Below are 56957 nucleotides of genomic sequence, written 5' to 3'. Positions count from 1 at the left end.
CGGGCAACAGATAGGGGGTGTTGGTCATGCTTTCCATGCCGCCCGCGCAGAGGATGCGGGCCGCCCCCAGCGCCAGCCGGTCATGGGCGATCATCGCCGTCATCATGCCCGAGCCGCACATCTTGTTGAGTGTGGTCGCGGGCACCTCCTCGCCCAGCCCGGCCCGGAACCCCGCCTGCCGCGCCGGAGCCTGGCCCTGGCCCGCCGGGAGCACGCAGCCCATCAGCAGCTCGTCCACCGTGTCGACCCCGGCGCCGTCAAGTGCCCCGCGGATCGCGGCACCGCCCAGACCAGGCGCATCGAGCGCCGCGAAGGCGCCCTGGAAGCCGCCCATCGGGGTGCGCGCGGCCCCGCAGATTACCACCTCGTCCATGCCATCCTCCCGTCCATTTCCCAACGTACACTTACCGAATGGTAAGGAATGGCGTCTAGCCTCGACGAGGTGTAAGCAGGAGTCAGGACGGCATGAAACTGCAATCCCAGCTGCGCGGCGACGCTGTTCATGTTGTCGTCGACGAGGAAAGGATCGATTCCGCGGTCGCCATCCGCTTCAAGGAGGCGGTCCGCGAACAGGCGGCGGACGGACCCGCACGGGTCGTGCTGGACCTGCGCAATGTCGAATTCCTGGACAGTAGCGGCCTTGGCGCCGTCGTCGCGGTGATGAAGCTGATCGGCGCGGGCCGCCAGCTGGAGCTGTGCAATCTCACGCCCAATGTCGACAAGGTGTTCCGGCTGACGCGGATGGACCGCGTCTTCACCATTCACGACACCCACGAAAGCGCCTTCCCCGAAAGGCAAACGATCGCATGACCCTGTCGCGCGCGCCCGATGGGGAAGCGGATGCATCCAACTCTGCAGAGGATGCGTCGGTCGGCGCCCCCGTCGAGACCCGCCCCCCGCTGATCATCGAGGCGACTCCGCTGGGCGTGCGGGCGGCCCTGAAAGAGATGCGCGCGCGGTTCGGATCGTCAATCACCGCAGACGGGACGCTCGGCATGGCCGAAACCGTGCTGGCGGAGGTCCTGAACAATATCGTCGAACATGCCTATGCCCGCGACCGGGACGGCCCGATTGAATTGCGGCTTGCCCGCGAAGGGGTCTGGTTGCAGGTCGACGTTCGCGACTACGGCCGCCCGATGCCCGGCGAAAGCCTGCCCGATGGCAGGATGCCGGGACCGGATATTCTGGCCGACGACGCCCCTGAAGGCGGATTCGGCTGGTTCCTGATCCGGGCCTTTGCCCGGAACCTCGACTATACACGGCAGGCGAACCAGAACCGGCTGACCTTTTCGGTGCCGCTCTGCGAAGAGCCCTAGACCCGACGCGAGCCGCAAAAAAACCCTGAAAGCTCCCCGAGCGCGCCCAGATCCGAGGCGATAACGTAAGGGTAGCTGCAAATGGCTTCCCTCGGCGTCACGCTCCATATCAGCCCCCACCCAGGGCGTGGCGCCGAGGCTTCCCTCCCCCAGGACATGTTTCGCGATTTCTAGGCCTGAGCTGTCAGGAGGGCACCGCCACGGGCGGCGTGTGGCGGCAGCCGCGCGGGGGCGGGGTCGGCTGCCATCTTTCCCGCATGATACCAAAGGTCGCCCAAACCGAACGGGCTTTCCCGGCGGCCCCGAACCATTCGCGGCGGGTAGCACCGCCCGATCAGGGTTCTGATACACGCGCTCGGATGCCTCGGGTCTCGGATGCCTCGGGTCTGGCCAGAACGCCCCAGATGCCATACCCCTCCCCCGGAGAACGCTCGCGTGCCATCCGCACGCCAAATCCCACGAACCGCCCCCTACCCTCAGGCGTTCGGGCCGGAAGCAGCCGCGGACCGCCAGCCAGGGAACGATCCGGCGGTCCACGATGACCCGGAAAGGCCGCCAGAACGCCAGAGCCCGCCCCCCGGAAGCCGTCTCAAGTCGCCTTTGCCGAGACGTCGGCCTGCAGTCGGCAGGACGCGCCTTTCCCCGCCACGGCCAGAGCCTCTGGCCAGGGCGGTAACCCGGCGGGGCGCCCTGCGGCGGGCCGATGGCCCGGAGGACGGAACCGGTGGCACCCCAATGAACCGGCAACCCGGCCGGCCCCCTCTGGAAAAACGAAAAGCGCCACCGGAGCCTCAGAAACCCGCGCATGGCCCGCCGCATCGGCCCCGCTTCCTGCCCGGGCGATGGGTCCGCGCTTTCGCCATTGGAATTGTGGACGGCAGGTTCTACCCTGCCCCGGGTTCGGGATTGGTGCGGGAGGGTTTCATGCGCGATTTCCAGTTGCCGGGTCGCTCGGCGGTGTTTGCGACCAACGGGATGTGCGCGACCTCCCATCCGCTGGCCGCCAAGGTCGCGGTGCAGATGCTCGAGGCAGGCGGCAATGCGGTCGATGCCGCCATCGCGGGGGCGGTGCTGCTGGGGATCTGCGAGCCGCAGATGACCGGGATCGGCGGCGACTGCTTCGTGCTGGTCAAGCCTGCGGGCGAAAACGGAATCGTCGCGCTGAACGGCTCGGGCCGGGCGCCCAAGGGGCTTGAGGCCGCCAGCCTCCGCGACCGGGGGCTGACCGTCATGCCCACGGATGCTGCCGACGCGGTCACGGTGCCCGGCGCCATCGACGCCTTCTGCCGGTTGTCGAAGGACTGGGGCCGGATCGGGCTGAAGGCGAGCCTCGCCCCCGCCATCCACTATGCCGAAGCGGGCGTGCCGGTCGCGCCCCGCACCGCCTTCGACTGGGGCCGCGCCGCAGATCACCTGAAGGGCGCCGCGCGCGACTTCTACCTGCTGGACGGCGCCGCGCCGAAACCGGGACAGGTCTTCCGCGCCCCGAAACAGGCCGAGGTGTTGCGCCGCATCGCGATGGACGGACGCGCGGGGTTCTATGAGGGTGAGGTGGCCGAGGACATGGTGGCCTCGCTGACCGCGCTGGGCGGCCCCCATACGCTGGAGGATTTCGCCGCCACCGCCTGCGATTACGGCACACCGGTCAGCGGCAGCTACAAGGGCGTCGAGCTGGTCGAGCATCCGCCGAACGGTCAGGGCGCGACCGCGATCCTGATGGCGAACATTCTGGCGAATTTCGACCTGCCGTCGATGGACCCGCTCGGGGCCGAGCGCGCCCATCTCGAGGCCGAGGCCGCCAAGCTGGCCTATGACGCGCGGAACCGCTTTGTCGCGGACCCCGCCCACATGACCCGGCTCGACCACATGCTGGCCCCCGAAACGGCGGCAAAGCTGGCCGCGCTGATCGACCCCGACCGGGCGATGGCAAGCCCCGCGCAGCTGTCGGAATCGGTTCACAAGGAAACCATCTACATCACCGTGGTCGACCGCGACCGGATGGCGGTGTCGCTGATCTATTCGATCTTCCACAGCTTCGGCTCGGGGTTGGCCTCGACCAAGTTCGGCATCAACTTCCAGAACCGGGGCGCGGGCTTCAGCCTGACCGAGGGCCATCCGAACGAGGCCGCGGGCGGCAAGCGGCCGATGCACACGATCATTCCGGCGATGCTGAAGAAGGACGACAAGGTCATCATGCCCTTCGGGGTGATGGGCGGGGCCTATCAGCCGAACGGCCATGCCCGGGTCCTGACCAATATCGTCGATTACGGGATGCATCCGCAGCAGGCGCTGGACGCGCCCCGCAGCTTTGCCGATCAGGGCGAGCTGCTGGTCGAACGCGGCTATGCCGAGGACGTGCGCGCGGCGCTGGCCGCCAAGGGGCATGCGGTGGTCACCCCGCCCTCGGCCATCGGCGGGGCGCAGGCGATCCTGATCGACGACGAGACCGGCGTTCTGCAAGGCGCATCCGACCCGCGCAAGGACGGCTGCGCGCTGGGCTACTGAAGCGGAATGGAGGCGGTCAGTTCAACTGGAACTGCAGCGGATACTGGCCGTCCTCGAACTCGCCGAACAGATCCGACAGGTCCGGGTGATCGACCGGCTCGCCGGTCTCGTCGGCCACGAGGTTCTGCTCGGACACGTAGGCCACGTAATAGCTGTGATCGTTCTCGGCCAGCAGGTGATAGAACGGCTGGTCCTTCGAGGGGCGGCTTTCCTCGGGAATCGCGGCATACCAGTCTTCAGTATTCGAGAACATCGCATCCACGTCAAAGACCACGCCACGAAACGGATGCTTCCGGTGACGGACCACTTGACCCAGATGATATTTCGCGTGCGCTTTAAGCATGCCGTTGGAACCCCCGACTTCGAACACTAATCCCGGAGGCATACCCTTGTCCATGCGGCACCACGCTCCCTGGGGAAACACTCTGTGAACCTTATACTTACGGTCCTCGAGATTGTCGCCCCGGTATTCCTTCTGGCCGGGGTAGGATATCTTTGGGTCCGGCTCGGAAACGAATACCGGGTCCAGTTCGTCACCCAACTCGCGATGACGCTGTCGGTTCCCTGCCTGATCTTCACCGCGCTGATGAAGACCCAGATCGAGCCGCAGGCGCTGACCGCGCTGTCGCTGGCCGCGGCGGCGGCCTATGGCGGGGTGACGCTTCTGTGTTTCGGCACAGTGCGGCTGGCGCGGCTGGACCGGCGCACCTATCTGGCGCCGATCATCTTCGGCAATACCGGCAATATGGGCCTGCCGCTGGCGCTGTTCGCCTTCGGCGAGCGCGGCTTCGATTATGCGGTCGTCGTCTTCGCGGTCATGGCGATCTATTCCTTCACCTTCGGGGTCTGGCTGGTTTCGGGCGGCGGCTCGCCCCTGAAGGTGCTGAAAGAGCCGCTGGTCTGGGCCACGGTTCTGGGCGGGCTGTTCCTGTGGCAGGGCTGGCAGACGCCGACCTTCCTGACCAACGCGCTGAGCCTGATCGGGCAGATGGCCATTCCGCTGATGCTGATCACCATGGGGGTGGCCATCGGCCGGCTGCATCCGGGCCACCTGCCCCGCGCGGTCTGGCTGAGCCTCGTCAAGCTGGCGATCTGCCTGGGCGTCGCGGCGCTGGTGGGGCTGTGGTTCGGGCTCGACCGGGTGGCGCTGGCGGTGCTGGTGCTGCAGATCTCGACCCCGGTCGCGGTGACCTCTTACCTTCTGGCCGAGAAATACGGCGCCGATGCCGAGGCCGTGGCGGGGCTGGTTGTCGTCTCGACCCTGATGTCGGTGGTGGCGTTCCCGCTGACGCTGGCTTTCCTGATCTAGGCGGCCCGCCGCGCGGGCGCAGCTTGGGCGTTTCCCCCGGCGCCGATTTCGCCTATGATGGTTCCAAACAAGACAAAAAACGGCAGTCGATACAGGTCAACGAGAGGCAGATGGGCAGGTTCCTTCTCATCGCCGCATGCCTTTTTCTGGCGGCATGCGGTGACAAATCTCCGCCGCGCAATGTGGAAGACGCCTGCGCCATCGCGCGCGAGCGGCCCCAATACATGCGCGCAATGGAACGCAGCGAACGCCGCTGGGGCGTTCCGGTGCCGGTCCAGATGGCGGTGATCCATCAGGAAAGCAAGTTCGTGGGCGATGCCCGGACCCCCCATCGCTTCGTGCTGGGCATCATTCCGATGGGGCGGCAAAGCTCGGCCTATGGCTACGCCCAGGCCATCGACGGCACCTGGGACATGTACCGCACCAGCACCTCCAATCGCGGGGCGCGGCGGGACGACATCAACGACGCCACCGATTTCATGGGCTGGTACATGGCCGAGTCCCGCACGAAGCTCGGCATCCCGCTCAGCGACGCGCGCAACCAGTATCTGGCCTATCACGAAGGCCATGCCGGGTATGCCCGCAGCAGCTATCGCAGCAAGGCCTGGCTGATGGCGGTGGCGAACCGGGTCGAGGACCGGGCGCAGCTTTATTACGCGCAACTCATCACCTGCAGCCGCTGAGCCCCGCGCCGTGCCCGGGGCCCGGACCGAGCCGGGTCCCGGGCACGGCGCGGGGGTCAGTGCCGCATGCGGTCGTTGGTTTCCTGGATGATGTTGAAAAGCCGGGCCCCCAGCGGCATCCCGGTCTTCAGCTCTCCCAGAACCACGGTGGTCTGGCTGCCGGTCTCGTCGGTGACGATCCATTGCCGCAGCTCGATCGGCTCGTTGGTGAAGACCAGTGTGATGGTGCCGTATTCGGGATGCTCGGGGTCCTGCGCGACGACGCGGGTCGAACTGCCGTCCTCTTCATGCCCCACAACCATCCGGGCGCGGCCCAGATCGACCTGACGCTCGAGGATCAGGTTCAGGGGCGTCCGCTTCAGCGGATACTGTTCGGGCGGCTGGTTGGATTTCTCGTCGAAGACCGCGACCTGCCCGCCGCCCGCCATCACCAGTGCCTTGTCGGGCGGAGCGTATTCGAACCGGGCCCGGCCGGGGCGCCGGATCGACAGCACACCGGTCGAGATCGAGCCGTCGGCGTTGATCTGGGTGAAATCGGCCTGCGCGGTCTGGAAGCTGTTCAGGTAGGCCGACAGAGAGGACAGCGGGATCGGGTCCGCCAGAGCAGGCGTGCCCGCCAGCAGGGCCGCGAGGGCCAGGGAAAGACGAAACGGTTTCATGGCTGCCAATCTAGCGCCGCGGACCGGGCATTTCACCTGCCCGGCCGTCACGAATGGGCGACCCGCCGCTCACGCCTGTTCCGGCACGAGGATCTCGCGCTTGCCCACGTGGTTGGCGGCACTGACCACGCCCTGATCCTCCATCTGCTCGACCAACCGTGCGGCCTTGTTGTAGCCGATGGCCAGCTTGCGCTGGATATAGGAGGTCGAGCATTTGCGGTCCTTGATGACGATCGCCACGGCCTGATCGTACAGCGCGTCCTCGCTGTCGGTATTGCCGCCCAGCCCCAGCACCAGGTCGATGTCGCTTTCCTTGTCCTCGTCCGGTCCCTCGACCACGCCGCCCACGTAATCGGGCGGGCCGAAGGTCTTGAGGTAGTTGACGATCTCCTCGACTTCCTCGTCGCTGACAAAGGGGCCGTGCACGCGCGAGATGCGCCCGCCGCCGGCCATGTACAGCATGTCGCCCATGCCCAGCAGCTGTTCGGCCCCCTGTTCGCCCAGAATGGTGCGGCTGTCGATCTTGCCGGTCACCTGAAAGCTGATCCGGGTCGGGAAGTTGGCCTTGATCGTGCCGGTGATGACGTCGACCGAGGGCCGCTGGGTCGCCATGATCAGGTGGATGCCCGAGGCCCGCGCCATCTGCGCCAGCCGCTGGATGCAGGCCTCGATCTCCTTGCCCGCGACCATCATCAGGTCGGCCATCTCGTCGACGATGACGACGATATAGGGCAGCGTCTTGGGCAGGAATTCCTCGGTCTCGAAGACGGGCTCGCCGGTCTCGTCGTCAAAGCCGGTCTGCACCGTGCGCTTGAACATCTCGCCCTTGGCCATCGCGTCGCGCACCCGGCCGTTATAGCCCTCGATGTTGCGCACGCCCATCTTGGACATCTTGCGATAGCGTTCCTCCATCTCGCCCACGACCCATTTCAGCGCGACGACGGCCTTCTTGGGGTCGGTGACGACCGGGGACAACAGATGCGGGATGCCGTCATAGACCGACAGTTCCAGCATCTTGGGGTCGATCATGATCAGCCGGCATTCGTCGGGCGTCAGCTTGTAGAGAAGCGACAGGATCATGGTGTTGATGGCAACGGACTTGCCCGACCCGGTGGTCCCCGCGATCAGCAGGTGGGGCATCTTGGCCAGGTTCGCGACGACCGGATCGCCGCCGATATCCTTGCCCAGCGCCAGCGGCAGGCGCTGCGCGCTGTCGCCGAAATCGCGCGCCGACAGGATCTCGCGCAGCACCACCTTCTCGCGGCGGGCATTGGGCAGCTCGATCCCGATCACGCTGCGCCCCGGCACGGTCGAGACCCGCGCCGACAGCGCCGACATGCTGCGCGCGATGTCGTCGGCCAGGCCGATGACCCGGCTGGCCTTGAGACCCGGCGCCGGTTCCAGCTCGTACATAGTGACGACGGGGCCGGGCCGGACCGAGACGATCTCGCCCTTCACGCCGTAATCGTCCAGCACGTTTTCCAGCATGCGGGCATTCTCTTCCAGCGCCTCTTCGCTGAGGTAATGCCGCTCGATGGTGTCGGGATTGGTCAGGAGCGACAGCGGCGGGTGCTGATAGCCGTCTTCCGAATCGTCGAATTGCAGGCCCGGCTGGGCCTCGTCGCGGGCACGCCGCGAGGGCAGGACCGACTTGCGCGGCGGCTGCTCGACCAGCTTGCGCGGCTCGACCACCGGGATCGAGGGGCGCGGCGGCTGGGCGGGCTGAGGCACAGCCTCGTAAGGCGCCTCGTAGGGCGCGTCGAACCCATCCTCGTCCTCGAAGGCATCGATCTCGGGCACGTCGATCCTGGCCCCCGGCGCGGGCGCCTGCGGCACGGTCAGCGCGGCGCTGCGCACCACCGGCGGCTCGGGGCGGAAGCCCGTCGGCACCGGCGCGCTGCGGGTCGCGCGCGACCGGATCACGTCGGCAATCCGCGCCCGGATGCGTTCTTCGGCGGCAGGCGTCATCGCCGGACCGTCCTCGTCCTCGTCATCGATCAGATCGGGATCGGCCCGGCGGCGAAAGACCGGCAGCCGCGAGAACAGGCCGCCCCGGGCGGGCGCCTCCTCGGCGTCGTCATAATCGTCCCCGTCGTCGTAGTCCGGGGCGACGGGGTCGGCCCGGGACGAACGGCGCGCCTGCACCCCCTCGCCATAGCGCACCGCGCCATGCAGGGCACCGCGCAGACCGCGCCCGGTGGCGCCGCGCAGCGCATCATAGCTGAGGATCAGGCCCAGCAGAACGCCGCGCCCGAACCGACGCAGCTCGTCCCGGTCGACGCCCATAACGAACAGCCCCAGCGCCAGCGCGCCCAGCCAGACCAGCGCCGACACAAGCTTGAGTCCGACGATGGTGTCGATCGGCACAAGCCCCAGCACCGCGCCCAGCACGGTATCGCCGAACAGCCCGCCCATGCCGAAGCTGTGGGTCCATTCGGGCGTCGGCACATGGGTCGCCGTATAGACCGAGGCCAGACAGACCAGGAAGGGCGCGAAAATCACCCGCGACAGCGCCCGGTCCTCGCCCCAATGGGCAGCGAGCCGGACACCCCAGGCCGCGGGCACCGCGACCAGCGCCCAGCCGCCATAGCCCACGACGATGTAGATCGGCGAGGCGATCGAGGCGCCGAACCGGCCCAGAAGGTTCTGCGCCGGGGCATCGGTCGCCGACAGCCAGCTCGGGTCGTCGGTCACGTAGCTGCCCAGCGTCATCGCCAAAAGCGCCGCCAGCAGCATCAGACCGATGCCCAGAAGCTCCTTGCCCCGCCGCTCGATGGCGGCCTGGGTGGTCTGGTCAAGCAGGGGTTCGCGCCGTTTCATCTGATAAGAAGCCATGCCCTTGCCCCCTCAACCGTACAGACAGTCGCGCAACCGGACCAGCGCCGCCGCCATTTCATCCTCGGGCGCCACCATGGCCACGCGGACAAAGCCCGCACCCGGATTGGCGCCATCGACCTCGCGCGAGAGATAGGCGCCGGGCAGAACCCGCACCCCCGTCTCGCGCCAGAGCCTCAGCGCCGCCGTTTCGCCATCGGCGACCGGCAGCCACAGAAAGAACCCGGCCTCGGGCGGCCGGTAGCCCGGCACATCGCCGAGGATCTCGTCGGCGCGGGCGTATTTGCGCACATATTGCGCCCGGCTCGCCTCGACATGGACCTCCTCGGCCCAGAGCCGTTCGGCCGCCCGTTGCAGCGGCAGCGGCAGCGGCGCCCCGGCATAGGACCGCAACTGCTTGATCCGGCGCAGGCTTTCCGGCCCGCCGGCGGCGAACCCGGACCGCAGCCCCGGCAGGTTCGACCGTTTCGAAAGCGAATGGAACGTCACCACCCGTTCCGGATCGGCCCCAAGCTCCTGCGCGACGGTCAGCGCCCCCGTGGGCGGGGTGTCACGATAGATCTCGGAATAGCACTCGTCGGCGAAGATCCGGAAATCGTGCTTTTCGGCCAGCCGGATCAGGTCGGCCCAGTAGTCACGGTCGGCCACCGCGCCCTGCGGATTCGAGGGCGAGCAGAGATAGGCGATGGCAACGCGGTCCAGCACCTCGGGCGGCAGCGCGGCGAAATCGGGCAGAAAGCCGGTTTCGGCGGTCGCGGGCACATAGACCGGATCGGCCGCCACTGCCAGCGCGGCCACGGCATAGACCTGATAGAACGGGTTCGGCGTCAGGATGACCGGCCGGGCGCCCGCTTTCGTCTCGGGGCACAGCGCGAGGGCTGCATTGAACAGCCCCTCGCGGGTGCCGTTCAGCGTGGTGATCTGGGTTTCGGGATCGAGCGCCACGCCGTAACGGCGGCCGACCCAGCCCGCGATGGCCGCGCGCAGTTCAGGTGTGCCCTCGTTCGGAGGATACTTGCCAAAGTCATGGGCATGCTCGGCGACGATGTCGGCGACCCAGTCGGGAAAGGCGTGCCTCGGCTCGCCGATGGTCATGTGCACCGGCACGCCGCCGGGCTCATGCACATCCAGAAGACGCCTGAGTCGCGGGAACGCGTAGTCCGGAAGGTTCGAGAACCGCTCGGGAAAGGTCATGGACCCCAATCTTGTCTGTCGTACTGCCTCGGTTCGGAGTCGTCAGGGCGCTCCGATTGTGCCTCACGATAGACCTTCGCCGCGCCGGGGTCCAGAAAGCCCGGCGCGGTCAACCCGGTGCCGGGCGAAGTTGTGGCATTTAGGTCAGGGCGCGTTCCGCCGCCGCGCCGATCCGCAGCAGCCGCTCTTCCGACATCGGCAGCCCCAGGAACGAGATCCCCGTGGACGGCACGCCGGTCGGCAGGGTCAGCACCGCGCTGCCCATCAGGTTGCCGATCCGGGTGTTGCGCAGCGCCAGCAGGTTCTCGGCCATGAAGAACTCGGAATCGGCCAGCAGCCGGTCGACATTGGGCGGCAGGATCGGACAGGTCGGCAGCAGCACCGCGTCATATCCCGCGATCCGCGCGGTCCAGGTCGCCCGCAACCGGTCGAGCAATTGCCAGGCGGCGACATAGTCGGCCCCCGAAAAGGCCTTGCCGCCCCGGAACCGGTCCAGCACCGGCGGGTACATCTTTTCGGGCTCGGCCTCGATCATCGTGCGCCAGGTTCCGTAGGCCTCGGTCGCGAACAGCACGCCCGCCAGCGCCAGCGCTTCGGCCACCTCGGGCGCCTGCCCCCGGACAATGGTCGCGCCCTCTTCGGCAAGCCGCCCGATGGCATGGTTGAACCCCGCCCGGGGCGCATCGCGCAGCCCGTCAAGCGCGACCGTCTCCAGCACCAGGAACTGTGTGCCCTTCAGGCTCGGCTCGGACAGATCGGCCGGTCGGCCCCCTTCCAGCGCGGCCAGCAGCAGGGCCGCATCCTCGACGGTCCGCGTCAGCGGCCCGACCGTGTCGAATTTCGGGCAGAGCGGCACCACGCCCTTCAGCGAGACCCGCCCCGAGGTGGTCTTGAGCCCCACCAGATCGTTCCAGACCGCCGGGATGCGCACCGAGCCCCCGGTATCGGACCCGATCGCGCCCGCCGCCAGCCCGAAGGCGACCGAGGCCGCCGCCCCCGAGGACGATCCGCCCGGCGCGCCCTTGGGGTCGTTGATGCAGGGCGGCGTCGCCGTCACCGGGTTCAGGCCCAGCCCTGAAAAGGCCAGTTCGGTCATATGGGTCTTGCCCAGGCAGACCAGACCGCCCGCAGTCGCCGCGGCCAGCACCTCGGCATCGCGGTCGGGCACCCGGCCCTGCAACAGCGCCGCCCCGGCCTCGGTCGCGGTGCCCGCGCTGTCGAACAGGTCCTTCCACGAGATCGGCACCCCGTCGAGCGGCCCGAGCCTGAGCCCGGCCCGCGCCCGGCCGCGCGCGGCCTCGGCCTCGGACAGCGCGCGCGCGCGGGTGGTGCGGGCATAGATCCGGTCGCGCAGCGGATGGCCCGCAATCTCGTCGAGGAAGGTCGCGGTCAGGTCCACCGGGTCGATCTTGCCTGTCTCGATCCCGCGGCCCAGATCGCCTGCACTCATTCCCAACCAGTTCTGCACCATACCCGGCCTCCACCGTCCAAAAACCTGCGCGCGAGGCTAGCGGGGCCGGGGCTTATGGACAATCCCGGGCGGACCGCCATATTCACGCCATGACCTACGATTCCGAGATCCTGATCGTCGGCGGCGGGCTGAACGGCCCGGCGCTTGCGCTTGCGCTGGCCCGCGCCGGGCTTTCCGTCACGGTGATCGACGCCCTGCCCCGAGCCGACCGGTCCGGCGACCGCTTCGACGGCCGGTCCTATGCGCTGGCCCTGGGCTCGACCCGGCTGCTGTCGGCCATCGGGGTCTGGCCCGGGCTCGTCCATCGCAGCCAGCCGATCCTCGAGATCGTCGCCTCGGACGGGCGCGCGGGCGAAGGGGCTGCGCCCTTCTTCCTCGACTTCCACCATGGCGAGATCGAGGAAGGCCCGATGGGCCACATGATCGAGGACCGCTACCTGCGCCAGGCCATGCTGGACGCGCTGGACACCGAGCCCCGGATCACAACCCTGTCGGGCGAAACGGTGATCGCGCAAGAGACCGACGCGACCGGCATCGCGGTGACGCTGGCCTCGGGGCGGCGGCTGCGCGGCCGCGTGCTGGTCGGCTGCGACGGGCGCCGGTCGGGCACCGCCCAGCGTGCGGGTATCCGCCGAACGGGCCATGAGTACGGCCAGACCGCGCTGGTTTGCGCCATCGCCCACGAGCACCCGCATAACGGCACCGCGCATCAGTTCTTCATGCCGCCGGGGCCGCTGGCGATCCTGCCGCTGCCCGGCAACCGCAGTTCCATCGTCTGGAGCGAGCGTCACGCCCAGGCCGCCGCGATCCAGGCGCTGGACGACGCGGCCTATCTCGAGGTGCTGCGCCCCCGCTTCGGCGACTTTCTGGGCGAGATCCGGCTGGAAGGCGAGCGGTTCACCTATCCGCTGAGCCTGACGCTGGCCGATGCCTTCTGCGCGCCCCGACTGGCGCTTCTGGGCGACGCGGCACACGGGGTGCATCCCATCGCCGGGCAGGGCCTGAACCTCGGGCTGCGCGACGTGGGCGCCCTGGCCGAGGTGCTGGTCGGGGCGAAACGGCGGGGCGAGGATATCGGCGCCATCGACGTCCTTGAACGCTACCAGACCTGGCGGCGCTTCGACGCGACCCTGATGGCGGCCGGGACCGATACGGTGAACGCGCTCTTTTCGAACGACAATCCGCTGCTGCGGCTGGGCCGCGATCTGGGTCTTGGCGCGGTTGCGGCGCTGCCCGGACTGCGCCGCCGCTTTATCCGCGAGGCGGCCGGGCTGACCGGCGCCCTGCCCCGGCTGATGACCGGTCGGCCGCTTTAGAAGCCGGTCTTTCAGCGTTCCCGAACGAAATCGCCCGGCCATTCGGCCGGGCGTTTCGTTTGTCGCTCGATAGGGTTTGCAGCAGGACTTGCGGCTCAGGCGCCTGCGGGCTGTGCCGCGCCGCGATTGCGCCGCCAGATCGAGAAGTTCAGCGCCCAGGCATAGCTGGTCCAGACCACATAGGGGGCAATCAGCAGCCCCGCGACCATGTCGACCCGCCAGAACGAAATTGCCATGGCCAGAACCGACAGCCACATGCCGCAGAGCACGACCAAAGCGGCGCCCAGCCGGTGCAGGCCGAAGAAGACCGGCGACCAAAGCGTATTGAAGGCGACCTGCAAGCCCCAGATCGCCAGCGCATAGACAAGCAGCGGGCTGCCCGAGATCGCGACGCGCGTCGCGGCATAGGCCATGCAGATGTAAAGCACGAACCACGCCACCGGAAAGAGCCAGTTCGGCGGGGTCCAATTGGGTTTGTCGATGCGGTCATACCAGCCGTCAGGCGAGAAGAATGCACCGGTTGCGCCAGCCGCATAGGTGGTGGCGAGGAATATTCCGAAGAGGGGCCAATCGATCATCATGGATCTTAAATAGCCTCGCGGCGATATTGTTCCAATGTGGCACCGCGTCTCGCACGTTCCCGGGCCTCGAGCTGGGCCAGAATCGCGATGATCTCGCCCGCGCGGCCCTCGCCCCAGGGGTTGTCGGACGGCCGCCGGGTTGCCGTCGCCTCGACCAGATAGGCGCATTCGGGCAGCGGCTTGCCATACAGCACCGCAGATCGCGGCATGACACTGGCCACCATCGCCTGCGCCGCCGACCAGATCAGCCAGCCAAGCTTCTGGCCCTTGCTGGTATAGGCACGGCGGGTGATGTTGTCGTAATCGGCCCGGCGCACCTCGCGCCCGATGGCGGCATAGATATGACGCGCGGCGAAGATCCCGGGACGGCACGAGAAGGGCAACTCGGCAAGGCCCGGCTCGGACCGGAAGTAAAGCCGGTTGGCATCGGCCAGCAGCTTCTGGGTCAGGCGGCGGATGCTGGGCGAGGGCTGGGGCCGGGCCAGGAACTCGTCGACGTCGAGCCCGACCTCGGTCATCCACTGCAGCGGCAGGTAGACCCGGCCCTCGGCCGCGTCCTCGCCCACATCGCGGGCGATGTTGGTCAGTTGCATCGCGACACCCAGATCGCAAGCCCGTGCCAGCGCATGCGGATCGCGGACCCGCATCAGCACCGCCATCATCACGCCGACCGCCGCCGCGACGCGCGCCGAATAGTCGTAGACCCCCGACAGCGTTTCATAGCGCCGCCCCATCGCGTCCCAGGCCATGCCCTCCAGCAGCGCCTCGGGCAGGGTGCGCGGCATCTCGAACTCGTCGACCACCGCCGCGAAGGCCCGGTCGCAGGGCGCGTTCCGGGGCTGACCGCGATAGATCAGGTCCAGCCGCTCGCCCAGCATCAGCACGGCCGCCGACTTGTCATGGGTCAGATCGACCGCATCGTCGGTCAGCCGGCAGAAGGCGTAAAGCGCCAGCGCCGGGTCGCGGACCCGGGCCGGCAGCAGTTTCGAGGCGGCATGGAACGAGTAGGACCCGGTGCGGATCGAGTCCTCGCAATGCTTCAGATCCGCCGGGTCGATCATCTCAGCCCGCCGCGACACGATCCGCATCCGGCACGAGCTTGGCCATCACCTCGGCCGAGGTGACGACGCTGGGCAGGCCCGCGCCGGGATGGGTGCCCGCGCCCACCAGATACAGGCCCTCGACCTCTTCGCTGATGTTGTGCGGACGGAAATTGGCGCTCTGGAAGATCCGGGGCTCCAGCGAGAACCCGGCGCCGAAGGGCGACAGATACCGCGCCTGGAAGCTGTTCGGCGTGAAGACGAGGCTGGTCGAGACATGCTGCCCGAGCCCCGGCATCAGCTTTTCTTCCATGAAGTTCAGCACCATCTTGCGATAGCGTTCGGCATTGGCCGTCCAGTCGACCGGGTGATCGGCATGCAGGTTCGGCACCGGCGACAGCGCATAGAAGGTGTCGTCGCCCTCGGGCGCGGCGGTCGGGTCGGTGACGCTGGGCCGGTGGATGTAAAGGCTCATGTCGTCGGCCAGCTCTTCGGGCTTGAAGAAGATGTCCTTCACCAGGCCCTTGTAGCGCGGCCCGTTCAGCACGGTGTGATGGCCCACGTCCTTCCACATGCCGCGGGTGCCCTTCGTGCCGAAATACCAGACGAACAGGCCCATCGACCACCGCTTCTTGGCCAGACTCTCGTCGGTCCAGCGCCAGCGGCGGGTGTTGCGCAGCAGGTGGCTGTAGGTGAAGCCCGAGTCGGCGTTCGAGACGACCACATCGGCATCGAGGACCTCGCCCGAGGCCAGCTTGACCCCGGCCGCCTTGTGCTTCTTGACCAGGATCTCGTCGACCTCGGTCTGCATCCGCAGCACGCCGCCCTGATCCTCGATGACGCCCGCCATGGCCTTGGCGATCGCGGCAACGCCGCCCATCGCGTAATGCACCCCGAATTCCTTCTCGAGATGGCTGACAAGGATGTACATCGAAGTGACGTTGAACGGATCGCCGCCGATGAACAGCGGATGGAACGACAGCGCCATGCGCAGTCGTTCGTCCTTCACCCGGCTCGCGGCATGGGCATAGACCGAACGGTCGGCGCGCAGCATCCCGAAGGTGTGCAGGACCTTGGCCAGCTCCTTCCACTCGTTCATCGGGCGGCGGCCGAGCCCCTCGAAACCGAACCAGTAGCGTTTCTCGCTGTCCTTCAGGAACTGGTCATAGCCCGCCAGATCGCCGGGCGAGAGCCGCGCCACTTCGGCCCGCATCTGTTCGGTGTCCTGCCGGGCACGGAAGCGCTCGCCATCGGGGAAGACGATCTCGTAGAACGGGTCCATCGGGACCAGCGTGACGTCCTTGTCGAAATCGCGCCCGCAGGCGGACCAAAGGTCGCGGAAGACCTGCGGCACGGTGACGATGGTCGGCCCCAGATCGAAGCGGTGGCCGTCCTGCCAGATCGCCGATCCGCGCCCGCCGGGCACGTCGAGCTTGTCGACGACGGTGACGGAATATCCCTTGGCGCCCAGACGCATGGCTGCGGCCAGCCCGCCCAACCCGGCTCCGATTACAACGGCGTGCGGGCGTTTGGCCCGAACGGCTTCATCCGCCAGGGCGGGATCGACTCGTGTCATCATGTCGCTAGGTTAAACCTGTCTAGTTTAGTTTACAATGCTTCTACCGGATACGCGCCGGGGGCGGCAGGTTCCTTGCGGTCGCACCCCGAAGAGCCCAGAAGATGACCGACAGCCGTTTAGGAGAGTCGCATATGCAAGTCGTCACCATCAGCTTTTTTCGTTATGACAATTGGGCTTCGCGCCTCGAGGCGCTGAGCCAGATGGCCCGCGGCCGCTACGCCTTGAAGACCGTTCCGGGGCTGGAATTCTTCAAGCTTCTGGGCACCGGCTCGGATGAGGGGTTCAATCCCCGCCCCAACGTCAACGTCAACGCGATTCTCTGTGTCTGGCCCGACATGGCGACCGCCAAGGCGGGCCTGAAGGGCTCGATCACCCACCGGACGCTGCGCGATCATTCCTGCGAGGCCTACACGATCTACCTGTCCCCCACCTCGGCCCGCGGCATGTGGTCCGGCGTCGAGCCGCTGAAGGTCACCGAAAAGGCCGAACCGGGCCCGCTGGCCGTGCTGACCCGCGCCACCGTCAAGCTGCCCATCGCGCTGCAGTTCTGGAAGCACGTGCCGCAGATCCAGAAAGAGGTCGCGGCCGACCCGACCTGCGTCTTCCACATGGGCATGGCCGAGGTGCCCTGGGTGCAGCAGGTCACCTTCTCGCTGTGGAAGGGCGCCGGCACGATGGCGGGCTTTGCCCATGGCGAGACCCCGCATGGCCACGCGATCCGGGCCGCCTATGGCGATCACTGGTTCAAGGAAGACCTCTATGCCCGCTTCAAAATCCTTGAGGAAGAGGGTACGTGGGAGGGCGGAAGCCCGATGGCCCTGCTGAAGTCCGACGCCAAACCGGCTGCCCCGGCCCCGGCTGCCCCGCCGGCGACCGAAGCTCCGGCCGCCAAGGAACCCGCGGCCGAGAAACCCGCGAAGCCCACGAAGGCCCCCAAGAAATCCCGGGGACCCAAGAAATCGAAAGTGACCGCATGACTCAACCCTTTCCCTTCTCCGCCATCGTCGGCCAGGAGGAGATGAAGCAGGCGATGATCCTCACGGCGATCGACCCGGGGATCGGAGGCGTTCTGGTGTTCGGCGACCGCGGAACCGGCAAATCGACGGCCGTGCGCGCGCTGGCCGCCCTGCTGCCGCCGATCCACGCGGTCGCGAGCTGCCCGGTCAACTCGCCCTCGCTGGACCGGTGCCCGGACTGGGCACACCTGACCTCGACCGAGATCGTCACGCGGCCGACCCCGGTGGTCGACCTGCCGCTGGGCGTGACCGAGGACCGGGTGGTAGGCGCGCTCGACATCGAGAAGGCGCTGACCAATGGCGAGAAGGCGTTCGAGCCCGGCCTGCTGGCGCGGGCGAACCGCGGATATCTCTATATCGACGAGGTCAACCTGCTGGAGGACCATATCGTCGACCTGCTGCTCGACGTCGCCCAGTCGGGCGAAAACGTGGTGGAACGGGAAGGTCTGTCGATCCGGCACCCGGCGCGCTTCGTGCTCGTCGGGTCCGGCAACCCCGAAGAGGGCGAGCTGCGCCCGCAGCTTCTGGACCGCTTCGGCCTGTCGGTCGAGGTGACCTCGCCCAAGGACATCGACACCCGGATCGAGGTGATCCGCCGCCGCGACACCTACGAGATGGACTATGAGGGCTTCATGGAGAAATGGCGCCCCGCCGATGCCGAGCTGCGCGACCGGATCGTGGCCGCCCGTGGCCATCTCAAGACCATGGCCAGCGACGAGTCCGTGTTGCGCGACTGCGCCGAGCTGTGCCTGGCACTGGGCTCCGACGGGCTCAGGGGCGAGCTGACGCTGCTGAAGGCGTCGCGCGCGCTGGCGGCCTTCGAGGGGGCCGACGCGGTGACCCGGGCGCATGTGCGCCAGGTCGCGCCCTCGGCGCTGCGCCATCGCCTGCGCCGCGATCCGCTGGACGAGGCCGGGTCCACCACCCGCGTGGGCCGCGTGGTCGAGGAGGTGCTGGGTGAGTCTGCCTGACGGCATCTGGACCCGGGTCGAGATCGGCCTGAACGCACTGGCCGTCGATCCGGCCGGGCTGGGGGGCCTGTGGCTCCGCGCCCGGTCGGGGCCGGTGCGCGACCGGGTGATCGAGGCCCTGCCGGCCCTGCCCCTGCCCCTCAAGCGCCTGCATCCTTCCATTGGCGACGAACAGCTGTTCGGCGGCATCGACCTGACGGCCACGCTGTCCTCGGGCAAGCTGGTCGAACGGGCGGGCATTCTGGCCGAGCCCGCGATCCTCGTGCTGCCGATGGCCGAACGGACCCAGCCCGGGCTGGCCGCGCGGCTGGCCGGGGCGATGGATCAGGGCACCGGCCATTGCCTGATCGCGATGGACGAGGGCGCCGAGCCGCAGGAAACCCTGCCCGAGGCGCTGACCGACCGGCTGGCGCTGCATCTCGATCTCGACACCCTGCCCTGGGGCCAGACCGAGCGGATCGCGATGGATACCGACGCGCTGGCCGCTGCCCGCGCCCGGCTGCCGGGCGTCCGCGCGGGCGACAAGGTGCTGGAAGACCTGACCGTGCTGGCGGTGCGGCTGGGCATCGACTCGCTGCGCGCGCCGATGCTGGCGCTGAAGGCCGCCAAGGCGCTGGCGGCGCTGGCGGGCAATGACGCGGTCGATCAGGACGATCTGACCGCCGCCGTCCAGCTGGTGCTGGCGCCCCGCGCGACGCAATTCCCCGAAGAACCGGCCGAGGACGACCAGCCGCCGCAGGACGACCCGCCCCCGCCCGAGCCCGAGCAGGGCGACAAGGACCAGAACGAAGGCGAGGCGCAGTCGCTGGACGACCTGCCGCTGCAGGACATCCTGCTGGAGGCCGCCAAGGCGACGCTGCCTGCGGACCTGCTGGCGAACCTTGCCGCGAAGAAGGCCCAGCGCGCGGGCGGCGGCATTTCGGGCGCCGGCGCCAAGCGCAAGGGCAACCGGCGCGGCCGGCCGATCCCGGCCCGGCGCGGGCGGCTGGATACCGGCGCGCGGCTCGACGTGATCTCGACGCTGCGGGCCGCCGCGCCCTGGCAGACCATCCGCAAGCGGGAATCGAGCTTCGAGCGGTCGCTGCACATCCGCACCGACGACTTCCGCATCAAGCGCTTCGAAGAGAAGTCCGACCGGCTCCTGATCTTCGTGGTCGATGCCTCGGGCTCTGCGGCGATGACCCGTCTGGCCGAGGCCAAGGGCGCGGTCGAACTGCTGCTGGCCGAGGCCTATGCCCGGCGCGACCATGTCGCGCTGGTCGCGTTCCGGGGCGAGGCGGCGGAACTGCTGCTGCCGCCGACGCGGTCGCTGGTGCAGACCAAGCGGCGGCTCGCGGCGCTTCCGGGCGGGGGCGGCACGCCGCTGGCCGCCGGGCTGAAGACCGCTCTGGAACTGGCGATCCAGTCCAAGGGGCGGGGCATGACGCCGACGGTCGCGCTGCTGACCGACGGGCGGGCGAATATCGCGCTCGACGGCACCGCGAACCGGACGATGGCGGCCGAGGATGCGACGCGAATGGCGACCGCGATCCGCGCCAACGGCTATCCGGCCATGGTGATCGACATGGGCCAGCGGCCCGAACGGTCACTGAAGGCGCTGGCCGACACGCTGGGGGCGCCCTACATCCCCCTGCCGAGAGCCGACGCCAACCGGCTCTCGACCGCCGTATCGGCCGCTCTCGACGCCTGAGGGAACGCATGGACTGGACCCGGGACGGAAGCGATTGGCCGAACCGGGAGTTTTCCCGGTTCGTGCGTCATCGACCGCATTACTGGCATCTGCAGGTGGCGGGCGACGGGCCCGTCGTGCTGCTGATCCACGGCACCGGCGGCGCGACCCATAGCTGGCGCGATGTCTTTCCCATTCTGGCCGAACGCTATCGCGTGGTGGCGCTTGACCTGCCCGGTCAGGGCTTCACCCGGCTCGGCGCGCGGCAGCGCTGCGGGCTCGATGCGATGAGCCGCGATATCTCGGCCCTGCTCGATGGCGAGGCGCTGCTGCCGGACGCCATTATCGGCCATTCGGCCGGGGCGGCCATCGCCCTGCGGATGGTGCGCGACCTGAAACGGCCGCCGAAGGCGCTGGTCGGGCTGAATGCCGCGCTGGAAAGCTTCAAGGGGCCTGCGGGCTTCGTCTTTCCGATGATGGCGCGGATGATGGCGCTGAACCCGTTCTCGGCCTCGGAAATCTCGCGCTGGCTGGGAACGGCCGCCGGGGTCGAATACATGATCGCCGGGATCGGCAGCGAGCTTTCGCCCGAGGGGCTGGCGCTTTACCGTCGGCTGGTGGCCGACCGCCACCATACCGACGCGACGCTGGCCATGGTCGCGCAATGGTCGCTGGACGGGCTGCAGCACGACCTGCCCTCGATCGACGTGCCGACCCTGCTGATCGTCGGAGAGGACGATCGGGCGGTCCCGGTGTCGGGCTCGGTGCGGGCGGCGGCGCGGCTGCCGCGAGCAGAGCTTGCCCGGTTCCCGGGGCTTGGCCATCTGGCCCATGAAGAGGCCCCCGAGGCGGTCACCGCCCGGATCGAGGCCTTTCTCGACGACCGCCTCTGACCGGCGGCCCGCGGTGCGGGAACAAAAAAGGCCGCCGGGAAGGCCGGCGGCCGTTTCGCGCGACAGGCGCCGCTTATTCGTGGGTGCCGAAGCTCGCGATATAGGCGAAGACGTCGCGGATTTCCTGTTCCTTGACGCGCTGGTTGGTCATCAGCCCGCGGCCCTTGGGGTCCTGGGTGAATTCGCGCAGGAAGTCGGTCGGGCCGGGCACGTAATTGACCAGCTCGTCCTCGGTCCAGACCAGACCCTTTTCGCCGGCCTCTTTCATGAGGTCGGAATACTTGAAACCCTCGATGGCGGCGGCATGACGGCCCGGCATCTTGAAGAGGTTGGGGCCGACCTTGGCATTGCGCCCGGCGACCACCTCGCCCGCGTCATTCTCGACGATGTGGCAGGTCTGACAGATCTTGTTGAACACCTTCTCGCCTTCAGCCGGATCGCCGGTCACATCGACGGCAAGCGCCGGGCCGGCAATCAGGGCTGCCGCGGCAGCGGCGAGCGCGAATTTCGAATTCATGGGTCTCTCCCTGACTCAACTGAACCGGTGCATACCATGGAACGCAGCCCCGGGAAGGTCAATCTATATGGGTCGCTAAACAAAGGGTTTCCGACCAATGGATGCATCCGCCGCGCCCCTGGAGCCGCACACGTCGGGCGCGACTTTCTGGTTTTAAAGGATTTCCAGGATCGGATGCCGAAGCCCGCAGAGTGCCGCGATTCGCCCGCCTTGCCCCGGTCAGGTCCGGGTCAGGTCCGGCCAAGATCGTTCGGGCGGATCTTGTCGTCCTCGGACCGCTCTTTGCGCTCCGGCAGCATCCAGCGCCAGAGCCGCTCGTCCGGCAGCGGCAGCACCATCAGCCAGTGTTCCAGAAGCGCCAGCGCGGTGATCGCCGTCAGCAGCGCAAAGCCCACCGTGTCATGCGGATCGCTGACCGCAAACAGCCGCTCCATGAAACAGGCGACCGCGAAGGTCAGCGCCGAAATCGAGAAAGGGAAAAGCCAGTTCAGCCGCGAGATCTTGAAATGGCTGGGCAGATGCGCAAGCGGCGTCGGCAGGAACTCGACATTGATCTTGGGCACGCCGAGGAAAAGGTTCAGCTTGGCCGAGATCCGCGCGAAGAACAGGATGATGAAGGTCCAGACCCCGACGCCGTTGGCGGAATCGTGGCTGGTGACCAGCATCGCGAAGAGAATGACCACCAGCAGCGTCTCGTGATAGGCGATGGTGCCATAGGCGCGCATGAACCGCTCCCAGCCGCGCGCATGCGGGTGACAGCGGGTGGTGTTGGGGCCGGTGACGACCCCGGTCAGGAAGGCCAGCTCCACCCAGCCCCAGATCGCGATGGCCGCGAGAAAGGCCAGATAGGCGGTCGCCACGGTTTCCACATGGCGGGTCATCTCGAACAGCCACACCCCGCCGCCCAGAAGCGGCAGGGCCATGACCGTCGCCCGAAGATGCGCAAGGCGTCCCCGGTGTTCGGCGCGGCGCACGACGATCAGGATTGCCCCGGTCGAGAACCACCAGATGAACAGGGCGGCCAGCGCCGCGAACCACGCCGTTGCGATCAATAGACAGGCTCCATGCGGGTCGAGGCAGGCACCTCATGCCGTTGCGCCGGAATGGTCAGAAGCGACAGGAACGCCCGGGCTGCCTTGGCCGAACCCGCCCATTCCGCGAGCTTGCCGGCGGCCCCGCCCTGCCGCCGTGCCGCGTCGATGGCGACGCTGGCCTCCTGCAGGGCCGTCAGCCCCTTCGCCCAGCGCGGATGGTCGATATCGAGCGTGATCGGAAAGATCTGTTTCGACAGGTCCGAGGTTTTGCGGAAGACCTCATGCCCGTACCAGTCGGTATCGACGCCCAGCGCCTTGTGGAAGGCGGGCCGCTGGTGGTCGCGCACATGCATGGTGGCGAAGACCGCGGTCAGGAAGAACTTGATCCACAGGACATTGACGCCCGAGGTCAGTTTCGGGTCGGTCTTCATCAGAAGCGCGAAGGCCTCGCCATGGCGGAACTCGTCATTGCACCATTCGCGGAACCACTTGAAGATCGGGTGGAACCGCTTTTCGGGGTGCTCTTCGAGATGGCGGAAGATCGTGATGTAGCGGGCATAGCCGATCTTCTCGCTGAGATAGGTGGCGTAGTAGATGAACTTGGGCCGGAAGTAGGTGTATTTCTTCTTCTGGGTGAGAAAGCCCAGATTGACCGCGATCCCGGCCTCGCGCAGCGCGTCGTTGATGAAGCCCGCATGGCGCGCCTCGTCCCGCGCCATCAGCTGGAACAGCTCGGTCACATCGTGATTGGACCCGCGCCGCTTCATCTCCTTGTAGAGCACGCAGCCCGAGAATTCGGCGGTGCACGAGCTGATCAGGAAGTCGATGAACTCCTTGCGCAACTCGGGCTCCATCCCGTCCCAGTCGACATGGTCCCAGGTCTCGTCCTTGCGGAAATGGCCCTTGTTCGGGTCGGCCTGCATCTCGGCGATCAGCGCATCCCAATCGGCCCGGACCGGCGTCACGTCGATGGCGTCGAGCGCCTCGAAATCGGTGGTGTAGAAGCGCGGCGTCAGCAGCGTGTCCTGCATCGCGACGGCGGTCGCGGTCTCGCTGTCCAGAACGGCCTGCTGTTCCTGGATCGCCAGGCCTTCCTCGACGGTGGTGGCATCGGCGGTATGGACGTTCACAGCTTCACCTCCTCGGAAAAGGAGAATTCGCAAAGCTCCATGAATTCCAGATCCCCGGTCAGCCGCGTCCACAGACGTTCCAGCGGCGTCGCCCGGGTGATCACGGCGATGCGGTCTTCCCTTACCACTTCGCCATAGGGGGCCATGATCTCGGGGCCTTGCACCAGCACCTCGTCGCCCGGATGCACGACGGCTCCGTTGTTGAACCGCACATGCGCATGCAGGCTGTCGAACTTGTGCGAGACCTCAACCGTACACGGTGCGGTCTCCTTCCGTCGGGTGAACATTCCCATCTTTCGGTTCCCTGTTTTTGAGTGTGGAGGGCATGTTCCCGATCCCTCCGGTCAGTCCAGCAGCCGCGCGAAAGCTGCCGTGTTGTCGGCGCCGAAGCCGACCAGTTCCGCACGCCAACCGGTCCGGTCGTCGTACAGCGAAATCCGTCCGTCCTTGAACCGGACCAGCCGCACCGGGGCGTCGAGCGCCACACCGGCCTGCTTGCGCTTGAGCTCGAGCGCGCGCCAGACCCCGGCCACGAAGCCGCCCTCGTTGGGGGCGAACTCGAAGACCTGGGTGCCTTCGGTGTCGTAGACCTTGGCCGAGCCGTCGATCTTGGCATCGATCACGATCTGGCGTTCCACCGCCACCGGCGCCCCGGCATCGGGCAGCGCGTCGAGCGGCCGGTCGGTCAGCCTGGCATAGGTGACGAGGATCAGCGCGAACAGCGCGACCCCGAACATGCCCTTGATGAGGATCGGCGGGATCTTCTCGCCGTGATCGTAGGGGCCGGTGTGCCGGTTGTTGCGTGCCATGTCTTAGTCTTACTCCGCTGCAAGCGTGTCGTCGTCCCCGACACGCGTGAGCCTGGGTTCGGAGACCCGCGTTTCCGCCGCGTCGGCGATCAGTCGTGCGACCTTCGCCGCCTCAGGGATGCAGCGGAACGCGGGTTCCGTGCGGGCCATCCGCCACGGGCGGACATGGGGCCAGCACAAGAGGTACGAGAACTTGGTGGTTCCCATCAATTCGAAGGCGATCGAGCCGGTGCCGGACTTTCTGAGGTCCAGATTGGCATTGCCGATCCAAGTGTAGGGCAGGTTCAGCGTCATATCGAGCGCCGCCCCGATGCGAAGGGCCACGCGCCGGTTGGTGACGGTATAGACGGTCGCCCGGGCCTGGACGAAGGCCGTGATCAGCAACAACAGGCAGACCACGGCCCCCAGGACCAGGAAGAACGAGGACGCGACCGCCGCCTGCGACCAGGGCATGGTCTCGGCGGCGACGATCATGCGCCAGAGGAAGAGGACGACGAAATAGCTCGCCACCCAGTAAAGCGCGAGGCTTTCCCGGGCGAGCGCCCACCACGCGGGCCGACCCTGCCAGAGGATGTGTTCCCCCTCGGGCAGGCGTTCCGGCAACCCCTTGATGGGTTCGACAGCGAAATCGTCGTCGGACATTGAGTCCCTTCCTCAGAACTGCGGTTCGAGCCGTTCGGCGGGGTCGGCGTAAAGCTTGCCACCCGCGTAATAGGCACAGACCTTGTCTTCTTCGAGTTTGGTGATCTGGCCCGACGACTTGATGGTCGGGACGCCAGCAAAATGCTTGCCGTAGATCGAGTGCACCGAAACTTCGGGCTTGAACCAGCCGATCTTGGCCAGCTGCATCGGCAGCAGGCGGCGGCCGCCGCCATGGGCGCCGTCAAGTTCCAGCTCGAGATAGCGCACCAGCTGTTCCGGCTCGTCGACCCACATGTCGACAATGGTGCCGACCTTCTCGCCGTCGCCCGCGATGACCGGCATGCCGCGCGGGTCGCGACCGGCCGAGACCTTGAAGGTCTTCAGCGCCGACAGCGGCTGGATCTTCGGATGGCCGCGGCCGTCAAGCTCGGGCTCGTCCTTGCGGGCAACCCAGGCGGCCGGGCCCACGCCGTCGACCATCGGGTCGCCGGTCGGCTCCAGCGGGTAGCCGTTGTTCTTGGTGACCTTCTTCAGCGCCAGATCCGCATTGCGGGGATCGGTCTGCATGTCGGGCACGGTTTTCTCGCCCTGGCCGTGCGGCAGCTTGAAGGTCTTCGCCGCGGGCAGCGGGAACATGCCCTGGTTCGGCGCGGGGTTCCCCATCTCGTCTTCCAGCGGGTAGCCCTCATGCATGTTCATCCGTTGGAGATAGAAAATCAGCCCAGCGAAGAACAGCCAGAACGACCAGATGGCCAGACTGGCGATGTCGAAGTTTCCGAAAAAAGCGTTGACCATGGGTATCGGTCCTCCGGGTCAGGTTGGGAAGTCGGCCAGCCCGATCTTGGCCGAGGAATCCCTGTTGGGATGGTTGCGGTCCTGCGGGCGCACAAGCGGCCCCAGAACCATGAGTGTCACGAAGAGAAGGACGATCTCAATGTGGTAGACCGCCGCGTATCCGGTGGCCGGCGTGTTGAGCCCTTCGCCCAGAACGCCCGCCGTCGCAAGATGCCCGATTCCGTCCCGAAGCCCGCCGCCCAGCGCCACGGCCAGCCCCGAGGCGGTCGCCTGCGCGGCCCCCCAGGCGCCCAGCGCAAGCCCGCGGCCCGCGAAATCCCGGACCGGCAGCGCCATCGCCGCGGTCAGCGTCGAGACAGAGAAAAGCCCGCCGCCAAAGCCGATCAGCATGGCGCCAAGGAAAAACAGAAGGCCCGAATGCAGCGGCCCGGCAAAGATCACCAGGGAGAAGGCCACGATGCCGCCGAGGATGCCAAGCGCCCCCATCCGGTGCGAATTCATGCCATGCCCGAGCCAGCGCGCCGCCAGACCGAAGCCCACCAGCGCCCCGAAGGCCCAAAGCGCGGTCAGAAGCGTGGTTGACGACACCGACAGCCCGAGGATCTGCCCGCCATAGGGTTCAAGCAGCACATCCTGCATCGAGAAGGCCAGCGTGCCGACGAAGACCACCGCCAGCAGACGCCCGGCGCTGCCGCCCCGCACGAAATCGCGCCAGGCATCGCCAAAGCTCGGCTGCGGCGCCTCGCGCTCTTCCCTGGACATCGGGCACATGCGCTCCTGTTTCCAGAGCGCGACGAGGTTCAGCAGGATCGTCACGACAGCCGCGCCCTGCACCACCCGGATCAGCCGGATCGACGAGAAGTCGCGCAACAGCCAGCCGATGACGATGGACGACAGGCCCATCCCCAGCAGGAACATCACATAAAGCAGCGCCACGACCCGCGGCCGGGTCTCGTCGGTGGCGCGGTCGGATGCCAGCGCCAGCCCCGCAGTCTGGGTCATGTGCAGCCCCAGCCCCGTCATCAGGAAGGCGATGGCGGCAAAGACCTCGCCCGCCCAGGTCGGGCCCAGCGTCTGGTCGCCCGACAACAGCAAAAGCGAAAACGGCATGATCGCCAGCCCGCCCATCTGCCAGAGCGTGCCGAACCACATGTAGGGGACGCGCTTCCAGCCGATGGCCGATCTGTGGTTGTCGGACCGGAAGCCCATCAGCGCGCGGAAAGGCGCGACCAGGACCGGCACGGCGATCATCATCGCCACGACGATCGCGGGCACCGAAAGCTCGACGATCATCACCCGGTTCAGCGTGCCCAGCAGCATCACCGTCGCCATCCCCACCGACACCTGGAACAGCGACAGCCGCAGCAGCTCGTGCATCGGCAGACCGTCCGAGGCGGCATCGGCGAAGGGCAGGAACTTCGCCGACAGCTTCGTCAGGGGATGAGGCTTCTTGCTCATCTTTCAAGCTCCATGGCCTGGCTGATGTAGAACCCCTTGGCGACCCGCGCGACGGCACGAAGCCGCCCCTTCACGCCAGCCTTGCGCAGCGCGCCCGCGATCCGCGCCTCGGAATGCGGAATGATCCGGGGCGAGCGGTCCGACCGCGGAAAGAGCTTGCCCGCCACATGCATGACGCTCAGCAGCGGTGTCTTCGGCGCGACGGTGAAGACGATCTTGCCACGGGTCCGGGGCGCAAGCTTGCCCAGGGCCTCGGCGATGTCGCGGGCCTTGTAGTGGATCAGGCTGTCCATCGCCATGACATAGTCGAAACTGCCCAGCCGGTCGCTCAGCATGTCGCCCGCCACGAAGGTGATCTGGCGATGATACTTATCAGGGATCCGGCTTTTCGCCACGTCCAGCAGGCTTTGCGAAATGTCGCAGGCCACGACCTCGGCGCCGCGCTGGACCAGCTCCAGCGTCATCGGCCCGGCGCCGCATCCGGCGTCGAGCACCCGACATCCGGTCAGGTCGTCGGGCAGCCGCGCCAGCATCGCGGCGCGCATCTGGTCGCGCCCCTCGCGCACCGTCTGGCGGATGCGCGACACCGGGGCATCCGAAGTCAGATGCTCCCATGTCTTGGCGGCGGTACGGCCGAAATAGGTCTCGAGTCGTTCCCGGGTGCGGGCGTAGCTGTCCATCAATCGAACCCAAGCAGTTCAAAGATTTCACGGTCGGGCAACGGATGCGGTGCCAGGGGCTCGGTTCCGGCCCAGAGCAGCTCCGCCAGCCGCAGGTATTCGGCACGGCACTGAACGATGTCCTCGTCGTCGGGCATCTCGAACAGCGTCTTCTTCATCAGCCGCGAGCGGCGGATCGCATCGACCAGCGGCATATGCGCGATACGCTCGAAGCCCACGCGCTTGCAGTACTTGTCGACCTGGTCGGTATCTTCCGACCGGTTCGCGATGCAGCCCGCCAGCCGCACGTTGTAGTTCTTCGACTTGGCCTGAACCGCGGCGATGATCCGGTTCATGGCGTAGATCGAGTCGAAATCATTCGCGGTCACGATCACCGCGCGGTCGGCATGCTGCAGGGGCGCGGCAAAGCCGCCGCAAACCACGTCGCCCAGAACGTCGAAGATCACCACATCGGTATCTTCCAGCATGTGGTGCTGTTTCAGCAGCTTGACGGTCTGACCGACGACATAGCCGCCGCAGCCGGTGCCCGCGGGCGGGCCGCCCGCCTCGACGCACATCACGCCGTTGAAGCCCTCGACCATGAAATCCTCGGGCCGCAGCTCTTCGGGGTGGAAATCCACCTCCTTGAGCACGTCGATCACCGTGGATTGCAGATGCCCCGTCAGGGTGAAGGTCGAATCGTGCTTGGGATCGCAGCCGATCTGCAGCACGCGCTTGCCGAGCATGGAAAAGGCCGCCGACAGGTTCGACGAGGTCGTCGACTTGCCGATCCCGCCCTTGCCATAGACCGAAAAGACCTTGGCCCCCTCGATCTTCATCGTTTCGTCCTGATGGACCTGAACGGAGCCTTCGCCGTCCTCGCCTCTCAGCACCGGAATGTCATCTCTGGGGCTCATTGGTTCCCTCCGTTCGCGGCTTATTCCGCCGCCACTATGCCTTCAAGCCGGTCTTCCAGCTCATCGGCCGCCGCCTGCAATGCGGCCAGGGTTTCGGCGTCGGGTTGCCAGTAGTTGCGGTCATGGGCTTCGAGAAGGCGGTTCGCCATCCGGGCCGATGCCGCAGGGTTCAGGCTGGCCAGCCGTTTTCTCATGTCTTCGTCCAGGACGAAGGTTTCCGACAGCCGTTGATACACCCACGGTTCCACCTGGCCGGTTGTCGCCGACCACCCGAGAGTGTTGGTGACCTGCGCCTCGATCTGGCGCACGCCTTCATGCCCGTGCTTGAGCATGCCTTCGAACCATTTCGGGTTGAGGCTGCGCGACCGGGTTTCCAGGGCCACCTGATCCTGAAGCGTGCGCACCTTGCCCTCGCCCCGGGTCTGGTCTCCGATATAGACGGCCGCATCCTGCCCGCCCCGGGCGCGTTTCACCGCCCGCGCGATGCCGCCCAGCGTGTCGAAATAGTGATCGACGGTCGTCACGCCGAGTTCCACGCTTTCGAGGTTCTGATAGGCGACGTCCACATCCTTCAGCGTCTGCTGCAACAGCGCCGCATTGGCCCTAGACTTGCCGTCGCGCCCATAGGCGAAGCTTTTCCGCGCCTCGTAGGCATCGGCCAGCTCGTCCTCGTCGCCCCAGGCGCCGCTGTCGACCAGCCCGTTGACGTTCGAGCCATAGGCGCCCTCGGCATTCGAGAAGACCCGCAGCGCCGCGGTTTCCATGTCGACGCCCATCTTCTCGGCATGTGCCAGCGAATGGGCCCGGATGAAGTTCTGCTCCAGCGGCTCGTCCTCGGCCATCGCGGCCTTCCAGGCGGCCTCGGCCAACATGCGGGTCTGCAGCGGCAGCAGGTCGCGGAAGATGCCCGACAGCGTCATCACCACATCGACCCGCGGCCGACCGAGTTCTTCCAGCGGCACCAGATCGGCGCCCGCCAGACGGCCGTAATTGTCGAACCGCGGCTTCGCGCCCATCAGCGCCATGGCCTGGGCGATGGGGCCGCCGTCGGATTTGATGTTGTCCGACCCCCACAGCACCATCGCCACCGAGCGCGGCAGCGTCGCATGGGCGTCCAAGAGCTTCTGCGCCTGCTTCGCGCCTTCCAGCATGGCGAACTGGGTCGGCATGCGGAACGGGTCGAAGGCATGGATGTTGCGCCCCGTCGGCAGCACGTCCGCCGAACGGATCAGATCGCCGCCGGGCACCGGCTTGATGTAGCGCCCACCCAGCGCGCGCATGATCGCGGGCAGTTCGGTGTCCTGCTGCAGCCAGTAATCGACCTTCTCGCGGGTCTCGGCATCGGTATCGGTCATCACCCGCAGATGCTCGGCCCGTTCCTCGGGCGTCACCGTGCGGCCGACCACATGCAGCCCGTCGGGGATCAGCGCGTCCTCGGTTTCCAAGAGCTTCAGCCACAGCTTTTCGGGCGGCGTACCGGTCATGTCGACGGCGTCGGCCTGGGCCGCGATCAGCTCTTCCAGATCGGCCTGCTCGGGCGAGCCGGGCTCGGTCTGGCGCCAGCGGGTCAGGCTGTCCTTCAGCTCCTGCAGGCCCTTGTAAAGGCCCGAGGCAGCCAGCGGCGGCGTCAGGTGGGTGATCGTCACCGCGTTCGACCGGCGCTTGGCCAGCGTCGCCTCGGACGGGTTGTTCGACGCATAGAGATAGACGTTCGGCATGTCGCCGATCAGCCGGTCGGGCCAGTCGCGGAAGCACATGCCCGCCTGCTTGCCCGGCATGAATTCCAGCGCGCCATGCATCCCGAAATGCAAAAGCACATCCGCGCGGAAGGTGTTCTTGAGCCACAGATAGAAGGCGCTGAAGGCATGGGTCGGCGCGAAGCCCCGTTCGAACAGAAGCCGCATCGGGTCGCCCTCGTAGCCGAAGGTCGGCTGGACCCCCACGAAGACATTGCCGAATTCGCGGCCCAGCACGAAGACGCCGCGCCCGTCCGACCGGATCTTGCCCGGGGCAGGCCCCCAGACGGATTCGATCTCGGCCAGCCAGGGCGTGCCGCGCACCAGATCGTCGGCGGGCACATGGGCGGCCACGTTGCCTTCCTGACCATAGGTCTTGGCATTGCCCTCGAGAATGGCGGCGCGCAGCTCGTCGACATTGGCAGGCAGTTCGCCGGTCTCGTAGCCCTCGGACTTCATCCGGTGCAGAGTATTGAAAAGGCTTTCGAAGACAGACAGATAGGCAGCGGTGCCGATCGCGCCCGCATTCGGCGGGAAGCCGAAGAGGACGATGCCGACCTTGCGGCTTTCGGTTTCCGACCGGCGCAGCCGGGACAGCCGTTCGATCCGGGCGGCCAGCGTCGCCACGCGCTCGGAACAGGCGGCCATTTCCTTGGCCTCGCCCTTGTGGGTGCAGTCGCGCGGGCAACCCTTGCAGCCCTCGGGCCCGTGGCGGCCGCCAAAGACGGTGGGCGAGATCGCCCCGTCCAGTTCCGGCAGCGCGATCAGCATGGTGGTTTCGACCGGACCGAGCCCGCCCGAGGATTCGCTCCATTGCCCCAGCGTCTGGAATTCCAGCGGATGGGCGGCGATATAGGGCACATCGAGCCCGCTCAGCACCTCGACCGCGGCATCGCTGTCGTTATAGGCCGGACCGCCGATCAGGCTGAACCCGGTCAGCGACACCAGCGTGTCGATATGAACGCTCTGCTCGCCGGTGAAATAGGCGGCGATGGCGGGCCGGGCGTCGAGCCCGCCCGCGAAGGCCGCGATCACCCGGATGCCGCGTTCTTCCAGCGCCCGGATCACCGCATCGTAATGGGCAGTGTCCGAGGCAAGGATGTAGGAGCGCATCAACAGGATGCCGACGGTCGCGACCGGTGCGGCGGGCTGCGGCAGGTCCTTGATGTCGGTGGTGATGCGATGCGGGATGTCGGGATGGTACAGCCCGGTCTCGGGATATTCGATCGGCGCCTCGGACGGGCCGCCGCGCCAAGAGGCGTCCTTGGCATAGCGCGAGATCAGAAAGCGCACCATCTGCTCGACATTGTCGTCGGACCCGCCCAGCCAGTATTGCATGGTCAGGAACCAGGCGCGCAGATCCTGCGCCTTGCCCGGCAGGTATTTCAGCATCTTGGGCAGGCGGCGCAGCATGGCCATCTGCTTTTCGCCGCCGGTCTTGACCTGACCGTTCTCGTCCCGGACGTTGCCGCGCAGCTTCTTCAATAGCTTCATCGGCCCCGAGGCGGGCTTGGACATGTCCAGATCGCCCATCCGGGTCAGCTGGACGATCTGCTTGTCGGCGATGATGCCGATCATCGCGTCGCAATCGTCGCGGCGGGCTTTCAGCTCGGGCAGGATGGCGTTGATATGCTCCTCGATGAACAGCAGGTTCACCAGGATGATGTCGGCATTCAGAACGTCGTCCTTGGCCCGGACCAGCGCGCCCGGGTTTTCCGACCAGGTCGCGGCGGCGTGAACCGTCACCCGGAGCCCGGGGAAATCCTCGGCAAGACGCTCGGTGACCCGCTCGCAAGGACCCGCAGAATGCGAATCCAGCGTGACGATGACTACTCGATACCCGGGGTAATGACGTTCATCGCGCATAATGGGCCTTCGCCTCGTACAAGGTTTCGACACTGATCTCGTGCACGCCCTTCTCAAGCGCGAACTTCTCGGTATTCCGCTTGGCCTTGCCGCGCACGAAGAAGGGGATCTTCTTCAGTTCCTTCTCGGCTGGGCTCAGCCAGACGATCTCGCCCTCGGCCGGCGCCCCGACGGCGGCGGCTTCCTGATCGGCCTCGGGTTCGGCCTCGACGGTCCTCGCCTTGGCAGCCCCGCCATGATGCGAGGCACCGGCATCGTCGTGGAACTCGAAATCCTCGCGGAACATGTGCAGCAGGTGCTCTTCCAGCCCCATCACCAGCGGATGGACCAGCGTGTCGAAGATCACGTTGGCGCCCTCCCAGCCCATTTGCGGGCTGTAGCGGGCGGGGAAGTCCTGAACGTGCACGGGCGCCGAGATCACGGCGCAGGGAATGCCCAGCCGCTTGCCGATATGGCGCTCCATCTGGGTGCCGAGGATCATCTCGGGGGCCAAGTCCTCGATGGCCTTCTCGACCTCGAGGTAATCGTCGCTGATCAGCGCCTCGACCCCGAACTCCTTGGCAAGCTTGCGGATCTCGCGGGCGAATTCGCGGTTGTAGCAGCCAAGCCCGACGACCTCGAATCCCATCTCGTCGCGCGCGACGCGGGCCATGGCCTTGACGTGGGTGGCATCCCCGAACAGGAAGACGCGCTTGCCGGTCAGATAGGTCGAGTCGACCGATTGCGAATACCAGGGCATCCGCAGGCGGGCATCGTCGGCCTTGGGTTGGACGCCCGCGATCCCGGCCACCTCGGCAATGAAATCGCGGGTCGCGCCGACGCCGATCGGCACCGTCTTGGTGAAGGGCTGGCCGAGGTTTTTCTCCATCCAGCGCGCCGCGGTCTCGGCATGCTCGGGATACATCAGCACGTTGAAATGCGCGGCCCCCATCCGGGCGATGTCAGCGGGCGCAGCCCCCATGGGCGCGACCACATTGACCGAGATGCCCATCTCTTCCAGCAGCGCCGTCACCTCGACGATATCGTCGCGATGCCGGAAGCCCAGCCCCACCGGCCCGATCAGGTTGGCCGAGACATGCGCCGTGCGCTCGATCGGCCGGGCGATGGCCTTGACGATCTGGTAGAAGGTCTCGTCCGAGCCGAAGTTTTCCTTGCGCTGATAGCTCGGCAGTTCCAGCGGGATCACCGGAATGCCCAGATCCATGGTCGCGGCCATGCCTTCGGGGTCGTCCTGGATCAGTTCGGCGGTGCAGGAAGACCCCACGATCATCGCCTGCGGCTTGAACCGGTCGAAGGCGTCATGCAGCGAGGTCTTGAAGAGGTTCGCGGTGTCCTCGCCCAGATCGCGCGCCTGGAAGGTGGTGTAGCTGACCGGCGGACGGTGGTTGCGCCGTTCGATCATCGTGAACAGCAGGTCGGCATAAGTGTCGCCCTGCGGCGCGTGCAGCACGTAATGCAGACCCTTCATGGCGGTCGCGACACGCATCGCGCCGACATGGGGCGGGCCTTCATAGGTCCAGACGGTCAGCTTCATGCCGCGCCCTCCAGCCCGGCCAGAATTGCGCGGCGGCGCAACGGGCGGGCGAAGAGACCGGCCAGATCGCCGGCCTGCTCATAGAAATGGACAGGCGTGAACACCAGTTCGATGGCCCATTTCGTGGTCATGCCTTCGGACTCCAGCGGGTTCGCAAGCCCGAGCCCGCAGACCGTCAGGTCGGGCCGGGCGGCCCGGCAGCGGTCGAGCTGCAGATCGACATCCTGGCCCTCGGCGATCACCGGCCCCTCGGCCAGAAGATCGAGATCGGGACCGACGATCTGCTTGTTGATGAAGGGGGCGCCGACCTCGACCGCGGTCATGCCGCATTCGCGGGTCAGGAAGCGCGCCAGCGGAATTTCCAGCTGACTGTCGGGGAAGAAGAAGATCGACTTGCCGCCCAGCGTCTCGGCGGCCGCCGCGATGGCCTTGCGGGCCCGGGCGCGCGGGGCGTCGGTGACCTTCGCGAAGGTTTCGGGCGAGACCCCGAATTCCTGCGCCACGGCCCATAGCCAGGCGGTCGTCCCCTCTTCGCCGAAGGGGAACGGCGCGGGCAGGATGCGCGCACCGCGGCGTTCCAGCCCGGCGGCGGTCTCGTTCAGGAAGGGCTGGGTCAGCGCAACGACGGTATTCGCCCCCACCCCGGGCGCTTCGGCCGCGCGGTGGGCGGGCAGGCAGCGCACCGGCGCCACGCCCATCTCGGCCAGCAGCGACAACGCCTGATCCTCGACCACATCGGGCAGCGCGCCGACCATCAGCAGCTGACGCTCGTCGGTCTTGGGCAGGGTCGGCACCATGGTCGCGAGGCAGGCATCCTCGCCCTCGGTGAAGGTCGTCTCGATCCCCGAGCCGGAATAGTTCATCACCCGCACATGGGGGGCATGGCGTTCGGTCAGCCGTTCGGCCGCGCGGTGCAGGTCAAGCTTGATCACCTCGGACGGGCAAGACCCCACCAGGAACAATTGCTTGATGTCGGGACGGCGCGCCAGCAGCCGGTCGACCTCGCGGTCGAGTTCGGCATTGGCGTCGGCAAGCCCGGCCAGATCCTTTTCCTCGAGGATGGCGGTGCCAAAGCGCGGCTCGGCGAAGATCATCACGCCCGCGGCCGATTGCAGCAGATGCGCACAGGTGCGCGAGCCGACCACCAGGAAGAAAGCGTCCTGCATCTTGCGGTGCAGCCAGATGATCCCGGTCAGACCGCAGAACACCTCGCGCTGGCCGCGTTCCTTAAGGACGGGCGCGTTGCGGCAACCGGCGGCGGGCGGGGCGGGGGTAAATCCGGTCATGCGGCGACCTCCGTTGCCTCACCCTGCAACCGGGCCATCCGCAGCTTCCACAGGAACTGCCCGGCATTGATGACATAGGTGCTGTAGGCCGCCAGCGCGATCAGCATCTGGCCGGTCGGGCCCACGCTGCCGGTCAGCAGCGCCCACAGATACAGCGTATGCAGCGCAATCACCGCCATCGAGAAGACGTCTTCCCAGAAGAAGGCGGGCGCGAAGAGATAGCGGCCGAACACGACCTTCTCCCAGATCGCACCGGTGACCATGATGGTGTAAAGCACCAAGGTCTTGATCACGATCGAGATCGTGGCCGCCTCGTAGCCCGCCCCGGTCACAAGGTACCGCAGGACGAGAACCAGCGAGACCAGAAAGACCAGGAACTGCAACGGCGCCAGAACGCCCTGCACGACGGTCCACTTGGTCGAGTCGCGACGGCGACGCTCTTCCGGCGTATAGAGTTGGACCGCCCTTGGGGCGGTTCCCACGTTTTCCGGCATCCTCCGACTCCCTGACAGACGGTGGCTTGGGCCTCACGTTAGACCTCTGGCGCGGAAAGTGTCAATTGTAATTTACACTCTTTCCGTTTACACTCCTCTCGATCCGAGGGGTGTCGAGCGCCCGGGGCAGAGCAAAAGAGCCTATATTTTCTAAAGGCTTGCCTGCGCCGTCTTGATTCCTCCAGCCACGAGGGCCAACAAGTGTCAATCGGCTTTGACAACGCTGGACAGTCCCCAGAGCGCGTTGCGCACCGGTCGTATCGAATCCGCCGGGCCGGTCCTCGGCCGGGGGCGTATCATGGCTGAGCCGCAGAAGTCGATAGCGCCTGCCGGGCCGCCCTCCCGCCCCTGCGAGCGTCATGACGAGGTCGAAACCCTCGCGAGCCAGGTGCTTTCGGCGCTGGCGCAGCGCTCGGGCGACGGGGCGGAGGCGGTGAGCTCCAAGATTCTGGCCGAATTCTGCGCCGACGTGCTGCGCGGCGACCGGTCGATCCGGACCGGCGCGCTGGCCACGCTGCGCCGCCACGGGATTTCCGCGACCGCCATCGTCGACGGCTATATCCCCGCCGCCGCGCGCGAACTGGGCGACCGCTGGTGCCGCGACGAACTGAGCTTTGCCGACGTGACCATCGGCGCGGCGCGGCTGCAGGCGATGCTGCGCGAACTGGGCGCGGCCAATGCCTGCGACATGCTGGCCGCCTCGGACGCGCCCAATATCATGATGATCGTGCCGCATGACGAATTCCACACGCTGGGCGGCATGACCGCCGCCAACCAGATGCGCCGCATGGGCGCGTCGGTCTGTCTGGCGCTGGGCCAGACCGAGGACGAGATCCTGCAAAAGGCCATGGCGCGGCAATTCGATCTGGTGGCGATTTCCGTCTCCTGCCGCCAGAAGCTCGACTCGACCCGGCGCCTGGTGAACGGCTTGCGCCGGGCGCTCGGCTCCGGCGTGCCGATCGTGATCGGCGGTCGGGTTGCCGACGGGGCCGAGGATATCTGCGCGCTGACCGGCGCGGACGCGGCCACATCGGACGCGCACGAGGCGTTGCGCCTTTGCGGCATGGACAGAAGAACGCTGGCGCCCGGCGCCGGCCGGTCAGGGCAGGACCAGTGACGGGGAGGCGGCCGGGACGGCCGGAAAAGGGCGCGTGACGTCAAGGGGCACCAAATACTGGAACAGCGGCGCGATCCCTCTCATCGCGCCCGAGATGCTGGGCGAAATCATCGCCACGGCCTGCGACGTCGCGATCGTCCTCTCGCCCGAGGGTCGTGTGCTGTCGGTCTTGGTGAACAAGGACCATCACGCCCATGGGCAGCTCGATCACTGGGAAGGCCGCGACATCCGCGACGTGCTGACCCAGGACAGTCGCCCCAAGCTTGACGCGCGGCTCGAGTTCTTCGCCCGGGGCGGCGAGACCGGAAAACCGGTCGAACTGAACCATGCCGATGGCGAGGGCTGGTCTTTCCCGGTCCGCTATTCCTTCCACACCATCGGCCCCGACGGCAGCACGCTGCTGATGCTGGGCCGCGACCTGCGCCCCATCGCCGAGATGCAGATGCAGCTCATCGAGGCGCAGATGGCGCTGGAGCGGGACTACGAGACCCAGCGCGAATACGACACCCGCTACCGCGTCCTGTCCGAATCGACCCGCGACGCCTTCGTCTTCGTCGGAACCAAGTCGGGCCGGGTGGTCGATGCCAATCCGGTGGCCTGCGAGCTTCTGGGCGCCGAGCGTGCCGAACTGATCGGCAACGCCTTCGCCCAGGAATTCGACGGCCGCCGCCGGGCCGAGTTCCTCGAGGCGCTGAGCCAGGTGGCCCTGTCGCCCGAGGCGCATCCGCTGCCGCTGGAAACCCGGCGCACCCGGGTCCGGATCCGGCTGCGCCCGATTGCCTTCCGCGCGGCGGGCGAGCCGCTGATCCTGTGCCGGCTGGACCGGACCGAGGACCGCGAGCCCAATGGCGGCGAGATGGGCGAGACGCTTCTGGCCTTCTACCGCCAGGGTGTCGATGCGCTGGTCTTCACCGACCCGCAAGGCGTGATCCTTGCCGCCAATGACAGCTTCCTCGGGCTTGCCGATGCGCCGCATGTGGGGTCGGTCAAGGGCCGGTCTCTGGGCGATTATCTGGTGCGCGGCAGCGTCGATCTGAGGGTGCTCGTCGAAAACGCCACCCGCAGCGGGCAGATGCGGTTCTTCGCCACCAAGCTGTCGGGCGAATATGGCGCCCAGGTCTCGGTCGAGATTTCGGCCACCTATCTCAAGGACCAGGCCAGCCCCTGCATCGTCTACGTGATCCGCGACGCCAGCCGCATGGAGGGCGCGCGCAAGCCCGGCGTCGCGGTGTCGGACGACGCGATGCGCTCGGTGATGGAGCTGGTGGGCTCCGCCAGCCTCAAGGACATCGTGACCGAAACCACCGATGTGGTCGAAAAGATGTGCATCGAGACCGCCGTCGAACTGACGCGGAACAACCGCGTGGCGGCGGCCGAGATGCTGGGGCTCTCGCGCCAGAGCCTTTATGTGAAGCTCCGGAAATACGGGCTCCTCAGCAGAGACGGGGGCGACTCGTGACGCCCCTGCAGGGAAGCAAGACCCGCCCCCGACGGGGCCAGGAGAATCTGCGGAAGACATGACCGATATCTCGAACGTGCCGAACCGGCGTCTGCCGGACCCCGCCGCCATGGTGACGCTGATCAAGCCGATCACCTGGTTTCCCCCGATGTGGGCCTATCTTTGCGGCACCGTGTCCTCGGGGGTGTCGCCCCTGTCGAAACCCGGCCTCGTGCTGCTGGGCATCGTGCTGGCAGGCCCTGTGGTCTGCGGCATGAGCCAGGCCGCGAATGACTGGTGCGACCGGCATGTCGACGCCATCAACGAACCCTATCGCCCGATCCCCTCGGGCCGCATTCCGGGGCGCTGGGGGTTCTATATCGCCTGCGCGATGTCGCTTCTGGCGCTGGTGATCGGCTGGCAGCTGGGCCCCTGGGGCTTTGTCGCCACGATCCTCGGCGTTGCCGCCGCCTGGGCCTATTCGGCCGAACCCGTGCGGCTGAAGAAATCCGGCTGGTGGGGGCCGGGGCTGGTTGGCATCTCGTATGAATCGCTTCCGTGGTTCACCGGAGCGGCCGTTCTGTCGGCGGGCGCCCCCTCGATCTATGTGGTGGTGATCGCGCTGCTTTACGGGATCGGCGCGCACGGGATCATGACCCTGAACGACTTCAAGGCGCTGGAGGGCGACCGCCAGATGGGCGTGAACTCGCTGCCCGTGACCATGGGGCCGCGCAAGGCCGCCTGGGTTGCGTCCATCGTGATGGCGGTGCCACAGGCGGTGGTGATCGGGCTTCTGGTCCTGTGGGACCGGCCGTTCCATGCCGCGGGCGTGACCGCCGTGCTGCTGGTGCAGTTCTGGGCGATGTCGGTGATGATGAAGGACCCCAAGGGCAAGGCGCCCTGGTATAACGGCGTGGGCGTCGTCCTCTATGTGTCCGGCATGATGATCTCGGCCTTCGCGATCCGGTCGCTCGGAGCGCTCTGATGACGCTGAGCTGGCTGCAGATCGTCCGGCTGGGGCTCGTGCAGATGAGCCTTGGCGCGGTCGTGGTGCTGACCTCGTCCACGCTGAACCGGCTGATGGTGGTCGAACTGGCGCTTCCCGCCGTGCTGCCGGGGCTGCTGGTGGCACTCCATTACGCGATCCAGATCACCCGGCCCAGCTGGGGGTTCCTGTCGGACACGCGCGGCCAGCGCACCCGGTTCATCATCGGCGGCATGGCGATCCTGGCGCTGGGCGGCTATCTCGCCGCAACCGGCGTCGTGGTGATGGAAGACCATTACGGCGCGGGGCTGGCGCTCTCGGTCCTGGCCTATGCGCTGATCGGCATCGGCGTCGCGGCCTGCGGCACCTCGCTTCTGGCGCTGCTGGCCACCGCCACCGCGCCCGAACGCCGCGCGGCGGCGGCCACCATCACCTGGCTGATGATGATCGCGGGCATCGGCATCACCGCCGGCACGGTCGGCGCCTTCCTCGATCCCTATACGCCCGCGCTGCTGCTGGAAATCGTGACCGTGGTCACCCTGGGCGCGGTCGCGGTGACCACGCTGGCGGTCTGGGGCATCGAAAAGCGCGTGGTCGCCCATCGCGAACCCGACGAGATGCCGTTCTGGAAGGGCATCGGCGAGGTCTGGGCCGAGCCCCGCGCCCGCGTCTTCACGCTGTTCGTGTTCCTGTCGATGGTCGCCTATTTCATGCAGGAACTGATCCTCGAGCCGTTCTCGGGCCTTGTGTTCGAGTTCACACCCGGCCAGTCGACCTCGCTGTCGGGGGCCCAGCATGGCGGCGTCTTCCTCGGCATGGTCGTGGTCGGCATCGGCAGCTCGGTGCTGCGGATCTGGGCCTTGCGCACCTGGGTGATCCTCGGCTGCCTCGGCTCGGCCGCGGCCCTGACAAGCATCGCCGCACTTGGGCATTTCGGCGCGCATCTGCCGCTGACGCCCGCCGTGGTGCTGATGGGCTTTTTCAACGGCATCTTCACCGTCGCCGCCATCGGCGCGATGATGGCGCTGGCAGGCGAGGGCCGCGACGCGCGCGAGGGCACGCGGATGGGGCTCTGGGGCGCGGCGCAGGCCATCGCCGCGGGCTTTGGCGGCCTTGTCGGCGCCGCCGCGGCCGACGGTTTGCGCCAGATCATGGACGACGCACCCGCCTTTGGCGTGGTGTTCCTGACCGAAGCGATCCTCTTCGTGCTGGCTGCTGCAATGGCCCTGAGGATCATGGATGGAAATCGACCCACAACGGAAAACGCAGGTCTTGTGCCAGGGGAGTAAGACAGATGATTTATGACGTTGTTGTCGTCGGGGGCGGCCCCGCCGGCGCCACCGCCGCAGAGGATCTTGCCCGTTCGGGCAAGAAGGTCGCGCTTCTGGACCGCGAGGGCCGGATCAAGCCGTGCGGCGGCGCGATCCCGCCGCGGCTGATGCGCGATTTCAACATTTCCGACGAACAGCTGGTGGCCAAGATCGACACCGCGCGGATGATCTCGCCCTCGGGCCGTTTCGTCGACATCCCGATCGAGAACGGCTTCGTCGGCATGGTCGACCGCAAGGATTTCGACCCGTTCCTGCGCGCCCGCGCCGAACGCGCCGGTGCCACCCGCTTTACCGGCACCTTCGTCCGGGTCGAGCGCGAGGAGGAAAAGACCTTCCTCGTCTTCCGCGACAAGCAGTCGAAGGAAGAGGTCAGGCTTCAGACCAAGTTCATCATCGGCGCCGACGGCGCGCGGTCTGACGTCGCGCGTGCCGAAGTGCCCGGCGGCGACAAGATCCCCTATGTGATCGCCTATCACGAGATCATCGACGCGCCGATGGCGGTCGGCAACTACCAGCCCAACCGCTGCGACGTGATCTATGACGGCCGGATCAGCCCCGATTTCTACGGCTGGGTGTTCCCGCACGGGCATACCTGCTCGGTCGGGATGGGCACCGGCGTCGACGGCTTCGACCTGAAACAGGCAACCGCCGATCTGCGCAAGATGGCCGGGCTCGACCAGGCCGAGACGATCCGCAAGGAAGGCGCGCCGATCCCGCTGCGTCCGATGGACAAGTGGGACAACGGCCGCGACGTGGTCGTGGTGGGCGATGCTGCGGGCACCGTGGCGCCCAGTTCGGGCGAGGGCATCTACTACGCGATGTATGGCGGGCGCGTGGGCGCGGCTGCGGTCTCGGCGGCGCTGGCCTCCGGCCGCGCGTCGGATCTGAAGCTGGCCCGGCAGATGTTCATGAAGGACCACAAGAACACCTACAAGGCGCTGCAGGCGATGCAGGACGCCTATTACCACAGCGACGAACGGCGCGAACGCTTCGTGTCGCTCTGCCACGATGTCGACGTGCAGACGCTGACCTTCGAATCCTACATGAACAAGAAGCTGACCAGGAAACGCCCGCTTGCCCATATCAAGATCGGGATCAAGAACGTCGCCCACCTGACGGGCCTGGTGTCGCCGCAATACACATGAGCGAAATGATCCCGGCCTGGGTCAACGGCGAACTGACACCGGTCGAGAAGCTGGAGGCCCACCAGAAGGGCCTCCGCCACAAGGCGATCTCGGTCTTCGTTCTGGATGGCGACCGGGTGCTGATCCAGCGCCGGGCGCTGGGCAAGTATCACACGCCCGGCTTCTGGGCGAATACCTGCTGCACCCATCCGCGCTGGGACGAGGAGTCGAAGACCTGCGCCAACCGTCGGCTGGCCGAAGAGCTGGGCATCACCGGCCTGACGCTCGAATTCCGCGAGCAGGTCGAATACCGCGCCGATGTGGGCAACGGGCTGATCGAGCACGAGGTGGTCGACATCTTCGTCGCCGAGGCCGGGCCCGATCTGACCTGGGACCTGAACCCCGACGAGGTGATGGATGCCCGCTGGATCGGTCTGGACGATCTGGCGCGCGAGACCCGCGAGACCGAGGGCGTCTATACGCCCTGGCTGCGGATCTATCTTGAAAAGCACAGCGACGCGATCTTCGGATCGCTCGCCTCGGCCTGAGCGCCTTTTCGGTCCGGGCTTTGGCCCGGGCCGGTTCTTGCCTGCGCCGTCAGGCCCGCCGCACAAGCCGCACCAGCGGCAGGATCGCGAAGCTCGTCACCGCGACCAGCACCGATCCGGCCGCGATCCCCACCACGCCGTCCAGCGCCGCCGTCACGATCCATTCGGTCGCGCCCTTTGCCACCGGGATTGCCCCGGCCACGGCCATCGCCGCGTGGCGGATCGCCTCCTGCGGCAGATGCCACCCCAGTTCGTGGGCGCCATGCACCAGGATCGAGCCGCCGACCCAGATCATCGCGGCCGTCCCAACGACCAGCAGCAGCGTCATGACCTTGGGCATGGCCCGCACGATCCCGATGCCAAACCCGCGCGTCAGCGCCAGCCGTCCCTTCTCGGCCATCGCCAGCCCGATATCGTCGGCCTTCACGATAAGCCCGACCGCGCCATAGACGACGACGGTGATCAGCGCGCCTGCCAGCGCCATCGCCGCCGCCTCGACCCAGATCGTCATGTGGTCGGGCAATGAGGCAAGGATGATGGTCATGATTTCGGCCGACAGGATGAAATCGGTCTTGATCGCGCCCTTGACCTTGGCCTCTTCCAGATGGGCCGCCGACATCTGACCGTCCGGCCCGGCCTCGGCCGCGTGATGGGACGGCCGAAGCGCGTGCCAGATCTTCTCGACCCCCTCGAAGCAAAGGTAACCCCCGCCCAGCATCAGCAAGGGCGCGATCGCCCAGGGCGCGAATTGCGACAGCACCAGCGCCACGGGAAGAAGAATCACCAGCTTGTTGAACAGCGATCCGCGGGCAATTCCCCAGACGATGGGCAATTCGCGGGCAGGCGAGAAACCCTGAACGTATTTGGGCGTGACCGCAGCATCGTCGACAACCGCCCCCGCCGCCTTGGACGAGGCCTTCACCGCCTGCCCCACCACATCGTCCACCGAAGCGGACGCAACCTTGGCGATCGCCGCCACGTCATCGAGCAGCGCCAGTAACCCGCTCATCGCCTGTCTCTATCCTGTTCTGCCCCGTCGTCCTGCGGCGCAAGGATAGCGCACCGCCCGGCCGGGTCCAATAGCGGCAGCCGGGCCGGGGGCGCCCTGCGGCATCCTCCCCGAGCCGGGATCGGGATCGGCAAGCCCCCGCCCGACCGGACGCCAGGACAATCCTTTTGAAATCCGGGATTGACGCAATGCTGCTGTTGTTTTTGAGTTGTATTAATCGTAATGACAACCCGAGCGCGATCTTCTCTCTCGGTCGCCTGGAACCATCAGGGTAACTGCCATGGACTCCGACCAGCGCCAGCCGGCCGAGGCCCGTTTCGTGCGCCCGGTCGACGGCTTCTGCCAACCGCTGCCCCAGGCCAGTCTGCGCCGCGTCGCGCAGGAGGCCCTGATGCGCGTCGCCCGCCTGCCCTGCCCGTCGCCCAGCCCCTTGCCCAGCCCGTCGCCGTCGCCACCACCGTCGCGCTACCCACGCGCCGAGCCGCCCGCTCTGGCCGAGATCGAAGCGCTGTGCGCGACGCTCGCGACGGGCGATCTTTTGCAGTCCCGCCAGATCCTCGATGCCCATCTGGCGGCGGGGCGCGACAAGACCTGGATTGCCGAGGCGCTGTTGCCCGAGGCGGCAAGGCTGATGGGCCGCCGCTGGGAAAGCGACGAGGTCAGTTTCGTTCAGGTGGGGCAGGCCGTGGGCCGGCTTCAGCGGCTTTTGCGGCTTGTGCGTGCCGAGGCCGGCCCCCGCCCGGTCGATCCGGCGCGGCGGGCGCTTTTCGCCACGCCCGAGGCCGAAACCCACACCTTCGGGGTGATCGTGGCTGCCGACATGTTCCGCGACCACGGCTGGGAGATCGAACTGTCGCTGTCCGAACCGCAAGACAGGCTGATCTCCGACCTGACCCAATCGCGGGTGCGCCTTCTGGGCCTGTCCGCCGCCGGACCCCGGTCGGCACTGCCGCTGACGCGGCTGGTCGAGGCGGTCAAAGCGGCGCTGCCCGAGATACGGGTGCTGATCTGCGGCAAGATCCTGCACAACTGCCCCGAAATCGCGCGCCAGATCCCTGCCGACGGGCATGCCGACGACCTGGAGACCGCGCTTTCCCTGGCCGACCGGCTGGTCCTGGAGGCGCGCCCCTGACAGCCCCACCCAATGCCCGCACCCGCTCGCAGCACCCTCGCGCAGCACCCGCTCACAGCACCTGGGGCCGCACCCGGGGCGCCGTGCCGCAGACCGGGCGCGAATTGCACGATCCTGTCGAAAGTGACCGACGCCTTCACGTGCCAGTAGCAAGGACATACGCTCTGCGCTAAAATACCTCACTTGACAGCAGCGCAGAGGCCGCTCGGCCCTCTTCCTCTTCAGCATGGCACCGCCCGGGAACGGCGCCCAAGATCAAGAAAGGGAGCTCGGCATGACAAAGGACTTGATGATCGCGCGTCATCGCGAGGACGCCTTGCATGAGGTGGCCGAGACGCTGGACGGGCTGACGATGTATCTGAGGGCAATCGACAACAAGGCAACCTCGGAACCGGCGCTGGGAAAGCTTGCGCTGCGGATCGAAGGACTCGCCGAGTCGGTCCGCGGTGAGATCGGCCGCCGACGTGCCGCACAAATGCGAACGTATCGGCATCTGCACTGAGGCCGTGCCGCGCCCCGCACCTACTTGAGGCAACGGACAGTTTCCGGGGCCGGGCGGACCCCAGGGGCTGTCGGCAGCCCCAAGACGGCCAGACGGTCCGCAGGAGGACTTTGGCCTGGTCTTGTGTCTTCGGTCGTTCCCGCAGTCATTCCGCACGGGGTCCGATCCGGCGGCCTGCCCTGTCCTGCCCTGTTATGACTTGACGTATTGACGAAACCATCGGTGCCGGGCAGCGTTCATGACCAACGTCTGGACCCTGTTCGATTGAAACGGTATGGATACTTTTCGTAACCCCTCGTTCCCCGGGGTCTGCACGACCAAGCGAAACCTCGAAGCCCTCGGGCGCAGCGACCTCGCGGCGGCAGTGCTGATGGAGCGGATCGTCCGCGACGCCTACGATTCGAAGAGTTCCAGCGCGATCCAGCCGCTGCAATGGTCGATCCTGCGCTATATCGAACGATCGCCCGAAGACCGCTGCACGCTGACCCTCATCGCCAGCTATCTGGGCCTGACCCATGCCCCGGTCAGCCGCGCGGTCAGGACGATGCGCGACCGCGGGCTTGTCGGACAGCGCAGCCATCCGCGCGACGCCCGCAGCGCGATCATCTCGTTGACCGAGGCCGGGCGGGCGGCGCTGGAGCTTGACCCGATCCGGAAGATCGGCTTACTTGTGGGCACCCTGCCGGACAGCGAGCGGGCCGCGATCAAGCGGGCGCTCCGGTCCATCGCGATTTCCCTTTCGTCCTGAGGAGACCTCGATGCCGAAGGTCGTGGTGATCGACGATGACGTCGAGATTCTGAAGATCTTCCCGCGTCTCTTGGCCGGAAGCGAGTTCGAGCCCTGCTGTACCTCGGATGTCGAGACCTTTCTCGAGCGCGTCCGCAGCGAGCGACCGGTGGCCGCCATCGTCGATTTCTGGTTGCTCGACAATACCGCGCTGCCGCTGCTGGACCGGCTTCGGGCCGAGGGGCTGGACCTGCCGGTGGTGCTGATGTCGGGCGGCGGCGGTGGCCATTCGGCACTGATGGCCGAGACCCTCGGCGAGGTCTGCGGGATCGTCTCGTTCCTGCACAAGCCCTTCCGGCGAGCGGAAGTGATCGAGGCTCTGCGCGGCGCGGCGGCGGTCGCGCTGAACTGACCGCAACGCCCGACCGGGGTATGGGTCAGGCCGCCAGCGGCAGGTAAAGCGACACCCGCGTCCCCGCCCGAGAGCTGGCGATGTCGAGGCCGCCCTGCGCGCTCCGGGTGAAGCCCTGCACCATCGCAAGGCCCAGCCCCGTTCCCTCGCCCGCAGGTTTGGTGGTGAAGAACGGCTCGGTCACCCGGCTCAGGATCTCGTCGGGGATGCCGCTGCCGGTATCGGTGATCGAGATTTCCGCATAGGCGCCACGCGGCAGCCGCGAGCCGTCCAGCATCGGACGCGGCGCGGTCAGGCGCACCGGACGGGTTTCCAGCGCCAGCCCGCCTCCCAGCCGCAGCGCATCGCGCGCGTTCAGCAGCAGGTTGATCAGCGCCGCCACCAGCTGGTCCTGCGCGACCTCGACCAATACAGGCGCCTCGGGCGGCGCGATCCGCATCCGGATCGTGGGCGGGATCAGCGGCCGCACCAGCGACCGGACCTCTTCCAGCGCCAGGCACAGATCGACCCGGTCGCGGCCGGCCGGTTCCGCGCGCTGCGCAAAGGCCAGAAGACGGCGGGCCAGCGCCGCGGCCCGGTCGGCCGCCGCCGCGGCCTCGGCGATACAGCGGTCGCGGTCGGTCGGGTCGGAACTGTCGCGGTAGAAATCCAGATTGGCCTGCAGCGCCATCAGCATATTGTTGAAATCATGCGCGATGCCACCGGCCAGTTCGCCCATCGCCTGCATCTTCTGAGCCTGCAGCGACCCGTAGGCAGCGGCCTCGGCGGCCAGTCTCAGGCGGCGTCCGGCCCAGATCGCATGGGCGAAATAGCCCAGCATCGCCAACCCCGAGCCGGTGGCCGCCCCACGCACCGCCATCGAGTCGATCCGCGGCAGCACCATCGCGACCAGCACCATCAGCGCCAGCCCGATGACCGCCGTCTCGGCCAGGACCAGCCAGCGCTGGCTGTCGCCGCGCCGGATCAGGAACACCATCGCGCAGCCCAGCATGGAAAGCGCGGTGATCCGGACCGCCGCCTCGTCCTCGGTCCCAAGCGTGGCCGGAAGCCACAAAAAGGACACCAGCGCCGCCAGGAACAGCCCGCCGGCAATCCGCGTGTCGTGCGCCGTGCAGATCCGGCCCCGGCTCCGCAAAAAGGCAAGATAGGCCAGATTGGCCAGGCCATAGCCCGCCATCCAGATCAGCACCGCCGCCCATCCCGCGGCCTCCTGCAGAACGGCGCCGCCCACCGCCACGCCCAGCCCCCGCAGCAGAAGTTCCTGGGGACGTCCGAATTCAAGCGCGTAAAGCCGGTCGATTTCCCTGCGGTGATCCATACTGTCCTCGGAGCCGAGACGCATCGCGGCGCGGATCTTGCCAGCGCAACCCGCGCTTGTCACCTGCGCCCTGCAGGCGGGTCTGTCCGAAGACCTGCCCTAAGGTTCGGTTAACCTCGTCCGCCCTAGACTTCGGCCCGACACTGACGCAGGCTTGGGCCGATGCCATCCATCCTTTTCGTGCATGAGAACTTTCCGGCCCAGTTCGGCGGCATCGCCGGCTATCTGGTCGCGCGCGGCTGGGACGTGGTCTTCGCCACCGCCGCCGATGGGTTCCCCCGGGACCGCGTGACCCGGATCGCCGCAAGCGGGCTGCGGGTGCTGGGCTATGGCCGCCACCGCGACGTGGACAAGGCCACCCACCGCTACCTGCGCGGCACCGAACGTGCGGTGCTGAACGGACAGGGTCTGGCCCGGGCCGCGATCGCGCTGCGCCAGCAGGGCTTCGCGCCCGATCTGGTGGTGGCCCATTCCGGCTGGGGCTCGGGCAGCTTCGCCCGGGTCGTCTGGCCCAAGGCGCGATTCGTGCCCTATCTCGAATGGTGGTACAATTACCCGCCCGTCGACATGGAGTCCGAAAGCACCGACTCGGCCGAGGACCGCCATGCCGCCACGCTTTGCCGCAACCTGCCCTTCCTGCTGGACCTGCAGGCGGCCGACGCGATCCTGGTGCCGACCACCTTCCAGCGCGACCAGCTGCCCGACTGGCTGCAGGCGCGGACGACCGTGATCCATGACGGCGTCGACATCGACGCGCTGGTCCGCCCACCGCCGGGCGAGCCGCCCTTCACGCTGGAGGGCCTGCCCGACACGGCGCCGCTTGTCACCTATGCCACGCGCGGCATGGAGCCGATGCGCGGCTTTCCCGAATTCATGGCCGATCTGGCCCGGCTTCAGGCCGAGGACGAAACGGTGCACGCGGTCGTCGCGGGCGAGGACTCGGTGCATTACGGCGGCCGCCTGCCAGAGGGCGAAAGCTGGAAGGCGCGCGCCCTGGCCGCGCACGGCTTCGACATGACGCGGCTGCATTTCACCGGACGGCTGCCCGCGGGCCGCTATCGGGCGCTGCTGCGCCGGTCCGACGCGCATGTCTACCTGACCCGGCCCTTCGTCCTGTCCTGGTCGTTGCTCGACGCGATGGCGGCGGCCTGCCCGATGGTCGTCTCGGATACCGCCCCGGTGCGCGAGGTGGTGCCGCCCGACGCCGCCCGTTTCGTCGAATTCCAGACCCCCGGCGAGATCGCATCGGGCATCGCGGCCCTTCTGGCCGACCGCGCCGCCGCCCGCACCCTGGGCGCGCGTGCCCGCGCCCATGCCGTCGCGCATTACGCCCAAGGCGATCTTTACCCGAAACGCGAGGCGTTCTTCCGCGCGGTGATCGGCGGCCCGGTCGGATCCGGTCAGTAGGTCTGGGCGCGGCGGATGCCGTGCATCTCGTTGGCCCGCGCCATCGCTTCGCCCAGCGTGCGGACCCCGACGGCCTGCAGCTCGTCCAGCATGTGGCGGAAGACCTCGGCGGTGGCCTGCGCATCGCCCAGCGCCGTGTGCCGGTGCTCGGGGTCGAGCCGCACCCCGAAGCGGCAGGCCAGCGCATCCAGCGTGTGATCCTCGGCATGGGGATAAAGCGCGGCCGACAGCAGCACGGTGCAGAGCACCGGATGATCGAAGCAAAGCCCCAGCCGGTCTTCCTTCATCTTCAGGAAGGCCATGTCGAAGGCCGCGTTATGGGCGACCAGCACCGAGCCCTCGCAGAAGGCGTGAAATCGCCGCCCGACCGACACGATGTCGGGCACACCGCGCACCATGGCGTCGTCGATGCCGTGGACCGCGGTCGACGAGGCCGGAATGTGCCGCCCCGGATTGACCAGGGTGTTGAAGACCTCGCCGCGCAGGATGCGCCCGTTCACGATGCGCAGCCCGGCGATCTGCACGATCTCGTCGCCCTGCCGCGGAGCAAGCCCGGTGGTCTCTGTGTCGAAGACCACGTAGCCGAGCCCGGCCAGCGGGCGGTCGGCCAGCGTCCCGGCCGCCGCGCGCGGCAGCGAGAAGTCATAGAATTCCGGCCGCGGATCGGCGGGCGTCAGCACCGGCGCCGCCGCAGCCACCAGCGGCAGGACCAGCCGGTGCCCGGTCTCGGTCGGCTCGGCCCAAAGCTCGGTGCCATGGCCTTCCAGCGCATCGCGGCCGAGATATTCGCCATAGCCCGCCGAAAGCGGCGCCGCGAGCCAGCGGTCGATCTGCCCGTCGCTGACCGGCGCGCCCGTCCAGTGCAGCTCCAGACAGACCTCGCGGCCCTCGGGCACGGCGCGCAGCACGAAACCGCCGCGCTGGCCGTCCGCCCGCAGCCCCTCGATCACCCGGCCCAGAAGTTCGGAAATGGCGAAGCCGTCGCAGCGGATGAACTGGCGCCCGCCCTCGAAGCGCAGATCCTCGGGCAGGCGCGCGGTCAGCGCATCGAAGATGTCGTCCGAGGCGACGGCGGGCATCGGCCAGCGCCGGGTGGTGGCGACGCCATAGCGGTCGGCCACCTGGTTCATGCGGTCGACCAGCATCGCCTGTTCGCTGCGCAGCTGGGCAAAGAAGGTCGACCGCATTGCCCCCGCCATGTCGGGATCGGACTCGATGGCGTCGAACAGCGCCCCGATGGCCGCGGTCGGCCGCCGCACTGCCTCGAGCATGGTGTTGAACAGGTGGTCAAGCTCGGCATGCGCCTCGAGATCCTCGGTCGCATCGTGGAAGATCAGCACATAGCCCACGCGCTGCCCCTCGACCGCGACGGGGCTGACGCGCGCCATCAGGAAACGGTCGCCGCTGTCGGTGGCGGCCAGAAAGCGTTCGGCCTCGGCCTCGCCCCGGGCCGCCCGTGCGCCCATCCGGTCGAGCGCGTGGGTCAGCGGTTCGGACCTGAGAAAGGCGGTCAGCGGCCGGTCGAGCCCCAGATCGCCCAGAAGCCCAAGCGCCGCGCGGTTGTACAGCATGATCCGGTGATCGAGCGTGGCCACCACCACCCCTTCGGCCAGATCGCGCAACAGCGCCTCGAACATCGCCTTCTCGCGGTTCAGCGCGGCGGTGCGGTCGGCGATCGCCCGGGCCTGCGCCTCGCGCGTCGCGGCCAGCGCATCGTGGATCGCATTGGCGGCAGGGGCCAGCGCCCCCAGATAGCGCGCGGGCGCCTCGTCGATATCGGCGGCGATGTCGACGCGGGCCCGGGTCTGCAGATCGGCCGCCAGCGCCTGGATCGGCCGGGCAACGTTCGAATCGAACAAGAGCCCCACCCAGGCCGCGAGCCCCAGCAACCCGCACCCCGCCAGCACGCCCGCGATGACATAGCCGTCGGCCGGCCCGCCCGCCCGGGCATGGCCGAACCAAAGGCCCAGCCCCAGAAGCACCGTGCCGCCCAATGCCAGCGCCCCGAAGAACAGCGCGAATCGAACTCTCAGCCCTAGCCGCTCATGCATCCATGTCTCCCCCCAGCAGCGCACGGATCTGGGCCGTCAGATCCGCGGTCGCAAAGGGTTTTGTCAGGAACGCATCCGCGCCCAGTGCCAGACCCTTGCGCCGCTCGACCTCTCCACCGCGCGCTGTCATCATGAGGACCTTAACATTCCTGAGGTCCTCGTCCTGCCGCATGATCTGGCAGATCTCGTAGCCCGAGCGTTCGGGCAACATCACGTCAAGCACCACCAGATCGGGCCGGTCCTCCTCCATGGCCCGGAGTGCGGCATTGCCGTCGCTCACCCGCCTTGTGTCGTAGCCCTGGCGCGCAATCAGGAATTCCAGCGCCAGCGCGATGCCGTCCTCGTCCTCGACCAGCAGAACCGACTTCTCGCCCATGCCTGCCGCTCCTCAGTCCTGCGGCACGCAGATCGCCCGGACCAGCGGATCGCCCGGCGCCAGCGGCTGCCAGTCGGCCACGGCCGGGTCGGTCAGGGCGGCGTCGGTGGCCTCGGCCCGGGCGGGCGCGGCGCAATCGATCAGCACCGTGACCGTGCGCGCCGCGTGCCAGCGCGCCAGCAGGTAAAGCTCGACCAGCCGGACCTCGGGGGCATCGGGGCGGGTCTGCGCGCCGATCAGATTGGCCGCCATCAGCCGCGTGGTGACCGGGGCGACCAGCGTCCAGGGCTTCCAGGCGATGGCCTCGTCTACCCGGGTCACCTCGACCACGCCTTCCGGCAGGCTGGCCACGGTGCGCGCGCCCCACGTGTATTCCGACCAGAGCGCATAGGCCAGCATCGCGACGGCCGCCGCCAGCGGCACCGCAAAGCGCGGCAGGCGGCGGCCGCTCAGCCGGTTCACCACCAGCACCAGCCCGCCCGTGCCGATCCCGGCAACGATGATCGCGATCAGTTCGATATACATGGCCTACCCCATCACGCCCCGGCCCTGCCCGGCCGAGGACTGCATTGTCTTGATCACCATGAACGCGTCGCGCAGGTGGTTGCGTTCCAGTTCGGAGAGCTGCGCGGGCGGCATGAAATTGTCGGGCCGCGCGCCCGCCCGGATCTGCGCCGCCTGATGGCGCAGCCGGGTCTCGGCGATGAAGTCATAGGCGTCGATCAGGTCATGCGCCCCCGCCTTCGAGATCACGCCCGCCTCGCGCGCCGCCTCCAGCCGCTCGCGGGTGTTGACCGCCTGCAACTCGCCCCGCAGCGCATAGACCCGGCCCAGATCGACCACCGGCACGACGCCCGAATGCTTCAGATCGACCGTGTCCTTGTGCTCGCCCGACCGGATCAGGGCAAAGCCGCGCAGAAGCCCCAGCGGCGGCGTGTGCTTCAGCGAGTTCGACACCATATGCGCCACGAAAATCGAGTTCCTGCGGGCCATCGCCAGGGTCTCGGCCTGCAGGTCGCGAAACAGCGCGGTGTCGCCATGGATCGGCCTGAGATCGAACATCACCGAGGCCAGCATCTGCGCCTGATTGTCGGGCTGGGCGATCCAGCCCGCAAAATAGTCGCGCCAGACCCGGCGCGGCTGACGCCAGCGCGGATTGGTCGCCATCATGTCGCCCGGGCAATAGACGAAGCCGCAGGCATGCAGCCCGTCCGAGACGAAGGCCGCCAGCGCGAGGAAATAGGCATCCTGCCCGGGCTCGAAGGCGTCGTCGAGGATCAGGCAATTGTCCTGATCGCTTTGCCCGGTCTGCTCGCGCCGACCCTGACTGCCGCAGGCAAGCCACAGATAGGGCACGGGCGGCGGGCCCAGCTCGGCCTCGGCCAGCACCAGCAGGCGCCGCGTGATGGCATCGGTGATGTCGGTGATCCGCCGGGTGATGGCGCTGGCCCCGGCCCCGGCGCTGACAAGCTGCGCCAGAAGGCTTGGCACCTGTGCCACGACGCGGGCCATCTCGGCGGCGCTGCCCGCATCGACGATATCGGCGATCATGTGGCTGGCGGTCGCCGCCTGCTGGCGGAACAGATCGGTGCGCCCGATCAGCCCGACGATGCGCCCGCCCTCGGCCACGGGCAGATGGCTGATATTGTGATCGGCCAACCGCATCAGCGCATCCAGCCCCAGCGCATCGGGCGCGATGGTGATGAGATCCGAGGTCATCACCCGGGCGACCGGCGTGGTGCCGTCCAGCCCCTCGGCCAGCACCTTGTTGGCCAGATCGCGCACCGTGACGATGCCCGCGGGCGTCTCGCCCTCCATCAGGATCACCGACGAGATCCCCTTGGCGCGCATCAGCCGCGCCACGTCGCGCACCTCGGCCCCGACCGGGCAGGTCACCGGGGTGCGGGTCATCAGGTCGGACACTTTCAGCGCGGTCAGCCCGGCCGCATCGGCGCCGCTGTCGGCGGGCCGCGCCGGGGACGCGCGCTGGAACCAGGCGGCAAAGGCCGGGACATCGTCGATGAGGTCGTAGAACCGCTCTTTCGGCAGGCGGATCAGCACCGCATCCTCGGCCACCCGCGCGGTCAGCGTCGCCCGCCCCAGCCGCAACAGCCCGCGCTCGCCGATCACGTCGCCGGGGCCGCGCAGCGCGACCGGGCCCGATCCGTCGGTCTCGATCTCGACGCTGCCGCTTTCGATCACCAGAAGCGCCTCGAGCCGCTCGCCCTCGTAGGACAGAGTCTGCCCTGTCTCGGCGACGATCCGGGTCAGGCTGGGCCCAAGGGCCTCAAGCGCGGCCGCGGGCACCATGTCGAAGGGAGCGTAACGGGTCAGGCTGGCCAGGATATCGGCATCGGTCTGGGACATGGCTCTGCTCCTGCGCCGGCAGCGGGATCGTTCAACTACCTAAAAGGAAACGCGCGCCGTCAATACATGGCGCGGCAGGAACCGGAAAAAGGGGGCGGAACTCCGCCCCCTTCCCTGTTTCGTCAGTGGCCGGTCGCGGCACCGGCCCCGCGCGGGACGCGGATGCTTTCGACCAGTTCCACCACTTCGCGCGGCGGTGTCCGGGTCACGGCCGAGACCCCGAAGGCGACCGCGAAGTTCAGGACAGCGCCAACCGTGCCGATCGACAGCGGCGAGATGCCGAACAGGTAGTTGGCCGGAACGTCCTCGAAGGTGGCGGTGCCGGGGATGAAGAACCAGCCCTTGTAGAGGAAGATGTAGACGGCGGTGAAGATCAGACCGACCAGCATCCCCGCGATGGCGCCTTCCTTGTTCACGCGCTTGGAGAAGATCCCCATCATCAGCGCCGGGAAGATCGTCGCCGCCGCCAGCCCGAAGGCCAGCGCCACCACCTGCGCGGCAAAGCCGGGCGGGTTGAGGCCAAGCCAGGTCGCGATCAGGATCGCACCGGTCATCGAGATCCGCGCGGCCAGAAGCTCGCCCTTCTCCGAGATGTTCGGGTTGATCGAGCCCTTGATGAGGTCATGCGAGATCGCCGACGAGATCGCCAGCAGCAGACCCGCCGCCGTCGACAGCGCCGCCGCCAGCGCCCCCGCCGCCACCAGCGCGATCACCCAGGAGGGCAGCGCCGCGATTTCGGGGTTGGCCAGCACCATGATGTCGTTGTCGATCTTGGTGACCTCGTTGCCCTGCCAGCCGCGTTCGGCCGCCAGCGCCTGCATCTCGGGGTTCTTGTCGTTGTAGTACTGGATCAGGCCGTCGCCGTTCAGATCCTGCATGACCAGAAGCCCGGTCTGTTCCCAGGTCTTCACCCAGTTCAGCTTGGGGTCGGTCTGGATCGCCTCGAGGCTGATCGCGTCGCCGTCAAGCGCATTGCCCGCGACCGCATTCGGCCACATGGTGGTCGTCAGGTTCAGCCGCGCCATCGACCCCACGGCCGGGGCCACGGTGTAAAGCAGGGCGATGAAGACCAGTGCCCAGCCCGCCGAGGTGCGCGCGTCGGCCACTTTCGGCACGGTGAAGAAGCGGATGATGACATGCGGCAGACCCGCCGTGCCGATCATCAGCGACATGGTGAAGAGGAACATGTTCAGCATGTTCGGCGTGTCGGCGGTATAGGCGGTAAAGCCCAGTTCCGTGACCACCTGATCAAGCTTGGCAAGGAAGGTCTGGTCGCCGCCGCCCGGCGCATAGTCGCCGATCAGCCCGAGCTGGGGCAGGAACGACCCGGTCAGCGCCAGCGAGATGAAGATCGCCGGGATGGTGTAGGCGATGATCAGCACCACATATTGCGCCACCTGCGTGTAGGTGATGCCCTTCATGCCGCCGAACACGGCATAGGCGAAGACGATGGCCGCGCCGATGTAAAGCCCGGTATCGGTCGAGACCTCGAGGAAGCGCCCGAAGGTCACGCCGACGCCGCGCATCTGCCCGATCACATAGGTGATCGAGATCACGATCAGGCAGATCACCGCCAGAAGCCGCGCGCCGCCCGAATAGAAGCGGTCGCCAATGAATTCCGGCACGGTGAACTTGCCGAACTTGCGCAGATAGGGGGCCAGCAGCAGCGCCAGCAGCACATAGCCGCCGGTCCAGCCCATCAGGAAGGCCGACTGGGTGTAGCCGCCCGCGGGCGCCAGCGCGATGATCCCGGCCATCGAGATGAACGAGGCCGCCGACATCCAGTCGGCGCCGGTCGCCATCCCGTTCAGAACCGGGTGAACGCCCCGGCCCGCGGCATAGAATTCCGCGGTCGAGCCCGCCCGGGCCCAGATCGCGATCCCGACATAGATGGCGAAGGTGATGCCGACGAAAACGAGGTTGAGGGTAAACTGATCCATCTGGTCCGGGCTCCCTTACTCATCCACGCCGTACTTGCGATCCAGCCCGTTCATCAGCCAGGCATAGACGAAGATCAGCACGAGAAAGACGTAGATCGAGCCCTGCTGGGCGAACCAGAAGCCCAGATCGGCGCCGCCGATCATGATGCCTTCCAGCGCCGGCCGGAGCACGATGCCCAGACCGAAGGATGCGACCGCCCAGATCGCCAGGCAGATGAGGATGATGCGCACATTCGCGCGCCAGTAATCGGAGTCCTGTCCGGACATTGGGGTCCTCCCTTATGTCGGTTAGAGGGAACCGGCCGCCCACCTCCCGTTGCGGGCGACCGGAGTGCATCGAGAAATGTCGCGCGGGGAACGCGGGGCGCTCGCACGCGCCCCTAGCCGCGGTTCATCCTGTTATTGATGAGCTCGTCGACGACCGAAGGGTCGGCGAGCGTCGAGATGTCTCCGAGGGAGCCGAAATCGTTCTCGGCGATCTTGCGCAGGATGCGGCGCATGATCTTGCCCGAGCGGGTCTTGGGCAGGCCCGGGGCCCACTGGATGATGTCGGGCTTGGCGATCGGGCCGATCTCGGTGCGGACCCATTTCTCCAGCTCCTTGCGAAGCTCTTCCGTCGCCTCGACCCCGTTCATCAGCGTCACATAGGCGTAGATGCCCTGACCCTTGATTTCGTGCGGGTAGCCCACCACCGCGGCCTCGGCGACCGCCTGATGCGCCACCAGCGCCGATTCCACCTCGGCCGTGCCCATCCGGTGCCCCGACACGTTGATCACGTCATCGACCCGGCCCGTCACCCAGTAATAGCCGTCCGCATCGCGGCGGCAGCCGTCGCCCGAGAAGTAATAGCCCTTGTAATGGCTGAAATACGTCTCCTGAAAGCGGTCGTGATCGCCCCAGATCGTGCGCATCTGCCCGGGCCAGCTGTCCTTGAGGCAGAGGACGCCCTCGGCTTCGGTGCTGTCGATCTCCTTGCCCGATTCCGGTTCCAGCACCACCGGCTGCACCCCGAAGAAGGGCTTGGTGGCGGACCCGGGCTTGGTCGCCGTCGCGCCCGGCAGCGGCGTCAGCAGATGCCCGCCGGTCTCGGTCTGCCACCAGGTGTCGACGATCGGGCAGCGGCCCTTGCCGACATGCGCGTTGTACCATTCCCAGGCCTCGGGGTTGATCGGCTCGCCGACCGAGCCCAGCACCTTGAGCGAGGACAGGTCGTATTTCTCGACCCAGTCGGTGCCCTGGCCCATCAGCGCCCGGATCAC

Annotated in this window: 53 protein-coding genes (1 of these 53 running past the window's edge); 21 read left to right on the top strand and 32 right to left on the bottom strand. The window is 67.5% G+C overall.

What is annotated here, in order from left to right; translation table 11 throughout:
- A protein-coding gene (locus EV657_RS07175; protein ID WP_134077500.1) for an acetyl-CoA C-acyltransferase crosses the window boundary here: on the bottom strand, window positions 1-373 show its start. Its footprint begins 800 nt before the window's first position; only the first 373 of its 1173 coding nucleotides appear in the window; the start codon lies at window positions 371-373; the stop codon falls past the left edge of the window.
- 92 nt (window positions 374-465) lie between these two features.
- Between EV657_RS07175 and EV657_RS07170 the strand changes: the two genes are divergently transcribed.
- From EV657_RS07170 to EV657_RS07160, 3 genes are all read left to right on the top strand, one after another.
- Window positions 466-810 carry an STAS domain-containing protein gene (locus EV657_RS07170; RefSeq protein ID WP_075787248.1) on the top strand — a complete coding sequence of 115 codons (345 nt, stop codon included), beginning with the start codon at window positions 466-468 and terminating at the stop codon, window positions 808-810.
- Window positions 807-1316 carry an ATP-binding protein gene (locus EV657_RS07165; RefSeq protein ID WP_134077499.1) on the top strand — a complete coding sequence of 170 codons (510 nt, stop codon included), beginning with the start codon at window positions 807-809 and terminating at the stop codon, window positions 1314-1316. The genes EV657_RS07170 and EV657_RS07165 overlap by 4 nt, the downstream gene beginning before the upstream one ends.
- A 924-nt stretch (window positions 1317-2240) precedes the next feature.
- The gene (locus tag EV657_RS07160; protein WP_134077498.1) at window positions 2241-3821 is read left to right on the top strand and encodes a gamma-glutamyltransferase family protein; all 1581 of its coding nucleotides are present in this window, start codon (window positions 2241-2243) and stop codon (window positions 3819-3821) included.
- A 16-nt stretch (window positions 3822-3837) separates the two neighbouring features.
- On the opposite strand, the gene hspQ is transcribed toward EV657_RS07160, so the two are convergent.
- Window positions 3838-4164, bottom strand: a complete 327-nt coding sequence (hspQ, locus tag EV657_RS07155) for a heat shock protein HspQ (RefSeq protein ID WP_134077497.1) — start codon at window positions 4162-4164, stop codon at window positions 3838-3840.
- Between the two features lie 84 nt (window positions 4165-4248).
- Between hspQ and EV657_RS07150 the strand changes: the two genes are divergently transcribed.
- Both EV657_RS07150 and EV657_RS07145 read left to right on the top strand, forming a co-directional pair.
- Window positions 4249-5130, top strand: a complete 882-nt coding sequence (locus EV657_RS07150) for an AEC family transporter (protein ID WP_134077496.1) — start codon at window positions 4249-4251, stop codon at window positions 5128-5130.
- Window positions 5131-5240: 110 nt separating this feature from the next.
- Entirely contained in the window at window positions 5241-5813 is a 573-nt protein-coding gene (locus EV657_RS07145; protein WP_075787252.1) for a transglycosylase SLT domain-containing protein, read from the top strand.
- 56 nt (window positions 5814-5869) lie between these two features.
- Here the strand turns inward: EV657_RS07145 and EV657_RS07140 are convergent, their stop codons facing one another.
- From EV657_RS07140 to EV657_RS07125, 4 genes are all read right to left on the bottom strand, one after another.
- Window positions 5870-6472 (bottom strand): LolA family protein, encoded by a 603-nt coding sequence (locus EV657_RS07140; RefSeq protein ID WP_113668116.1) that lies wholly within the window; start codon window positions 6470-6472, stop codon window positions 5870-5872.
- Between the two features lie 69 nt (window positions 6473-6541).
- Window positions 6542-9307, bottom strand: a complete 2766-nt coding sequence (locus EV657_RS07135; RefSeq protein ID WP_134077495.1) for a DNA translocase FtsK — start codon at window positions 9305-9307, stop codon at window positions 6542-6544.
- Window positions 9308-9319: 12 nt separating this feature from the next.
- Complete coding sequence (locus EV657_RS07130; protein WP_134077494.1) at window positions 9320-10501, bottom strand: aminotransferase class I/II-fold pyridoxal phosphate-dependent enzyme; 1182 nt, start codon at window positions 10499-10501, stop codon at window positions 9320-9322.
- Between the two features lie 139 nt (window positions 10502-10640).
- The gene (locus EV657_RS07125; RefSeq protein ID WP_134077493.1) at window positions 10641-11972 is read right to left on the bottom strand and encodes an amidase; all 1332 of its coding nucleotides are present in this window, start codon (window positions 11970-11972) and stop codon (window positions 10641-10643) included.
- An 89-nt stretch (window positions 11973-12061) separates the two neighbouring features.
- Here EV657_RS07125 and EV657_RS07120 point away from each other — a divergent pair, with 89 nt between their 5' ends.
- The gene (locus EV657_RS07120) at window positions 12062-13288 is read left to right on the top strand and encodes an FAD-dependent monooxygenase (protein ID WP_134077492.1); all 1227 of its coding nucleotides are present in this window, start codon (window positions 12062-12064) and stop codon (window positions 13286-13288) included.
- Between the two features lie 95 nt (window positions 13289-13383).
- On the opposite strand, the gene tspO is transcribed toward EV657_RS07120, so the two are convergent.
- From tspO to EV657_RS07105, 3 genes are read right to left on the bottom strand one after another with little or no spacing between them, the layout of a single operon-like run.
- Window positions 13384-13866: a tryptophan-rich sensory protein TspO gene (tspO, locus tag EV657_RS07115; protein WP_337248258.1), complete on the bottom strand. Its 483-nt coding sequence runs from the start codon at window positions 13864-13866 to the stop codon at window positions 13384-13386.
- Between the two features lie 8 nt (window positions 13867-13874).
- Window positions 13875-14930, bottom strand: coding sequence for a 15-cis-phytoene synthase (crtB, locus tag EV657_RS07110; RefSeq protein WP_113668119.1), 1056 nt, complete (start codon window positions 14928-14930; stop codon window positions 13875-13877).
- Between the two features lies 1 nt (window position 14931).
- The gene (locus EV657_RS07105) at window positions 14932-16488 is read right to left on the bottom strand and encodes a phytoene desaturase (RefSeq protein WP_134077491.1); all 1557 of its coding nucleotides are present in this window, start codon (window positions 16486-16488) and stop codon (window positions 14932-14934) included.
- 131 nt (window positions 16489-16619) lie between these two features.
- On the opposite strand from EV657_RS07105, the gene EV657_RS21860 reads away from it, so the two are divergent.
- From EV657_RS21860 to bchO, 4 genes are read left to right on the top strand one after another with little or no spacing between them, the layout of a single operon-like run.
- Window positions 16620-17465, top strand: a complete 846-nt coding sequence (locus tag EV657_RS21860) for a hypothetical protein (protein ID WP_075787259.1) — start codon at window positions 16620-16622, stop codon at window positions 17463-17465.
- On the top strand, window positions 17462-18475 hold the full coding sequence (bchI, locus tag EV657_RS07095) for a magnesium chelatase ATPase subunit I (RefSeq protein WP_075787260.1): 1014 nt from the start codon (window positions 17462-17464) through the stop codon (window positions 18473-18475). Before EV657_RS21860 ends, bchI begins: the two co-directional genes overlap by 4 nt.
- The gene (locus tag EV657_RS07090) at window positions 18468-20165 is read left to right on the top strand and encodes a magnesium chelatase subunit D (protein ID WP_166673674.1); all 1698 of its coding nucleotides are present in this window, start codon (window positions 18468-18470) and stop codon (window positions 20163-20165) included. The genes bchI and EV657_RS07090 overlap by 8 nt, the downstream gene beginning before the upstream one ends.
- Window positions 20166-20173: 8 nt before the next feature.
- A complete protein-coding gene (bchO, locus tag EV657_RS07085; protein WP_134077489.1) occupies window positions 20174-21037 on the top strand; it encodes an alpha/beta fold hydrolase BchO in 864 nt (287 codons plus the stop codon).
- 73 nt (window positions 21038-21110) lie between these two features.
- On the opposite strand, the gene EV657_RS07080 is transcribed toward bchO, so the two are convergent.
- From EV657_RS07080 to bchF, 14 genes are all read right to left on the bottom strand, one after another.
- Entirely contained in the window at window positions 21111-21554 is a 444-nt protein-coding gene (locus EV657_RS07080; RefSeq protein WP_113668107.1) for a c-type cytochrome, read from the bottom strand.
- Between the two features lie 230 nt (window positions 21555-21784).
- The gene (puhE, locus tag EV657_RS07075; protein WP_341800920.1) at window positions 21785-22606 is read right to left on the bottom strand and encodes a putative photosynthetic complex assembly protein PuhE; all 822 of its coding nucleotides are present in this window, start codon (window positions 22604-22606) and stop codon (window positions 21785-21787) included.
- Entirely contained in the window at window positions 22603-23718 is a 1116-nt protein-coding gene (acsF, locus tag EV657_RS07070) for a magnesium-protoporphyrin IX monomethyl ester (oxidative) cyclase (RefSeq protein WP_075787263.1), read from the bottom strand. The genes puhE and acsF overlap by 4 nt, the downstream gene beginning before the upstream one ends.
- A complete protein-coding gene (locus EV657_RS07065) occupies window positions 23715-24011 on the bottom strand; it encodes a hypothetical protein (protein ID WP_134077488.1) in 297 nt (98 codons plus the stop codon). The genes acsF and EV657_RS07065 overlap by 4 nt, the downstream gene beginning before the upstream one ends.
- A 51-nt stretch (window positions 24012-24062) precedes the next feature.
- Window positions 24063-24527 carry a photosynthetic complex assembly protein PuhC gene (puhC, locus tag EV657_RS07060; protein WP_075787265.1) on the bottom strand — a complete coding sequence of 155 codons (465 nt, stop codon included), beginning with the start codon at window positions 24525-24527 and terminating at the stop codon, window positions 24063-24065.
- Window positions 24528-24536: 9 nt separating this feature from the next.
- On the bottom strand, window positions 24537-25169 hold the full coding sequence (gene puhB, locus EV657_RS07055; RefSeq protein ID WP_113668106.1) for a photosynthetic complex putative assembly protein PuhB: 633 nt from the start codon (window positions 25167-25169) through the stop codon (window positions 24537-24539).
- 12 nt (window positions 25170-25181) lie between these two features.
- Complete coding sequence (gene puhA, locus EV657_RS07050; RefSeq protein WP_075787267.1) at window positions 25182-25964, bottom strand: photosynthetic reaction center subunit H; 783 nt, start codon at window positions 25962-25964, stop codon at window positions 25182-25184.
- Window positions 25965-25982: 18 nt separating this feature from the next.
- On the bottom strand, window positions 25983-27422 hold the full coding sequence (locus EV657_RS07045; RefSeq protein WP_134077487.1) for a PucC family protein: 1440 nt from the start codon (window positions 27420-27422) through the stop codon (window positions 25983-25985).
- On the bottom strand, window positions 27419-28102 hold the full coding sequence (gene bchM / locus EV657_RS07040; protein ID WP_075787269.1) for a magnesium protoporphyrin IX methyltransferase: 684 nt from the start codon (window positions 28100-28102) through the stop codon (window positions 27419-27421). The genes EV657_RS07045 and bchM overlap by 4 nt, the downstream gene beginning before the upstream one ends.
- The gene (bchL, locus tag EV657_RS07035) at window positions 28102-28998 is read right to left on the bottom strand and encodes a ferredoxin:protochlorophyllide reductase (ATP-dependent) iron-sulfur ATP-binding protein (RefSeq protein ID WP_134077486.1); all 897 of its coding nucleotides are present in this window, start codon (window positions 28996-28998) and stop codon (window positions 28102-28104) included. The genes bchM and bchL overlap by 1 nt, the downstream gene beginning before the upstream one ends.
- Before the next feature lie 20 nt (window positions 28999-29018).
- Entirely contained in the window at window positions 29019-32600 is a 3582-nt protein-coding gene (locus EV657_RS07030; RefSeq protein WP_134077485.1) for a magnesium chelatase subunit H, read from the bottom strand.
- Window positions 32590-34134: a ferredoxin:protochlorophyllide reductase (ATP-dependent) subunit B gene (bchB, locus tag EV657_RS07025; protein WP_134077484.1), complete on the bottom strand. Its 1545-nt coding sequence runs from the start codon at window positions 34132-34134 to the stop codon at window positions 32590-32592. Before bchB ends, EV657_RS07030 begins: the two co-directional genes overlap by 11 nt.
- A complete protein-coding gene (locus EV657_RS07020) occupies window positions 34131-35420 on the bottom strand; it encodes a ferredoxin:protochlorophyllide reductase (ATP-dependent) subunit N (RefSeq protein WP_075787273.1) in 1290 nt (429 codons plus the stop codon). Before EV657_RS07020 ends, bchB begins: the two co-directional genes overlap by 4 nt.
- Complete coding sequence (gene bchF / locus EV657_RS07015) at window positions 35417-35914, bottom strand: 2-vinyl bacteriochlorophyllide hydratase (protein ID WP_075787274.1); 498 nt, start codon at window positions 35912-35914, stop codon at window positions 35417-35419. Before bchF ends, EV657_RS07020 begins: the two co-directional genes overlap by 4 nt.
- A gap of 298 nt (window positions 35915-36212) precedes the next feature.
- Here bchF and EV657_RS07010 point away from each other — a divergent pair, with 298 nt between their 5' ends.
- From EV657_RS07010 to idi, 6 genes are read left to right on the top strand one after another with little or no spacing between them, the layout of a single operon-like run.
- A complete protein-coding gene (locus tag EV657_RS07010; protein ID WP_113668102.1) occupies window positions 36213-37031 on the top strand; it encodes a cobalamin B12-binding domain-containing protein in 819 nt (272 codons plus the stop codon).
- Between the two features lie 34 nt (window positions 37032-37065).
- On the top strand, window positions 37066-38490 hold the full coding sequence (gene ppsR / locus EV657_RS07005) for a transcriptional regulator PpsR (RefSeq protein ID WP_113668101.1): 1425 nt from the start codon (window positions 37066-37068) through the stop codon (window positions 38488-38490).
- Window positions 38491-38548: 58 nt separating this feature from the next.
- The gene (gene chlG, locus EV657_RS07000) at window positions 38549-39454 is read left to right on the top strand and encodes a chlorophyll synthase ChlG (protein ID WP_134077483.1); all 906 of its coding nucleotides are present in this window, start codon (window positions 38549-38551) and stop codon (window positions 39452-39454) included.
- Entirely contained in the window at window positions 39454-40743 is a 1290-nt protein-coding gene (locus tag EV657_RS06995; protein WP_075787277.1) for a BCD family MFS transporter, read from the top strand. The genes chlG and EV657_RS06995 overlap by 1 nt, the downstream gene beginning before the upstream one ends.
- Window positions 40744-40748: 5 nt before the next feature.
- Window positions 40749-41930 (top strand): geranylgeranyl diphosphate reductase, encoded by a 1182-nt coding sequence (locus EV657_RS06990; protein ID WP_075787278.1) that lies wholly within the window; start codon window positions 40749-40751, stop codon window positions 41928-41930.
- A complete protein-coding gene (gene idi / locus EV657_RS06985; protein ID WP_113668099.1) occupies window positions 41927-42457 on the top strand; it encodes an isopentenyl-diphosphate Delta-isomerase in 531 nt (176 codons plus the stop codon). The genes EV657_RS06990 and idi overlap by 4 nt, the downstream gene beginning before the upstream one ends.
- Before the next feature lie 49 nt (window positions 42458-42506).
- On the opposite strand, the gene EV657_RS06980 is transcribed toward idi, so the two are convergent.
- Entirely contained in the window at window positions 42507-43466 is a 960-nt protein-coding gene (locus EV657_RS06980) for a DUF808 domain-containing protein (protein ID WP_075787280.1), read from the bottom strand.
- Between the two features lie 280 nt (window positions 43467-43746).
- Between EV657_RS06980 and EV657_RS06975 the strand changes: the two genes are divergently transcribed.
- The 4 genes from EV657_RS06975 to EV657_RS06960 all read left to right on the top strand — a co-directional run bounded on the left by EV657_RS06975 (window position 43747) and on the right by EV657_RS06960 (window position 46239).
- A complete protein-coding gene (locus EV657_RS06975) occupies window positions 43747-44598 on the top strand; it encodes a cobalamin B12-binding domain-containing protein (RefSeq protein WP_134077482.1) in 852 nt (283 codons plus the stop codon).
- A 274-nt stretch (window positions 44599-44872) separates the two neighbouring features.
- Window positions 44873-45100 (top strand): hypothetical protein, encoded by a 228-nt coding sequence (locus tag EV657_RS06970; RefSeq protein WP_075787282.1) that lies wholly within the window; start codon window positions 44873-44875, stop codon window positions 45098-45100.
- A gap of 274 nt (window positions 45101-45374) precedes the next feature.
- Complete coding sequence (locus tag EV657_RS06965; protein ID WP_081382239.1) at window positions 45375-45848, top strand: MarR family winged helix-turn-helix transcriptional regulator; 474 nt, start codon at window positions 45375-45377, stop codon at window positions 45846-45848.
- 10 nt (window positions 45849-45858) lie between these two features.
- Window positions 45859-46239 carry a response regulator gene (locus EV657_RS06960; RefSeq protein ID WP_113668095.1) on the top strand — a complete coding sequence of 127 codons (381 nt, stop codon included), beginning with the start codon at window positions 45859-45861 and terminating at the stop codon, window positions 46237-46239.
- Window positions 46240-46264: 25 nt separating this feature from the next.
- Here the strand turns inward: EV657_RS06960 and EV657_RS06955 are convergent, their stop codons facing one another.
- A complete protein-coding gene (locus EV657_RS06955) occupies window positions 46265-47557 on the bottom strand; it encodes a sensor histidine kinase (protein WP_113668094.1) in 1293 nt (430 codons plus the stop codon).
- A gap of 162 nt (window positions 47558-47719) precedes the next feature.
- Here EV657_RS06955 and EV657_RS06950 point away from each other — a divergent pair, with 162 nt between their 5' ends.
- Entirely contained in the window at window positions 47720-48964 is a 1245-nt protein-coding gene (locus EV657_RS06950; protein WP_134077481.1) for a glycosyltransferase, read from the top strand.
- Here EV657_RS06950 and EV657_RS06945 read toward each other — a convergent pair.
- From EV657_RS06945 to EV657_RS06915, 7 genes are all read right to left on the bottom strand, one after another.
- Window positions 48958-51015: a 3'-5' exonuclease gene (locus EV657_RS06945; protein WP_134077480.1), complete on the bottom strand. Its 2058-nt coding sequence runs from the start codon at window positions 51013-51015 to the stop codon at window positions 48958-48960. The genes EV657_RS06950 and EV657_RS06945 overlap by 7 nt on opposite strands.
- Window positions 51008-51391 carry a response regulator transcription factor gene (locus EV657_RS06940; protein WP_113668091.1) on the bottom strand — a complete coding sequence of 128 codons (384 nt, stop codon included), beginning with the start codon at window positions 51389-51391 and terminating at the stop codon, window positions 51008-51010. Before EV657_RS06940 ends, EV657_RS06945 begins: the two co-directional genes overlap by 8 nt.
- A 12-nt stretch (window positions 51392-51403) precedes the next feature.
- Window positions 51404-51916 (bottom strand): hypothetical protein, encoded by a 513-nt coding sequence (locus tag EV657_RS06935; RefSeq protein WP_113668090.1) that lies wholly within the window; start codon window positions 51914-51916, stop codon window positions 51404-51406.
- Between the two features lie 3 nt (window positions 51917-51919).
- On the bottom strand, window positions 51920-53758 hold the full coding sequence (locus tag EV657_RS06930) for a DUF294 nucleotidyltransferase-like domain-containing protein (protein ID WP_134077479.1): 1839 nt from the start codon (window positions 53756-53758) through the stop codon (window positions 51920-51922).
- 122 nt (window positions 53759-53880) lie between these two features.
- The gene (locus EV657_RS06925) at window positions 53881-55698 is read right to left on the bottom strand and encodes a sodium:solute symporter family protein (protein ID WP_075787291.1); all 1818 of its coding nucleotides are present in this window, start codon (window positions 55696-55698) and stop codon (window positions 53881-53883) included.
- A gap of 15 nt (window positions 55699-55713) precedes the next feature.
- Window positions 55714-55965, bottom strand: a complete 252-nt coding sequence (locus tag EV657_RS06920) for a DUF4212 domain-containing protein (RefSeq protein ID WP_075787292.1) — start codon at window positions 55963-55965, stop codon at window positions 55714-55716.
- A gap of 113 nt (window positions 55966-56078) precedes the next feature.
- Window positions 56079-56957 (bottom strand): AMP-binding enzyme (locus tag EV657_RS06915; protein ID WP_166673663.1); only part of this gene is annotated, 879 nt, incomplete at its 5' end.

Origin of the sequence: Rhodovulum visakhapatnamense, assembly GCF_004365965.1 — a bacterium.
Classification (GTDB): Bacteria; Pseudomonadota; Alphaproteobacteria; order Rhodobacterales; family Rhodobacteraceae; genus Rhodovulum; species Rhodovulum visakhapatnamense.
The sequence above is the reverse complement of the archived record's forward strand: the minus strand, read 5'-3'. Positions and strand labels throughout refer to the sequence as shown.

Bases quoted from the DNA above. Each gene is read 5' to 3' on its own strand.
- EV657_RS07105 (WP_134077491.1), bottom strand. From the start codon at position 16,488: ATGATGACACGAGTCGATCCCGCCCTGGCGGATGAAGCCGTTCGGGCC.
- EV657_RS07120 (WP_134077492.1), top strand. From the start codon at position 12,062: ATGACCTACGATTCCGAGATCCTGATCGTCGGCGGCGGGCTGAACGGC.
- chlG (WP_134077483.1), top strand. From the start codon at position 38,549: ATGACCGATATCTCGAACGTGCCGAACCGGCGTCTGCCGGACCCCGCC.
- EV657_RS07045 (WP_134077487.1), bottom strand. From the start codon at position 27,422: ATGAGCAAGAAGCCTCATCCCCTGACGAAGCTGTCGGCGAAGTTCCTG.
- EV657_RS07030 (WP_134077485.1), bottom strand. From the start codon at position 32,600: ATGCGCGATGAACGTCATTACCCCGGGTATCGAGTAGTCATCGTCACG.
- EV657_RS06925 (WP_075787291.1), bottom strand. From the start codon at position 55,698: ATGGATCAGTTTACCCTCAACCTCGTTTTCGTCGGCATCACCTTCGCC.
- crtB (WP_113668119.1), bottom strand. From the start codon at position 14,930: ATGATCGACCCGGCGGATCTGAAGCATTGCGAGGACTCGATCCGCACC.
- EV657_RS07080 (WP_113668107.1), bottom strand. From the start codon at position 21,554: ATGAATTCGAAATTCGCGCTCGCCGCTGCCGCGGCAGCCCTGATTGCC.
- EV657_RS06930 (WP_134077479.1), bottom strand. From the start codon at position 53,758: ATGTCCCAGACCGATGCCGATATCCTGGCCAGCCTGACCCGTTACGCT.
- EV657_RS06955 (WP_113668094.1), bottom strand. From the start codon at position 47,557: ATGGATCACCGCAGGGAAATCGACCGGCTTTACGCGCTTGAATTCGGA.
- EV657_RS06995 (WP_075787277.1), top strand. From the start codon at position 39,454: ATGACGCTGAGCTGGCTGCAGATCGTCCGGCTGGGGCTCGTGCAGATG.
- EV657_RS21860 (WP_075787259.1), top strand. From the start codon at position 16,620: ATGCAAGTCGTCACCATCAGCTTTTTTCGTTATGACAATTGGGCTTCG.
- EV657_RS06945 (WP_134077480.1), bottom strand. From the start codon at position 51,015: ATGCATGAGCGGCTAGGGCTGAGAGTTCGATTCGCGCTGTTCTTCGGG.
- puhA (WP_075787267.1), bottom strand. From the start codon at position 25,964: ATGGTCAACGCTTTTTTCGGAAACTTCGACATCGCCAGTCTGGCCATC.
- EV657_RS06975 (WP_134077482.1), top strand. From the start codon at position 43,747: ATGGACTCCGACCAGCGCCAGCCGGCCGAGGCCCGTTTCGTGCGCCCG.
- EV657_RS06990 (WP_075787278.1), top strand. From the start codon at position 40,749: ATGATTTATGACGTTGTTGTCGTCGGGGGCGGCCCCGCCGGCGCCACC.
- EV657_RS07145 (WP_075787252.1), top strand. From the start codon at position 5,241: ATGGGCAGGTTCCTTCTCATCGCCGCATGCCTTTTTCTGGCGGCATGC.
- puhC (WP_075787265.1), bottom strand. From the start codon at position 24,527: ATGGCACGCAACAACCGGCACACCGGCCCCTACGATCACGGCGAGAAG.
- bchO (WP_134077489.1), top strand. From the start codon at position 20,174: ATGGACTGGACCCGGGACGGAAGCGATTGGCCGAACCGGGAGTTTTCC.
- EV657_RS07160 (WP_134077498.1), top strand. From the start codon at position 2,241: ATGCGCGATTTCCAGTTGCCGGGTCGCTCGGCGGTGTTTGCGACCAAC.
- bchF (WP_075787274.1), bottom strand. From the start codon at position 35,914: ATGCCGGAAAACGTGGGAACCGCCCCAAGGGCGGTCCAACTCTATACG.
- EV657_RS07065 (WP_134077488.1), bottom strand. From the start codon at position 24,011: ATGGGAATGTTCACCCGACGGAAGGAGACCGCACCGTGTACGGTTGAG.
- EV657_RS06980 (WP_075787280.1), bottom strand. From the start codon at position 43,466: ATGAGCGGGTTACTGGCGCTGCTCGATGACGTGGCGGCGATCGCCAAG.
- EV657_RS06935 (WP_113668090.1), bottom strand. From the start codon at position 51,916: ATGTATATCGAACTGATCGCGATCATCGTTGCCGGGATCGGCACGGGC.
- EV657_RS07130 (WP_134077494.1), bottom strand. From the start codon at position 10,501: ATGACCTTTCCCGAGCGGTTCTCGAACCTTCCGGACTACGCGTTCCCG.
- bchI (WP_075787260.1), top strand. From the start codon at position 17,462: ATGACTCAACCCTTTCCCTTCTCCGCCATCGTCGGCCAGGAGGAGATG.
- bchB (WP_134077484.1), bottom strand. From the start codon at position 34,134: ATGAAGCTGACCGTCTGGACCTATGAAGGCCCGCCCCATGTCGGCGCG.
- EV657_RS06970 (WP_075787282.1), top strand. From the start codon at position 44,873: ATGACAAAGGACTTGATGATCGCGCGTCATCGCGAGGACGCCTTGCAT.
- tspO (WP_337248258.1), bottom strand. From the start codon at position 13,866: ATGATCGATTGGCCCCTCTTCGGAATATTCCTCGCCACCACCTATGCG.
- EV657_RS07020 (WP_075787273.1), bottom strand. From the start codon at position 35,420: ATGACCGGATTTACCCCCGCCCCGCCCGCCGCCGGTTGCCGCAACGCG.
- EV657_RS06965 (WP_081382239.1), top strand. From the start codon at position 45,375: ATGGATACTTTTCGTAACCCCTCGTTCCCCGGGGTCTGCACGACCAAG.
- EV657_RS07010 (WP_113668102.1), top strand. From the start codon at position 36,213: ATGGCTGAGCCGCAGAAGTCGATAGCGCCTGCCGGGCCGCCCTCCCGC.
- hspQ (WP_134077497.1), bottom strand. From the start codon at position 4,164: ATGCTTAAAGCGCACGCGAAATATCATCTGGGTCAAGTGGTCCGTCAC.
- EV657_RS07170 (WP_075787248.1), top strand. From the start codon at position 466: ATGAAACTGCAATCCCAGCTGCGCGGCGACGCTGTTCATGTTGTCGTC.
- EV657_RS07165 (WP_134077499.1), top strand. From the start codon at position 807: ATGACCCTGTCGCGCGCGCCCGATGGGGAAGCGGATGCATCCAACTCT.
- EV657_RS07135 (WP_134077495.1), bottom strand. From the start codon at position 9,307: ATGGCTTCTTATCAGATGAAACGGCGCGAACCCCTGCTTGACCAGACC.
- EV657_RS06950 (WP_134077481.1), top strand. From the start codon at position 47,720: ATGCCATCCATCCTTTTCGTGCATGAGAACTTTCCGGCCCAGTTCGGC.
- bchL (WP_134077486.1), bottom strand. From the start codon at position 28,998: ATGAGCCCCAGAGATGACATTCCGGTGCTGAGAGGCGAGGACGGCGAA.
- EV657_RS07125 (WP_134077493.1), bottom strand. From the start codon at position 11,972: ATGGTGCAGAACTGGTTGGGAATGAGTGCAGGCGATCTGGGCCGCGGG.
- EV657_RS06920 (WP_075787292.1), bottom strand. From the start codon at position 55,965: ATGTCCGGACAGGACTCCGATTACTGGCGCGCGAATGTGCGCATCATC.
- bchM (WP_075787269.1), bottom strand. From the start codon at position 28,102: ATGGACAGCTACGCCCGCACCCGGGAACGACTCGAGACCTATTTCGGC.
- EV657_RS06960 (WP_113668095.1), top strand. From the start codon at position 45,859: ATGCCGAAGGTCGTGGTGATCGACGATGACGTCGAGATTCTGAAGATC.
- idi (WP_113668099.1), top strand. From the start codon at position 41,927: ATGAGCGAAATGATCCCGGCCTGGGTCAACGGCGAACTGACACCGGTC.
- puhB (WP_113668106.1), bottom strand. From the start codon at position 25,169: ATGTCCGACGACGATTTCGCTGTCGAACCCATCAAGGGGTTGCCGGAA.
- EV657_RS06940 (WP_113668091.1), bottom strand. From the start codon at position 51,391: ATGGGCGAGAAGTCGGTTCTGCTGGTCGAGGACGAGGACGGCATCGCG.
- EV657_RS07140 (WP_113668116.1), bottom strand. From the start codon at position 6,472: ATGAAACCGTTTCGTCTTTCCCTGGCCCTCGCGGCCCTGCTGGCGGGC.